Here is a 55,025-nt window from a genome sequence, read left to right as displayed (position 1 = left end):
AGTTTCGACCGATGATGCAGAGTGGGACTATTTTGTAGAGCATATTCGAGCCGGCATTGTGAATCGTAACCGCCAACTAACCGGCGCCAGTGGTGATGCACCGTTTGGTGGTCCGGGGGCGTCGGGCAATTTACGACCTAGTGCTTACTATGCGGCAGATTATTGTGCATACCCTATGGCGTCTATGGAAGGTGAGCAAACTGAGCTACCTGAAACACTAAGCCCGGGTATTCATTTGTAGCAAGTGCGGATGTAGCTCACAGAGGTTAATACTTCTGCACCCTGACATTTTCACTGAACTACACTGTAGTGGTCGAATTAAGCCAAATACCAACATTGAGACAAGGAGGCGCTATGACACCAAGTGTTCTGTTCCAGTTATTATGGCAAGACTACACCTCTCGTCTGTGCCCATCTGCGGGTAACGTTCATAAGTTGCTTAAAGAAGATGACCCATTACTCAATGATCATATAGCGCTTCGAACTTTTAACGTCGCGCCTGTTGGATTGGAAGTGTTAGCGAAGCCTTTTCTTGAATTAGGTTATCAGGAAGCGGGCGATTACGTATTTGAATCGAAAAAATTAGTAGCTAAGCACTTTCAGCATCCAGACCCAACTCAACCGAAAGTATTTATTAGTCAACTTAAAGTGGAAGAATGCTCAGAAGCATTGCAAGGTATCGTTAAGCAATTGGTTTCTCAGGTTGAGCAAGGTGAGATGCAAGGGGTTGAGTTTTTGTACTCAGGTAGACCATGGCAATTGCCCTATCAAGATTATCTTATATTGGCTCAAGAGAGTGAATATGCAGCATGGTTAGCTGCTCATGGTTATGGTGCGAATCATTTTACGGTTAGTGTTAACCAACTTAAGCAGTTTAGTGAAGTGCAGCAAGTGAATGACTACCTAAAAGCCACGGGGTTTGTGATTAACCAATCGGGTGGGGAAGTGAAAGGTTCTGCAGAGGTGCTACTGGAGCAATCTTCAACAATGGCAGATCGTGTTCATGTTGAGTTTGATGACGGTGTAATGTTGATACCGGGCGGTTTTTACGAATTTGCCAAGCGGTATCCAATGGCTGATGGTCAGTTGTATCCAGGCTTTGTTGCGGCTTCTGCCGATAAGATATTTGAAAGCACCAATATTGAAAGTACTAATATAGAAACTACCAACAACTGACTCAATGAATGAGCCGTCAAAGATGGAAAACAAAAAAGCCACCGAAAGGTGGCTTTTGCAATGTGACTTGTCCACTAAATGTAACTTAGCGAGTTCCGTACACAACGATAGTCTTGCCGTGAGCAGAGATTAAGTTCTGCTCTTCTAGCATCTTCAAGATACGACCAACAGTCTCGCGAGAACAGCCCACGATTTGACCGATTTCTTGACGAGTGATCTTAATTTGCATTCCATCTGGGTGAGTCATCGCATCAGGTTGCTTCGCTAGGTTTAGTAGCGTTTGCGCGATACGACCGGTTACATCTAGGAATGCTAGGTCGCCAACTTTTTGGCTAGTCACTTGTAGGCGACGAGCCATCTGAGAAGACAGACGCATTAGAATATCAGGGTTTACTTGTATTAGTTGGCGGAATTTCTTAAATGAAATCTCTGCAACTTCACAAGGAGACTTGGCGCGAACCCAAGCAGTACGTTCTTGGTCTTCTTCAAATAGACCAAGCTCACCAATGAAATCACCTTGGTTTAGGTAAGAAAGGATCATCTCCTTACCTTCTTCGTCTTTAATAAGTACCGCAACAGAACCTTTAACGATGTAGTACAACGTCTCAGCTTTCTCGCCCGCATGAATTAGCGTGCTTTTTGATGGGTACTTATGAATATGACAGTGTGAAAGGAACCACTCTAATGTTGGATCGGTTTGAGGTTTACCTAGAACCATAATATCTCACTTCCTCTGCAGGGTACGCTTGCGCTTTCCGTGTTGTAGCTAAGCCCAAATTGGGAGTAAACAGGATAAGAGCACTTCAGTAGTGCTGCAAGCTATCTTGTGTTTCGACCTCAAATAGTATCCTTTTTCCTGAACTATTTCTTGATTTTAATCGAGTAGTGGATGTTATTTTCTAAGCAAAAACGTGCACATGATCACGGTATGAAAAGTAATCGTGTTTAATCGCGGTGATTTAGCCAATTTTCCCAGTTTCTATTAATTGTTGAAGAATTGGTCTGACGATTAATTCCATCGCGAAACTCATTTTACCGCCGGGAACGACAAGGGTGTTATGACGCGACATAAATGAACCATCGATCATGGCTAACAGATACGGATAATCGACATTTTTGAAGCCACGCAATCGAATTACAACAAAGCTTTCGTCTAAGCTTGGAATGCCTTTCGCATCAAGAGGGTTAGATGTATCGACGGTAGGGACACGCTGAAAGTTGATGTGGGTACGCGAAAACTGCGGAGTAATGTAGTTTAAGTAGTCATCCATCGAGCGAACGATAGAGTCCATAACGGCTTCGCGAGAATGTCCGCGGTCACGAGTATCGCGGACAAATTTTTGGATCCATTCAAGGTTAACGATTGGCACCATACCAATCAAAAAATCCACATGCTGGGCAACGTTAACGTCACCATCGACCACACCACCGTGTAATCCTTCATAAAACAGCACATCGCTATTTTCAGGAAGATCTTGCCAATGGGTAAAAGTACCAGGCATTTGGTTATAGGGTACGGCTTCATCAAAGGTATGTAGATAGCGGCGTACCTTACCAGTGCCATCGTTACCATACTCATGGAAAAAATCCGCCAGAGCAGGAAAGTCATTAGCTTGAGGACCAAAATAGCTAATATGGCGACCTTGATCGCGAGCTTTACGAATCTCTACGTCCATTTCAGGACGAGTAAATCGGTGGAAACTGTCCCCTTCGATCCACGCAGGCTTTATGTCCATCATATTGAACATTTTGCGAAAGGCTTCAGATGTAGTTGTGGTTCCCGCTCCGGATGAACCCGTTACGGCAATGATTGGATGCTTTGCTGACATGACAAACCCTGTCTAAAAATAACGTTCCTGTTAATATTTGAATGGGTGTTACAAATTCTACGTATCAATATAACATGATTAACGTTCTGTTTAAAAAGCTTAAACAGTTAAAACTTCTTTCTGAGTTGGATATCGACCGTTTCGTGTAGCTCAGAGAAAACGATCGCCGCTTCGCCTGACGCAAGTTGAGTTTTGACTTGGTCCACTTTATCTTGCAGCGAGATTTCCATTTCGCCGTAATCGGTACCTTCTCGTAATACAAATTCGCGAATTAGGTTTTCTAACGTTTCAGGTGATACATCTTGCCAAGGAACAATCATAAATACCTCTTTATTCTATGATGGTTGCGATGATGACATTATGCGGGTTTTAAGGGCTGATAGTAAGCGGGAAGCATTTCCTCGAGCCAAAATCGTGGTTTTAATAGAGAGCCAGTGACAAAGCCGACATGTCCACCGTTATCAAACAATCGATAATCAATGTTCTCAGGTAGAATGAAGTGAGGGATCACCGCATCGGTCATAAACGGGTCATCTTTAGCGTGAATGATTTGGGTAGGCAGTTTTATTTGTTGCAGGCGGTGAATGCCAGAACAGCGCTGGTAATAATCATCAGCATCTTTAAAACCATGTAAAGGAGCTGTAATCAAATCATCAAAATCATAGAGCTTGGTGACGCGTTTAATTGATTGATAAGTTAGCCCTAATTCACCTTTGAGTAGATGATGTTTTCGCAACGCATTTCGTTTGAGTGAATTGAGTAAATAGGTTTTGTAAACTTTAGAGAAGCCTTGTTCAATTCGTAGTGAGCAGGCGGAAAGATCTAAGGGTGCTGAGACGATGGAAGCTGCATCAATTAATGGCTTGTCGGCATATTTGGCTAAGTAATTTGCCAGCATATTACCACCGAGAGAGATCCCAACGGCTACTTTGACTCGCTCAGGGTATTGTTCATGTATTCTTTCAAGGAAGAAGCGTGCATCTTCCACTTCACCTGAATGGTAAGCGCGAGGCAGGCGGTTAGGTATACCACTGCAACCACGAAAGTGCATCATGACTGACAACCAGCCTTCTTTGGCAAACGCATTCATTAATCCATTGGCGTATGGACTATAAAAACAACCTTCTAAGCCATGAAAGAGTACAAACAGAGGCTTGTCCTGCGCCGTTTTAGAGTCAGGGTCCTCGCTCCAAGCCAGATCGATAAAATCACCGTCAGGGGTATCGAGTGTTTGCCAAATAGGTTCAAATAGCGCTTTTTTACGAATAAAACGTGGCGCTAAGGTTTGCAGGTGTGCGTTGGTGATACCTGCGGCTGCAATAAATTTTGTCATAGCGTGTCAGTTGGATCATCCGATGTAAATGGTTGTGAAAATACGGAGTACAAATGCTCTCCATCCAACTGACGACAATAACGTAAAGTAAGCGGATCACCATTTGCGTTACCAAGGGTGAGTCCGTTAATGCAATCAACTAAATCAGACTGCTGTTGCTTTTCTAGTTGTAATTCAAACTGCAGCGTTTCGCGGTACAAAGTGTCGGCAACGTTGCGTTTTAGCCTTCTCCGCAACTCACGAAAACTGCCAAGCAGGGATTCAGATCGGCTCAAGCATTCTCCCACTTGATGCCAATCTTGCTCACTAATAGTAGCACCTTGTTCATCGAGCCACTTAAGCAGCAAGAGTAAGTTGACGTTACCATGGTAGTGATTCTGAAGAGTCAAGCACGCATCTTTTACTTCTCGGACACTGTAGTATTGCAAGCTAAATTGCCATAGTCGTTCAAGTGTTAAAGAAACATATACGCGCTCGATACTCATTGATTGCTGAACTCCTGTTCCATCTGTTCTAGCTCTTCTTGAAGAGCCATCCATTCCATTTCAACATCTTCTAAATCGGCTTTACTGGAGGCTTGATCAGCCAGAACTTGTGTAAGTTTAGCTTTGTTTTCGGCTTCATACAGCGAGATATCCGACAATTGTTCTTCAGCGTTGGCTGATTTTTGAGCTAACTTATCCATTATATCGTCAAGTTGTGTCAATTTTTTGCGAATTGGTGCCGTTAGTTTTCGAAATTCAGCTTCACGTCTTTTTTGATCTTTCTTTGCTGACGCACTGTTGGTTGTGTTCTTCTCTGGTTGTTCTGCTTGGGCTTCGCGACGTTCCGCTTTTTGCTGATCCGTTAACCATTTGTAGTAATCGCTTAAGTCCCCATCAAACGGGGCGACTTGGCGGTCGTGTACGAGGTAAAGATCATCGGTGGTGGCACGCAGTAAATATCGGTCGTGCGAAACAATCACCATAGCGCCTTCAAAAGTTTGTAGTGCCATGGTTAGAGCTTGGCGCATATCCAAGTCTAAATGGTTTGTTGGTTCATCGAGCAATAGCAGGTTCGGCTTTTGCCATACCACCAACGCCAGTACTAGACGGGCTTTCTCACCGCCGGAGAATGGAGCCACTTTTTCGAGTGTTTTTTCACCTTGAAAGCCAAAACTTCCCAAGTAGTCACGCAATTGTTGCTCAGTGTGGTTCGGTGCGATTTGCATCAAGTGCTGTAGCGGTGTTTCTTCCGGGTGCAGCGTCTCTAGTTGATGCTGAGCAAAGTAGCCAATTTTTACCCCTTGCGAGTATGTTAACTTGCCACTCTGAGGTTTATGCTCACCTGAGAGTAATTTAATCAGCGTAGATTTACCTGCGCCATTGCGACCTAGTAATCCAATACGGCTACCTGGAACCAGATTCAGGCGTATTTTTTCTAAGATAAGATTGTCGCCGTAACCAGCTGATATTTCATCCATCATAATAATTGGATTTGGCAGCGTATCCGGTTCGCGGAATTCAAAACTAAATGGGTTGTCAAATTGTGCAGGAAGCACTTTTTCCATGCGCTCTAGAGCTTTAATACGGCTTTGTGCTTGGCGAGCTTTTGACGCTTTGTAACGGAAGCGATCAATATAGCTTTGCATGTGCGCCATGTGCTTTTTCTGTTTGGTAAACATGGCTTGTTGCAGGATCAGTTTCTGCGCACGCTGCTCTTCAAATGATGAGTAGTTGCCGGTGTACTCATTGAGTTGTTGATTCTCCACATGGATCACTCGTCCAACAATAGGATCAAGAAAATCTCGGTCGTGAGAGATTAACACCAAGGTGCCAGGGTAGTTTTGTAGCCAACGTTCTAGCCACATGACAGCGTCTAAATCTAGATGGTTAGTTGGCTCATCGAGTAGCAGTAAGTCGGAACGACAAAGTAGTGCTTGTGCCAAGTTGAGGCGCATACGCCAGCCACCAGAAAATTGAGTGAGATTCCAGCTCATCTGTGGTTGAGTAAAGCCTAAGCCATCAAGTAATTCTGCAGCGCGAGCACGAATGCTATAGCCACCAATGGTTTCAATTTTTCCGTGCAACTCAGCAACCAATATGCCGTTGTCTGCGTCTTCAGCAACGGTGAGTTGTTGTTCTAAAGATCGAAACTCACGATCGCCGTCAATAACGTATTCCAGCGCGGTACGATCAAGTGCAGGGGTTTCTTGTGCTACCCAAGCCAGTTCCCAATGTGCCGGCTTACCGAAGTTGCCCGCGTCAATAGAGAGCTCATCTTTAATTAGGGCGAACAAGGATGACTTGCCGCAACCATTTTTTCCCACCAAACCGACTTTATCGCCAGGGTGGATGATTGCAGAGGCATTATCTAATAAGGGCTTGCCACCGCGTAGCAGTTGGATGTCAGAGAAGGTAATCATAGAGTTTTGTTTTTTCTTTAATCATTTCGCTCCGCATAGTAGGAGGAATGACCGAAAAAGTCGATCATTGCGTTATTCGCTTCAACCGCGTATAACAAAATGATAACGAAAATAATAGGACTGCTGTACAAGGGATGGTTTCATTAGCTTCTGCTCAGGCTAAAGTATTAGTCATTTACGCTCATCCGGAATCGCAAACTTCCATCGCCAATCAAGTCATGATCAATAAGATCGAATCACTTGAGCATGTCACAGTGCGTGATCTTTATGCGCTCTACCCCGACTTTTTTATTGATGTTAGTGCTGAACACAATGCCCTCTTAGAGCATGATGTGATCGTTTTTCATCATCCAATGTATCTCTACTCTTGCCCAGCTTTATTGAAAGAGTGGCTCGACAGAGTGTTAGGTAAAAAAGGGTTTGCCTACGGAGAAGGCAGTGCATTGCAAGGTAAGTATTGGCGTAGTGTTATCACCACAGGGGGGAAAGAGGAAGCCTTTGGTGAACATGGCTATAATAAATATCCGCTAGAACAAATTTTACAGCCGTTTGAATTGACAGCTGCTTTGTGCCGCATGCATTGGATGGAGCCGTACGTGCTGTATTGGGCGCGCAATGTATCTGATGCGGAACGTGAGCAGCACGCTGATCGTTATTGCCAATGGTTAATCTCCCCGCTAATTGGTGTCGACGGTGATGAAGAAGGAGGCAGTAATGGCGCTTGAAAGTGACTTTCTCCAAAGTAGTGCAATTTTCTTAACGGCTGCGGTTGTCGCTGTGCCGTTGGCGCAGCGCTTTGGTTTAGGCTCAGTATTAGGTTACCTCCTTGCTGGCGTTGCCATTGGGCCATGGGGCTTGGGGCTTATCCGCGATGTTGATGCGATACTACACTTTGCTGAATTCGGTGTGGTATTACTGCTATTTCTCATTGGTTTGGAACTGAATCCCAAGAAATTGTGGCAGTTACGTGGACCCATTCTCGGTTTAGGCGGCGCGCAAGTCGTGCTGACGACTGCGGTGCTAGCAAGTATCGCCAACGTTATTGGGATGACATGGCAGGTCAGCCTGACTATTGGTATGGGATTGGCGTTATCTTCCACCGCGATTGCGTTGCGAGTGATTGAAGAAAAAGGGCTAGCAGGAACAGAAACAGGGCAATCTGGTTTTGCGGTACTGTTATTTCAAGATGTTGCAGTTATTCCAATGCTTGCTATGTTGCCTTTACTGGCAGGCAACACGACGGGTAATTGGCAAGATGGCTTGTGGATGCTTGCTGGTGTCTCCGGGTTGTTAGTCGGTGGGCATTTTTTATTGCGCCCATTGTTTCGTTATGTAGTTGCTAGTGGGGTAAGAGAGTTATTTACCGTCGCGGCTTTATTGCTGGTCATTGGTATTGCGTTATTGATGAAACAACTTGGCTTATCGATGGCTTTAGGCGCATTTATCGCCGGCGTGTTGTTAGCCGAAAGCGAGTATCGTCATGAGTTAGAGATTGCCATTGAGCCTTTTAAAGGGCTGTTGTTGGGATTATTTTTTATCGCGGTTGGCATGGCCGTCAACTTAGGTTTACTTGCTCATCAGCCTTGGGTGATTTTGATCAGTGTCCTCCTTTTGGTGACGATTAAGGGTTTATTGCTCTATGTGTTAGCGCGGATGGCAGGTAGCCGTGCTAAATCTCGTAGCCGAATAGCTGCGATTCTTAGCCAAGGTGGTGAGTTTGCCTTTGTTATTTTTACCGCAGCACAAAGCCAGAGTTTATTAACTACCGAACAAACTGCCTTTTTGCTGGTGGTTGTCAGTTTATCGATGGTGACAACACCTATTTTGTTAATGGGGCAAGAAAAGTGGTACGCGAGAAAACTTAACCAAGAAGAAGAAGCTTTGCTTGCAAGTGATGTGGTTGATAATCAACCGAGGGTAATCATTGCTGGTTTTGGACGTTTTGGACAGATCGTGGGGCGTTTGCTGTATGCCAATAAAATCAAATTGACGATTTTAGAAAGCGACGCGAGCCAAATCAAGTTACTGCGAAAATATGGATACAAGGTATTTTACGGTGATGCGACTCAACTGGATTTATTGCGAGCGGCAGGGGCGAGTAAAGCTGAAGCAATTATGCTGTGTACCGACTCCCCTGATGAGATAATGCAAATCGTTGATTTGTGTCGCCAGCATTTTCCCAATCTAAAAGTATTGGCGCGAGCACGCAGCCGAGTTGAGGCTTATCAATTGCTCAGCCATGGCGTGGATAAGTATTCCCGTGAAACATTCCTTGGAGCATTAGATTTAGGTAAGTTAGCCTTGATCGAATTGGGTATGCATCCCTATCAAGCCCACCGCGCAGAAGCACACTTTCGCAAGCTCGATAATGCGATGCTCGAAGAACTGTTACCACAACATAGTGAAGATAAACAATTGGCCCAAAGAGCCAAAGAAGCACGCAAAGAGCTGGAAGAAATATTTGGTCGAGAAATGGAAAATGATCAGCAGACTAAAAATTTCTGGGATTAAATTAGCCTAATAAAAGAGAACAAAATGAAGAAACGTTTTATCGCTGGAGCAAGTTGTCCCCAGTGTCAGCAACGCGACAGTTTACGCTGGTGGATAGAAAATAACATTGAGCTAGTAGAGTGTGTTGACTGTGATTACCATGACCAACGTAAGCCCCAATCAGTCGAAAAGACACTGCGTTCTGATGACAATATGATCGGAATTTTTCGCCCTGATTGATTGTGTTTCTTAAATAGATCCCCATAATACCCAAGTTATTATTTTATTCCCCAGCTGTCTGGGTACCCAATGCCTTGGAGCAATTATGAAAATTGAAAAGAATGTCGTCGCAAGCCTAGCGTACCAAGTGAAACTAGAAGATGGTGCAGTTGTTGACCAATCAACAGCTGAAGCACCGCTAGATTACCTACACGGTAACAGTAACTTAATTTCTGGCCTGGAAGCTGCGCTAGAAGGTAAAGTGGCTGGTGACAAATTTGAAGTAACGATCGCTCCAGATGATGCTTACGGTGAGCACAGTGATGATCTAGTGCAGCGTGTTCCTGCTGACGTATTCCATGGTGTTGAACAAATCGAAGTAGGTATGCGTTTCCTAGCGGATACTGACCAAGGTCCAATCCCTGTAGAAGTAACAGAAGTTGATGGTGACGAAGTCGTGGTTGACGGTAACCACATGCTAGCTGGCCACACTCTAACTTTCGTTGTTGAAGTTGTAGCAGTACGTGAAGCAACCGCTGAAGAAGTTGAACACGGTCATGTACATCAAGCTGGTGGCTGTGGTCATGACCACGATCACGACCACGAAGGTGGCTGTTGTGGTGGTGAAGAGAAAGCTGACGATCACGAATGCTGTGGCGGCGGCGGTTGTGGTTCTCACTAATCGTATACCCTTAGCTTAATTGTTAATTGATTAAGCCGAATAAATTTTAAAAGCGCAGCTTGTTGATTCAAGCTGCGCTTTTTACATCCATAAGATAAACGCCATTGAGTTGGGTTATCTGTTGTCATATTCCCACAATGAGAGGTGCAAAAATGTCTCTATTTTCTATCGCCATTCATGGTGGTGCCGGCACGATTTTACCTCAGCATATGAGTGCCGATCTTCAAATTGCGATTGAAACTGACTTAGAAATCGCGGTGAAAGCAGGGCATCAAATACTTGCTCAGGGTGGAACAGCGGTTGATGCGGTTGTTGCTGCGGTTAAAGTTCTCGAAGATTCACCACATTTTAATGCTGGTCGAGGTTCTGTTCTTACTCATCAAGAGATGGTCGAAATGGACGCCTGTATTATGAGTGGTGAAAATAGTGAGGCAGGGGCGGTGGCTTGTGTTCGCCATATTAAGAACCCAATATCATTAGCTTATGACGTGATGAAACATAGTCAACACGTGCTATTGATGGGAGATGGTGCAGAAGAGTTTGCTTTTGAGCATGGGCATATTTTTACCGAGCAAGATTATTTCTTCACAGACCGACGATATGACCAACTGATGGCGATCAAAGATTCCAATTTGCTGGCACTGTCAGAAGCCAATTATCCCGATGATGACAAACATGGAACGGTAGGCGCGGTGGCGCTCGATAAGTATGGCAACCTTGCTGCGGCGACGAGTACTGGCGGTATAACCAATAAAAAGTATGGTCGAGTTGGGGATTCTCCGATCATAGGAGCGGGAACATTTGCCGAAAATGGCAACGTAGCTTTATCAGCAACGGGGGTTGGAGAATATTTTCTTCGTAAAGCGGTTACGGCTGATATCGCGGCTCGCATGCGTTATCTCAATGAAGATGTCCATACCGCGTGTGATGCTGTGATCCTAGGTGAGCTGAAAAATATCGGTGGTGAAGGCGGTGTGATTGCCGTTGATCGTAGCGGAGAGGTGCACTTTGCTCTTAACTCTACAGGTATGTACCGCGCCAGCATTGATAGATATGGAAGATTGAGCGTAAAAATTTATGCATAAAAGCATGAAATTATCAGCATATCCTCTAAGTTACTTAGCAAACTCAGTCTTTTATCCTCGATATAGAATTTGTCGCCATATAAAAGAGGCATGATTAAAAAATGACTGCAAGACAGCTAATTCGGTGCTAAAATCCTTTTTTAACTAGCTATCAGACTGGAAAGATGGGAAATAACGTAGTCGTTCTAGGCACCCAATGGGGTGACGAAGGAAAAGGTAAGATCGTAGACCTTTTAACCGAAGATGCAAAATATGTGGTTCGCTACCAAGGCGGACACAATGCAGGTCACACACTTGTAATCGACGGTGAAAAAACCGTTCTTCACTTAATTCCATCAGGTATCCTTCGCGATAATGTTAAATGCATTATCGGCAATGGTGTAGTGCTATCACCTGACGCATTAATTAAAGAAATGAAGCCTCTTGAAGAGCGCGGCATTGCAGTACGTGACAGTCTTTTCATTTCTGAAGCATGTCCTCTAATTCTTCCTTACCACGTTGCTTTAGATCAAGCGCGCGAAATCGCTCGTGGCAAGAAAGCTATCGGTACGACTGGTCGTGGTATCGGTCCTGCTTACGAAGATAAAGTTGCTCGTCGCGGTCTACGCGTTGGCGACCTATTCGATATGGAATCATTCGCTGAAAAACTTAAAGAAGTAATGGAATTACATAACTTCCAACTAGTTAACTTCTACAAAGTGGAAGCAGTAAGCTACGATGAAGTACTTGAGCAAGCTAAAGGCTACGCAGAGCTACTAACTTCAATGGTTATCGATGTAACTGACGAACTAGACGCAGCACGTAAGCGCGGCGACAAGATCATGTTCGAAGGTGCGCAAGGTACACTACTTGATATCGACCATGGTACTTACCCATACGTAACGTCTTCTAACACAACCGCTGGTGGTGTTGCTGCAGGTTCTGGTTTTGGTCCTCGTCACCTAGGTTACATCTTAGGTATTGCGAAAGCTTACTGTACTCGTGTAGGTTCAGGTCCATTCCCAACAGAACTATATGACGGTCTAGATAAGCAAGATCCAGTAGGTAAGCACTTAGGTACTGTTGGTCACGAATTTGGTGCAACAACAGGTCGTTTACGCCGTTGTGGTTGGTTTGATGCCGTTGCTATGCGTCGTGCAATTCAAATCAACTCTATATCTGGTTTCTGTCTAACTAAATTAGACGTGCTAGATGGTCTAGAAGAGCTTAAAATCTGTACTAGCTACAGAATGGAAGATGGCTCTGTGCTAGAAGTTTCGCCAATGGCTGCTGAAGCATTTGAAAAAGCGACGCCAGTTTACGAAACAATGCCAGGTTGGTCTGAAAATACATTTGGTGCTAAATCTATCGACGCGCTTCCACAAGCTGCTCTAGATTACATTAAACGTATTGAAGAACTAACGGGTGTACCTGTTGATATCATTTCAACGGGTCCAGATCGTAACGAGACAATCATCAAGGTTCATCCATTCGAATCTAAGTAACTCGTAACAGTTTGATGAAAGCCGACCTCAGGGTCGGCTTTTTTGTATGACGACTTTGCTGTTTTTTTGAACTGCATATGGCAAACTATTGCCAACTCGCGGCAAATTTTGTCTAAAGACTTCATCATGTTTGCCGATAAAGTTATCGAACCTAACTTTGCTTTTCATTAAGACAGAGTGGGCATCGAATTCAACAAAGAGTGCAGGTATGAAGCTACGAACAGTAGCAGCTTCGTTGATGATGACATTGAGCGCGACCTTCAGTTACGCCAGCGTGACTGATATCGGTGGGCCAGTGCCGATATATTCCGAAGCTGAACTAATCAAACTGATTGAACAAAGTAAACATTTAGAACGAGTTAAAGCTGATAACTGCCAGTTGGTAGAGGACATTGTTGCGCGAGCGACACGCATTAGCCTTCCTTCATACGAGTTTCTCTATGGAGATATGTTGGCGTGGGGTGTTTGCGTTAAGCAAGATGTAGAGCTTGGTCTTTATTACATGGAAAATGCAGCGCATCAAGGCTTACCAACTGCGCTTGAGCAATTGGGGCGTTACTATTCTCGTGGAACTCTAGTTCAGCAAGATAAAGAACGAGCAATTCCTTACCTACGTGAAGCCGCTGCAATGGGGAATCTCAATGCGCGCATTCACCTTGCGGAACTGCTTTTACGTGATTATGGTAGCCCGCTCGATTATGAAGATGCTTACCGTTGGCTGTATAACTCAGTCACAGCAGATCAGCGTCAACACAAACGGATTTCACGTTTGAGAAATGGTCTTGAACAGCGTATGCCTGACAATATTATTGCGCGAGCTAAGCGGCGCGAAACATTCTGGTAAGCTTAATCGGCTGAAAATTGTAAAACCTGCACTTATAAAAATGCCCAGCAATTGCTGGGCATTGTTTTTTCAATCGTGGTTTATTGAACCACTTCTCCAGATTCAATGACGGCATCACGCACTATTTGTGTAAACGCTACCGCTTCCTTACGGATGGTTTCTTCATCGACGGTGAGGATCTGACGATCTTTCATCAGCAACTTGCCATCAACAATAGAGTGGCGAACGTTAGCTGAGTTTGCTGAGTAAACCAATGCTGAGTAAGGGTTGTAAACAGGAATCATGTTTGGTGCTTTGGTATCAATAACGATGATGTCAGCCAGTTTCCCCACTTCAAGAGAGCCGACCTTGTCTTCCATGTGCAGTGCTTTTGCGGCGCCCATCGTTGCCATATCGATGACTTTAATTGGCGGCATTGCAGCACGGTCTTGATTGACTAATTTGTGAACTTTTGCAACTTGGTTAAATTCATCGATCGTGCTCAGCGTATTACCTGACATAGGACCATCAGTACCTAAACCAATACGCACATTTTCGTCATACATTTTCAGCGCTGGAGAGACGCCTTTTGCTGATTTGATATTAGCACTCATATTGTGCGCAACACCCATATCTGCTTTTTTAACCAGCTCAATATCCTTGTCGTCCACTAGGATCATATGTGCACCAACAAGGTTTTTGTTTAGCGCGCCAATGCTGTCCATGTATTCAACAGGCGATAAGCCGTTAGAACGTTCAGCGATTTTCTCTTCTTCGCGATGTGATTCAGCTAAGTGAATCATCACAGGTACATTGTTCTCTAACGAAAGTTTTGCAACTTTTTGTAGTGTTTCAGTTGTGTTGGTATAAGGCGCATGGGGAGCAAACGCTGGCGTAATACGTGGATGGTTTTTGTATTCTTCAATAAATTTAAGCGTGTAATCAATTCCTGCATTGGCATTTTTTGCTGATGCTACTGGGAACTTGATGATGGTCTCGCCTAGGATAGCGCGCATACCAATCTTATCGACAGTTTTAGCCACTTCGTCTTCAAAGTAATACATATCTGCGTAGGTGGTGACACCGCCTTTTAACATTTCTACGTTACCTAGGTTTGCACCAATACGAACCATTTCACGAGAAACCAGTTTTGCTTCTAGTGGGAAAATGTAGCGGTGTAGACGATCAGGTACGTCATCCGCTAGCGAGCGGAATACTGTCATTGAAACGTGTGTGTGCGTGTTGATTAGGCCGGGCATGACAATATCGCCATCAACATCAAGCACTTTCTCTGCTTTATATTGCTTCTCTAAAGACGCATCACCAACGGCGATGATTTTGTTGTCTCTAACAACCACTGTACCGTTTTCGTATACGGCTTTATCTGGGTTCATGGTGAGAACCATAGCATCAGTGATCATCAAATCAGCTTTATCTGCTGCATGTGAAAGAGCTGAAAATAGACCTAAGCTTGCAATAGCCGTGGTTAATAAAGTACGTTTCATAGTGATAATAAAACCTAGAAATGGGAACAGGAAGTTGGAAGGGAATATGGCAACAAGGACGCCAACTTGCAAACGTTTGCTTTTCTACTTGCAGTAAAGTGTGATCTGCATCAACCTTATGGTTGGTGGATTATTATTCCGCTAAGTTATGAAAATAGCGCAGCTATTTTTCCTTTTTGTAACCACTAAGCTGTAGGTTACTTCGTTAGTCAGATATAATAGCCACATACCTTCCTTGCTAATTGGGCTTGCTTATGTCAGACCAAATCCCTAACGATCCTTTCGCTAAACGTGAATCAGAAAATTATGAAAATCCGATTCCAAGCCGTGAATTTATTCTCGAATTTTTGAAAACGGCTGGCGTTCCCCTAAACCGAAATGACTTATTTGAAGCACTCAAGTTACAGGGTGAAGAGCATTATGAAGGCTTGCGCCGCCGCCTGCGTGCCATGGAGCGAGATGGTCAATTAGTTTTCACACGTCGCCAATGTTATGCGCTCCCTGAAAAGCTAGAAATGATAAAAGGGTACGTGATTGGTCATAAAGATGGTCACGGCTGGGTAAGACCAGAAGGCAGCATGAATAAAGATGCTGACATTGTGTTGCCCAATCACCAAATGAAGACAGTCATACATGGTGATTTTGTGTTGGTACAGCCAACAGAGAACTCAAAACGTGGGCGCAAAGAAGGACGATTAGTACGCATATTGGAAGAGCGAAATACCCAAATCGTGGGTCGCTTCTTCCTTGAGTACGGTTACTCATACGTAGTTGCTGATGACTCGCGTATTAGCCATGATATTTTGATCCCAAATGAGCACAAAACCAGTGCACGTATGGGTAATGTGGTCGTAGTTGAGATTACAGATCGTGGTTCACGCTCACGTGGCATGATGGGTAAAGTGGTTGAGGTACTTGGTGAGAATATGGCGCCAGGTATGGAAACGCAAATAGCGATTCGCACTCATCAAATTCCGAATGAATGGCCAGAAGCTGTAGAGAAGCAAACCGCCAATCTGGGCGAAGAAGTTCCAGAAGAAGCGAAAGTAGGTCGCGTTGATCTGCGTGAATTACCATTAGTTACCATTGATGGTGAAGATGCACGCGATTTCGATGACGCAGTTTACTGTGAAGTGAAGAAAGGCGGTGGCTGGCGCCTGTGGGTAGCCATTGCCGATGTTAGCTATTATGTTCGCCCTAATACCGCTTTAGATAAAGAAGCGATTAACCGTGGTAACTCGGTTTACTTCCCATCGCAAGTAGTGCCAATGTTACCGGAAGTTCTATCAAATGGTTTGTGTTCGCTTAACCCGCAGGTTGATCGCTTGTGTATGGTATGTGAGATGACCATTTCAGCGAGCGGTAAGTTATCAAGCTACAAGCATTATGAAGCAGTGATGAACTCGCACGCACGTCTGACTTACAGCAAAGTAGGCGCAGTCTTAGACGGCGATGAAGAACTTCGCCAACGTTATGAACCTTTAGTTTCGCATCTTGAAGAGCTGCACAAGATGTACAAGGTGTTAAAAGTTGCACGTGATAACCGCGGTGCTATTGAGTTTGAAACGGTAGAAACTAAGTTCATCTTTAATGCTGAACGTAAGATTGACCGTATTGAACCTGTGATCCGTAACGATGCACATAAAATTATCGAAGAATGTATGATTTTGGCAAACATTGCCTCTGCATCGTACGTAGAAAAAGCAAAAGAGCCGGCACTATTTCGTATCCACGAAACTCCAGGTGAGATTCGTTTACAAGGTTTCCGTGATTTTCTAGGTGAGCTAGGCTTAAACTTAGGTGGCGGATTAGAACCTTCGCCAACAGATTATGCCGATTTGGTTAAACAAATCGCCGAGCGTCAAGACAAAGAGCTTATTCAAACCATGTTGCTGCGTTCTATGAAGCAAGCGGTTTATAACGCAGATAACTGTGGACACTTTGGTCTGGCGCTAAAACGTTATGCGCACTTTACCTCACCAATTCGCCGTTACCCTGATTTGCTATTACACCGCGCAATAAAATACTTAATTGCCAAGGAAGAGGGGCGTAATCAAGATCGTTGGACACCAACCGGTGGCTTCCACTATTCATTTGATGATATGGATGTGTACGGTGAGCAGTGTTCAATGACTGAGCGTCGTGCTGATGATGCAACACGTGATGTGGCAGATTGGCTCAAGTGTGAGTATATGCAAGACCATGTTGGTGAGCAGTTAGACGGCGTAATTGCCAATGTAACCAGTTTTGGTTTCTTTGTTCGTCTAACCGAACTTCATATTGATGGTTTGGTGCATATTTCATCTTTGGCGAATGATTACTACCAGTTTGATCCAGTTGGTCAACGACTTATTGGCGAAAGCTTCGGCGCGATCTATCGCTTAGGTGATGCAGTAAAAGTCAAAGTGTTAGCGGTGAACTTGGACGACAAGAAAATTGACTTTGAATTAGTTGAAACAAGTCGTAAGCTACGCGGCGAAGGAAAGACGACCAAAAAGCGTGCGGCAGAAGCGCAACAAAAAGCTAAAGCGAAAAAACGTGCAGCGGCGGGAAGTCGCCCAGCGCGTAAAGCAACACCTGAACTTGAACCGACTAAGCGTCCGGAACGCAAAGAGGTAAAGAACGTTGGTGATGAGAAAAAAGCTAAGGTGAAAAAGGCGCGTAAAAAAAAGCCGCATAGCAAACCAAAGAATGCCAAGCGCGCGGATAACGCGCAGTAAGCAAATAAATGCTTGAATGACAGGTTTAGAGAATGAGTAACGAATTTCTTTACGGTATCCACGCAGTGAAAGCTGTGTTGGAGCACGAACCAGAGCGCTTTATTGAAGCGTACGTACTTAAAGGTCGTCAAGATGACCGCTTAATGCCAATTTTGAATGACCTACAAAAATTTGGTATATCTATCCAGCAGATGGTACGTAAAACTCTGGATGACAAAGCACAAGGTGCAAACCACCAAGGCATCATCGCTCGCGTTAAGCCAGCGAAGCAACTTAATGAAAATGATCTAGATGATATTCTAGCAAAACATGAGTCGCCTTTATTTTTGGTACTTGATGGTGTGACTGATCCTCATAATCTAGGCGCTTGTCTACGCAATGCTGATGCAGCAGGCGTGGCAGCGGTCATTGTACCGAGAGATAAATCAGCATCAATGAATGCAACGGTTAGTAAAGTTGCCTGTGGTGCTGCGGAAACAGTGGCTTTGGTACGAGTGACTAACCTAGCGCGAACAATGCGAGCACTGCAAGAAAAGGGTGTTTGGTTTTTGGGAACCGCTGGTGAAGCTACCCAAGACATTTACCAAGCCAAATTGACTGGTTCGTTAGCTATCGTGATGGGCGCAGAAGGTGATGGTATGCGCCGATTAACTCGTGAAACGTGCGATGATCTGATAAAAATACCAATGGCAGGTAGTGTATCGAGCTTGAATGTTTCGGTAGCGTCAGGTGTTTGTTTATTTGAAGCGGTACGCCAGCGCATGGCGTAAGTTTACATTGAAGTAAATCCCTGCGCATAAAGCAGAGAAAAAACGCAGATTGTTAGTGCAATCTGCGTTTTGTATTATATGGATAATACAAAATTAGGGACATCAGTGAGTTAAAAAAAATGGTGTTTATTTTCCCCAGACAGCTTGCAGATAGAATTGTGATCTGTATAATACTGCTCACTGGTTAAGCCAGTTGTGAACCAATGAGCGATGAGGAGCTAGCAAATCATTAAGATTTGATAGGTAATGTAGACTCAGCTTATGTTCGCGGTTAATACAATTAGCTACCTTTTCTTCGGAAAAACTATCCCCAGAGGTGACTCTGACATGTAGGGGGAGTTAATCGAAAATTAACTGACAATGCGTCCTAATCTTGGATGCTACGGTTTCACATAAATCAATCGGCATTCTCTCGTCTTAACGAGTTTGAGTGGCGATATTGTTTGTGTAATATTAAATAATTGGAGCTCTGTCTCATGCAGAACCAACGTATCCGTATCCGCTTAAAAGCATTTGATTACAAGTTAATCGACGCTTCTACAGCGGAAATCGTTGAAACAGCTAAGCGCACAGGCGCACAGGTTCGTGGTCCAATCCCACTACCTACACGTAAAGAGCGTTTCACAGTTCTTATCTCTCCACACGTTAACAAAGATGCACGTGATCAGTACGAAATTCGTACTCACAAACGTCTAATCGACATCGTTGAGCCAACAGACAAAACTGTTGATGCTCTGATGCGTCTAGACCTAGCTGCAGGCGTTGACGTTCAAATTAGCCTAGGTTAAGGGAGATTAGAATAATGATTGGTCTAATCGGTCGTAAAGTGGGCATGACCCGCGTATTTACTGAAGAAGGCGTTTCTATCCCTGTAACTGTTGTTGAGGTTGAAGCGAACCGTGTAACTCAAGTTAAATCACTTGATACTGACGGCTACGCAGCAATCCAAGTTACAGCTGGAACTAAGAAAGCTAACCGCGTTACTAAACCAGAAGCTGGTCACTTTGCTAAAGCAGGTGTAGAAGCTGGTCGTGGTCTTTGGGAATTCCGTTTGGAAAACGGTGAAGAGTTTGCAGTTGGCGCTGAGCTAACGGTTGAACTATTCAACGAAACTAAAAAAGTAGACGTTACTGGTACATCTAAAGGTAAGGGTTTCCAAGGCGCTGTTAAGCGTTGGAACTTCAGTACTCAAGATATGACTCACGGTAACTCATTGTCTCACCGCGCTCCAGGTTCAATTGGCCAATGTCAAACTCCAGGTCGCGTGTTTAAAGGCAAGAAAATGGCAGGTCATATGGGTGCTGAGCGTGTAACGACTCAAAACCTAGAGATCGTACGTGTTGACGCTGAGCGCAACCTGCTTCTTATTAAAGGTGCAGTCCCAGGCGCAGTTGGTGGCAACGTGATCGTTAAACCAGCTATTAAAGCATAACGTCTCAGGAGTAAGTAATGGAACTTATGGTTAAAGGTGCTGATGCACTGACTGTTTCTGAAACTACTTTCGGACGTGAGTTTAACGAAGCTCTTGTACATCAAGTAGTTGTTGCATTTGCAGCAGGTGCTCGTCAAGGTACACGCGCTCAAAAAACACGTTCAGAAGTATCTGGCGGTGGTGCTAAGCCATGGCGTCAAAAAGGTACTGGCCGTGCACGTGCTGGTACAATTCGTAGCCCAATCTGGCGTTCAGGTGGTGTTACTTTTGCTGCGAAACCTCAAGATCACAGTCAAAAAGTAAACAAGAAAATGTACCGCGGTGCTATGAAAAGCATTCTTTCTGAGCTAGTTCGTCAAGAGCGTTTAATCGTTGTTGATAACTTCTCTGTAGAAGCACCAAAAACTAAAGAGCTAGTAGCTAAGCTTAAAGAGCTTGAGCTTAACGATGTATTAATCGTTACTGGCGAAGTAGATGAGAATCTATTCTTAGCGGCTCGTAACCTGTACAAAGTTGATGCACGTGATGTTGCTGGTATTGATCCAGTATCTCTAATTGCTTTCAACAAAGTGCTAATGACTGCTGACGCAGTTAAACAAGTTGAGGAGATGCTAGCATGATCACTGAAGAACGTATCCTAAAAGTTCTACGTGCTCCGCACATCTCTGAGAAAGCAACTATGGCTGCAGAGAAAGCGAACACTATCGTTTTCAAAGTAGCTAAAGATGCAACTAAGAAAGAGATCAAAGCAGCTGTAGAAAAGCTATTTGAAGTTGAAGTTAAGTCTGTAAATACTCTTATTACTAAGGGTAAGACCAAACGTCAAGGTCTACGCCAAGGTCGCCGCAGCGACGTTAAGAAAGCGTACGTTACTTTGAACGAAGGTCAAGATCTTGACTTTGTTGGCGGCGCGGAATAACAGGAGTAGTTGAGAAATGGCTATTGTTAAATGTAAGCCGACTTCCCCTGGTCGTCGTCACGTTGTTAAAGTTGTTAACGCTGACCTACACAAGGGTAAGCCTTACGCACCTCTTCTAGAGAAAAACTCTAAGAATGGCGGTCGTAACAACAACGGTCGTATTACAGTACGTCACATCGGTGGTGGTCACAAACATCACTACCGTCTAATTGACTTTAAACGTACTAAAGACGGTATCCCAGCGAAAGTTGAACGTCTAGAATACGATCCAAACCGTAGCGCAAACATCGCTCTAGTTCTGTACGCAGACGGCGAGCGTCGTTACATCCTTGCACCTAAAGGTGTAAAAGCTGGTGATGCTATCCAGTCAGGTGTTGATGCACCGATTAAAGCTGGTAACACGCTTCCAATGCGTAACATCCCAGTAGGTTCAACAGTACATAACGTTGAACTTAAGCCTGGTAAAGGTGGTCAGCTAGCTCGTTCGGCTGGTGCATATGCTCAAATCGTTGCTCGCGACGGTACATATGTAACTATCCGTCTACGTTCTGGCGAAATGCGCAAAGTATTGTCTGAAGGCCGTGCAACAATCGGTGAAGTAGGCAACTCTGAGCACATGCTACGTGAACTAGGTAAAGCTGGTGCTAAGCGCTGGCGTGGTGTTCGTCCAACCGTTCGCGGTGTGGTAATGAACCCAGTTGATCACCCACACGGTGGTGGTGAAGGTCGCACATCTGGCGGTCGTCACCCAGTATCACCATGGGGTATGCCTACTAAAGGCTTTAAGACTCGTAAGAACAAGCGTACTGATAAGTACATTGTACGTCGTCGTAACAAATAATCTATAAAGAGGAATCGCCATGCCACGTTCTCTCAAGAAAGGTCCATTTATTGACCTACACTTGCTGAAGAAGGTAGAGAAAGCGGTGGAAAGCGGAGACAAAAAGCCTATTAAGACTTGGTCCCGTCGCTCAATGATCATCCCTACGATGATCGGTTTGACCATCGCTGTCCATAATGGTCGTCAGCACGTACCAGTATTTGTAACTGAAGAAATGATCGGTCACAAACTGGGCGAATTCGCACCAACTCGTACTTACCGCGGTCATGCTGCGGATAAGAAAGCTAAGAAGCGCTAGGGAGTAGATGATGGAAGCATTAGCTAAACATAACTTTGCTCGCATTTCTCCTCAGAAAGCTCGCTTAGTTGCAGATCAAATTCGTGGTAAATCAGTTGATCAAGCACTAGAAATCTTGACGTTCAGCAACAAAAAAGCTGCTGAACTAATCAAGAAAGTTCTTGAGTCAGCTATCGCGAACGCGGAGCACAACGAAGGTGCAGATATCGACGATCTAAATGTCGCTAAAATCTTCGTAGATGAAGGCCCTACCATGAAGCGTATTATGCCTCGTGCTAAAGGTCGTGCGGATCGTATCTTGAAGCGTTCAAGCCACATCACTATTGTTGTAGCAGATCGCTAAGAGACTAGGAGAGTAAGCAATGGGTCAAAAAGTACATCCAAATGGTATTCGTCTCGGCATCGTTAAGCCTTGGAATGCTACATGGTTTGCTAACACCAAAGATTTCGCTGACAACCTAGACGGCGACTTCAAGGTACGTCAGTTCCTTACAAGCGAACTGAAAAAAGCATCACTATCACGCATCGTTATCGAACGTCCTGCGAAGAGCATCCGTGTGACTATTCACACTGCTCGTCCAGGCGTAGTTATCGGCAAGAAAGGCGAAGACGTAGAGAAACTACGTGCAGCTGTAGCGAAAATCGCAGGTGTACCAGCGCAAATTAACATCGCTGAAGTACGTAAGCCTGAGCTTGACGCTCAACTTGTTGGTGATAGCATCGCGTCTCAGCTGGAACGTCGTGTTATGTTCCGTCGTGCTATGAAGCGCGCGGTACAGAATGCTATGCGTTTAGGCGCTAAAGGCATCAAAGTGCAAGTAGGCGGTCGTTTAGGCGGCGCTGAAATCGCACGTTCTGAGTGGTACCGTGAAGGCCGTGTGCCTCTACACACTCTACGTGCTGACATTGATTACGCAACTTCTTCGGCTCACACTCAATATGGTGTGATCGGCATTAAAGTTTGGATCTTCAAAGGTGAGATTCTAGGCGGTATGCCAGCAGCTAACGCTGTAGAGCCTAAAGGCGACAAGCCTAAGAAGCAGCGCAAAGGCCGTAAGTAAGGAGTCGACAGATGCTACAACCTAAACGCACTAAGTTCCGTAAGGTTCAGACAGGTCGTAACCGTGGTCTAGCTAAAGGTACTGATGTAAGCTTCGGCGAATTCGGTCTTAAAGCTATTGGCCGTGGTCGTCTAACTGCTCGTCAAATCGAAGCGGCACGTCGTGCAATGACACGTCACGTTAAGCGTCAAGGTAAAATCTGGATCCGTGTGTTCCCAGACAAACCAATCACAGAAAAACCACTTGAAGTTCGTCAAGGTAAGGGTAAAGGTAACGTTGAGTACTGGGTAGCCCAAATCCAACCTGGAAAGGTTATGTACGAAATGGGTGGTGTACCTGAAGAATTGGCACGTGAAGCGTTCCGTTTAGCGGCTCGCAAACTGCCATTCAAGACGACATTTGTAACTAAGCAGGTGATGTGATGAAAGCACAAGATCTACGCGAGAAAAGCGTTGAAGAGCTTAACGTTGAGTTATTGAGCTTGCTACGTGAACAGTTCAACCTGCGCATGCAGGGTGCTACTGGTCAACTGCAGCAAACTCATACACTGAAAGCTGTACGCCGTGATATCGCACGTGTGAAAACTGTTTTGACTGAAAAGGCAGGCGCATAATGAGCGAAGTAAAACGTACTCAACAAGGTCGTGTTGTTAGTGACAAGATGGAAAAATCTATCGTTGTTGCTATCGAACGTACTGTAAAGCACCCTCTTTACGGTAAGTTCATTAAACGTACGACTAAAGTACACGCACATGACGAAAACAACGAATGTGGCCTAGGCGACAAAGTTGAGATCGCTGAGTGTCGTCCACTGTCTAAGACTAAGTCTTGGACTTTGGTAAAAGTTTTAGAAAAGGCGAAGATGTAATCTTCTCTCTTCTATCGATAAACGGCTCCAAAAATTAAGTTGGAGCCGTTCATTTTTTGACTACCCAAGCTCGGAAAAGGGTGGTACAATTCGCGTCCCTTTTAAAGAGGCAGCCCGACCCGAGATGGGTCTAGTTTTAATATTTAGCGGAGCACTAACAATGATCCAAATGCAAAGTACACTTGACGCTGCAGATAACTCTGGTGCGCGCAAGGTAATGTGTATTAAGGTCCTGGGTGGCTCTCACCGCCGTTATGCACATATCGGTGACGTCATCAAGGTTACAGTGAAAGAAGCAATTCCTCGCGGTAAAGTTAAAAAAGGTGATGTTCTGAAGGCGGTAGTAGTGCGCACCCGAAAAGGCGTTCGTCGCCCAGACGGTTCTGTCATTCGCTTCGACCGTAATGCCTGTGTATTGCTTAACGATACTACAGAGCAACCAATCGGTACACGTATCTTTGGCCCTGTGACACGCGAACTTCGTGGCGATAAGTTCATGAAAATCGTATCACTGGCTCCAGAAGTTCTGTAAGGAGCGCTATAATGGCAGCTAAAATCCGTCAAAATGACGAAGTAATCGTTCTTGCTGGTAAAGATAAAGGCAAGAAAGGTAAAGTAACTAAGGTTCTGACAACTGGTAAAGTTATCGTAGAAGGTATCAATCTAGTTAAGAAGCATCAAAAACCTGTTCCAGCTCTAGGTATCCAAGGTGGTATTGTTGAGCAAGAAGCAGCTATTGACGCATCTAACATTGCGATCTTCAACGCAGCTACTGGTAAAGCGGACCGTATCGGTTTCCGTTTCGAAGAAGGTAAGAAATTACGTTTCTTCAAATCAAACGGTGAAACAATTAAGTAATTTGGAGTTCTACTATGGCGAAACTGCATGATTACTACAAGTCGTCTGTAGTCGCTGAACTGGCCAAACAGTTTAGCTACACAAGCGTCATGCAAGTCCCTAGAATCGAAAAAATCACCCTTAACATGGGTGTTGGTGAAGCAATCAACGACAAGAAACTGCTAGAAAACGCAGCAGCTGATATGGCTACGATCTCTGGTCAAAAGCCTCTTATCACTAAAGCGCGTAAATCTGTTGCAGGTTTCAAAATTCGTGAAGGCTACCCAATCGGTTGTAAAGTAACCTTGCGTGGCGAACGTATGTGGGATTTTCTGGAGCGTTTGATTAACATCGCTCTTCCACGTGTACGTGACTTCCGTGGTGTTAGCGCTAAGTCTTTTGACGGACGCGGTAACTACAGCATGGGCGTTCGCGAGCAAATCATCTTCCCGGAAATCGACTTTGATAAAGTTGATCGTGTCCGCGGTCTTGATATTACTATCACGACGTCTGCTGGTTCCGATGAGGAAGGCCGCGCTCTGCTGGCTGCCTTTAACTTCCCATTCCGTAAGTAAGGTGAAGGGTTACTGTTATGGCTAAAAATTCAATGAAAGCACGTGAAGTTAAACGTGCAAAGCTTGTTGCTAAGTTCGCTGAAAAGCGTGCTGCGCTTAAAGCTATCATTAGCGATGTAAACGCATCAGAAGAAGATCGTTGGAACGCAGTTCTTAAACTGCAAGCTCTTCCACGTGATTCAAGTGCATCACGTCAGCGCAACCGTTGCAACCAAACTGGTCGTCCACACGGTTACCTACGTAAGTTCGGTTTAAGCCGTATTAAGGTTCGTGAAGCTTGCATGAAAGGCGAGATTCCGGGTCTTCGTAAGGCTAGCTGGTAATTGCTACTTAATCATTTGGAGTAAATCATATGAGCATGCAAGATCCGATTTCGGATATGCTGACCCGCGTTCGTAACGGTCAGGCAGCAAATAAAGTTGCTGTAAAAATGCCTTCTTCAAAGCTTAAAGTTGCAATCGCTGCACTACTGAAAGCTGAAGGTTACATCGTTGACTTCGCTGTTGAAGGCGAAGCAAAACCTGAGCTAGAAGTTACTCTTAAGTACTTCCAAGCGAAACCAGTAATCGAGCAACTTAAGCGTGTTTCTCGTCCAGGCCTACGTGTTTACAAGAAGAAAGATCAACTTCCTTCTGTAATGGGTGGTCTTGGTGTTGCGATTGTTTCTACTTCCAAGGGTCTGATGTCAGACCGTGCTGCCCGTAAAGCAGGTCTTGGCGGTGAAATCATCTGTTACGTAGCGTAAGGAGTAGGATATGTCTCGTGTTGCTAAAGCACCTGTCGCTATTCCAGCTGGCGTAGAGGTGAAACTAAACGGCCAAGAAGTTACTGTAAAAGGTGCTAAAGGCGAACTGACTCGCGTTCTAAACAACGCTGTAGTTATCGCTCAGGAAGAAAACAACCTTACTTTCGGTCCTAAAGATGGTGTTGTAAACGCATGGGCACAAGCAGGTACTGCTCGTGCACTAGTTAACAACATGGTTGTCGGTGTGACTGAAGGCTTTGTGAAGAAGCTAACTTTAAAAGGTGTTGGTTACCGTGCTGCTATTAAAGGCAACGCTGTAGGTCTAACACTAGGCTTCTCTCACCCTGTTGAGCACGAGTTGCCAGCAGGTATTACAGCAGAATGTCCAAGTCAAACTGAAATCATTATTACTGGCTGTGATAAGCAAGTAGTTGGTCAAGTTGCGGCTGATATTCGTTCTTACCGTCGCCCTGAGCCTTATAAAGGTAAAGGTGTTCGTTACGCAGATGAAAATGTGCGTACCAAAGAAGCTAAGAAGAAGTAAGGTAACACTATGGATAAGAAAGCATCTCGCATCCGTCGTGCTACACGCGCACGTCGTAAGATTGCAGAACTTGGCGCAACTCGCTTGGTAGTACACCGTACTCCTCGCCATGTTTACGCACAAGTTATCGCGGCAAACGGCTCTGAGGTTATCGCAGCTGCTTCTACTGTAGAAAACGCGATCCGTGAGCAAGTGAAATACTCTGGTAACATCGATGCAGCTAAAGCAGTAGGTAAAGCTGTTGCTGAGCGCGCTCTTGAAAAAGGCGTAACTTCAGTTGCATTTGATCGTTCTGGTTTCCAATACCACGGTCGAGTAGCGGCGCTAGCAGAATCTGCTCGCGAAGCTGGTCTGAAATTCTAAGGTAGGGTTGGAAGATGGCTAAAGAACAACAAGTTCAAGCGAATGATTTGCAAGAAAAGCTAATCGCAGTTAACCGTGTTTCTAAAACGGTTAAAGGTGGTCGAATCATGAGCTTTACTGCACTAACAGTAGTTGGTGACGGTAATGGTCGCGTAGGTTTCGGTTACGGCAAAGCACGTGAAGTACCTGCAGCGATTCAAAAAGCAATGGAAAAAGCGCGTCGTAACATGACTACTATCGCGCTAAACGAAGGTACTCTTCACCATCCAGTGAAAGGTCGCCATTCGGGCTCTAAAGTTTACATGCAGCCAGCTGCAGAAGGTACGGGTGTTATCGCCGGTGGTGCGATGCGTGCAGTACTTGAAGTTGCTGGTGTACATAACGTTCTTTCTAAAGCATACGGTTCTACGAACCCGATCAATACCGTTCGCGCGACGATCGATGCATTAGCTAGCGTTAAGTCACCAGAAATGGTTGCTGCTAAGCGTGGTCTAACTGTTGAATCTATTTCGGAGTAAGAACACGATGGCAACTATTAAAGTAACTCAAACTAAAAGCTCAATTGGTCGTCTGCCAAAGCACAAAGCTACTTTGCGCGGATTAGGCCTTCGTAAAATCAACCACACAGTAGAACTTGAAGATACTCCGTGCGTGCGCGGTATGGTCAACAAGGTTTACTACATGGTTAAAGTTGAGGAGTAATCAGAATGCGTTTGAATACTCTATCACCGGCTGCTGGCTCGAAAACTTCTCCGAAGCGTGTAGGTCGTGGTATCGGTTCTGGCCTGGGTAAAACTGGCGGCCGCGGTCATAAAGGCCAAAAGTCACGTTCTGGCGGTTCTGTCCGTCCAGGTTTTGAAGGCGGTCAAATGCCTTTGAAACAGCGTCTACCTAAGTTCGGCTTCACTTCTCGTAAGAGCCTAGTGTCTGCTGAAGTTCGTCTAGCTGAGCTAGCGAAAATCGAAGGTGACGTAGTAGATCTAAACAGCTTGAAAGCTGCTAACGTTATCACTAAGAACATCGAATTTGTAAAAATCGTTCTTTCTGGTGAAATTAGCAAATCAATGACTGTTAAAGGTCTACGTGTGACTAAAGGTGCTAAAGCTGCGATCGAAGCTGCAGGCGGTAAAGTAGAAGATTAATCTTCGAAGGAAAGGTACAGATGGCTAAAAAACCAGGACAAGATTTTAGTAGTGCGAAAAATGGATTGGCGGAGTTAAAGTCGCGCCTATTATTTGTATTAGGTGCTCTTTTGGTATTCCGCGCAGGGTCCTTCGTGCCAATCCCTGGTATTGACGCAGCTGTACTTGCCGATTTGTTCGACCAGCAAAAAGGTACCATCGTTGAAATGTTTAACATGTTCTCCGGTGGTGCTCTTGAGCGTGCATCTATATTAGCATTGGGCATCATGCCGTATATTTCGGCGTCAATTGTTGTCCAATTGCTAACTGTAGTACACCCAGCGTTAGCTGAACTCAAAAAAGAGGGTGAAGCAGGCCGTCGTAAGATAAGCCAATACACACGCTACGGCACGCTTGTACTTGCAACATTCCAAGCTATTGGTATTGCAACTGGCCTACCAAACATGGTCGATAATCTGGTTGTTATCAACCAAACCATGTTTACGCTAATTGCTACCGTAAGTTTAGTAACCGGTACCATGTTTTTGATGTGGTTAGGTGAACAAATTACAGAGCGCGGAATTGGAAACGGTATTTCGGTACTGATCTTTGCAGGTATTGTTGCTGGATTGCCTTCGGCAATCGGTCAAACAATCGAGCAAGCGCGTCAAGGTGAACTGCATGTACTTCTTCTGCTGTTGATTGGTGTACTTGCTTTTGCAGTCATCTACTTCGTTGTTTTCATGGAGCGTGGTCAACGTCGTATCGTCGTTAACTATGCGAAGCGTCAGCAAGGTCGTAAAGTATTTGCTGCACAAAGTACTCACTTGCCACTTAAAATTAATATGGCGGGTGTAATACCAGCAATCTTCGCATCAAGCATTATCCTGTTCCCTGGAACATTGGCGCAATGGTTTGGTCAGAATGGCGAGAGCAGCGCGTTCGGTTGGTTAACTGACGTGTCTTTGGCTCTAAGCCCTGGTCAACCTCTGTATGTAATGCTTTATGCAGCAGCAATTATCTTCTTCTGTTTTTTCTATACAGCGTTGGTGTTTAACCCACGTGAAACTGCAGATAACTTGAAGAAGTCTGGTGCATTCGTGCCCGGTATCCGCCCAGGTGAACAGACAGCGAAATATATAGATAAAGTGATGACTCGACTAACCCTAGCGGGTGCGATGTATATTACCTTTATCTGTCTGATCCCAGAGTTCATGATGGTCGCGTGGAACGTACGTTTCTACTTCGGCGGTACTTCACTACTAATCGTAGTGGTAGTAATCATGGATTTTATGGCACAGGTACAGACTCATCTGATGTCCCAACAGTATGATTCTGTGTTGAAGAAAGCGAATCTGAAAGGCTATGGCCGTTAATTCGGCGGTAGTATCAGATTTCATTTACGGAGTTTAGCAATGAAAGTTCGTGCTTCCGTTAAAAAAATCTGCCGTAACTGTAAAGTAATCAAGCGTAACGGTGTCGTTCGCGTGATTTGCAGTGAGCCAAAGCACAAACAGCGCCAAGGCTAATCAGTAGAAATTTTTACTTGAAATGTAAGGTAGTGTCGAGTATATTTCTCGGCCTACCTTTTGCGTGCAAAAGAAGTAGCGTTCCGCAGCGTATCCGAAACGGGCTTTGCTGCGGCTAATTCTTTTAAGAAACACTATGGAGTGAATAATGGCCCGTATAGCAGGCATTAACATTCCTGATCATAAACACGCTGTAATCGCATTAACTGCGATTTACGGCATCGGTAAGACTCGTTCTCAAGCTATTCTAGCTGACGTGAGTATTGCTGAAGATGTTAAGATCAGTGAACTATCTGAAGAACAGATCGATCAACTGCGTGATGGTGTAGCTAAATACACTGTAGAAGGTGATCTACGTCGTGAAGTATCGATGAACATCAAGCGTCTCATGGACCTTGGTTGTTACCGCGGTCTTCGTCATCGTCGCAGTCTACCACTACGTGGACAGCGTACTAAAACCAACGCTCGCACCCGCAAGGGTCCGCGTAAGCCGATCAAGAAATAGTCGGGAAGGTAGAGTACAATGGCTAAACAACCAACACGCGCGCGTAAGCGCGTTCGCAAACAAGTTGCGGATGGCGTTGCGCACATCCATGCTTCTTTTAATAACACAATCGTTACCATTACTGACCGTCAAGGTAATGCACTAGCTTGGGCTACTGCAGGTGGTTCAGGTTTCCGTGGTTCTCGTAAGTCAACTCCGTTCGCTGCACAAGTTGCTGCTGAGCGTTGTGCTGAAATGGCTAAAGAATACGGTCTAAAGAACTTAGAAGTTATGGTTAAAGGTCCAGGTCCAGGTCGTGAATCTACTGTTCGCGCACTGAACGCTGCTGGTTTCCGTATCACGAACATCGTTGATGCGACACCAATTCCTCATAACGGTTGTCGTCCACCTAAGAAACGTCGCGTATAACGTTTCTAGGACTATTGGAGAAGAATCATGGCAAGATATTTGGGTCCTAAGCTGAAGCTTAGCCGTCGTGAAGGCACTGACTTATTTCTTAAGTCTGGTGTTCGCGCGATCGATACCAAGTGTAAAATTGATAACGCACCAGGTGTACACGGCGCTCGTCGCGGTCGTCTATCTGAGTACGGCGTTCAGCTTCGTGAGAAGCAGAAAGTTCGTCGTATGTACGGCGTTCTAGAAAAACAATTCCGTAACTACTACAAAGAAGCTGCTCGCCTTAAAGGCAACACAGGTGAAAACCTGCTTCAGCTTCTTGAAGGTCGTCTTGATAACGTAGTTTACCGCATGGGCTTTGGTGCAACTCGCGCTGAATCTCGTCAGCTAGTAAGCCACAAAGCTATCCTAGTAAACGGTAAAGTTGTAAACGTTCCTTCTTTCAAAGTAGCGGCTAACGACGTTGTTTCTATTCGTGAGAAAGCTAAACAGCAATCTCGCATTAAAGCAGCTCTAGAAGTTGCGGAACAACGCGAAAAACCAACTTGGATTGAAGTAGATGGCGGCAAGATGGAAGGTACATTCAAGCGTAAGCCTGAGCGTTCTGATCTGTCAGCTGACATCAACGAACAATTGATCGTCGAGCTTTACTCTAAGTAAGGTTAAACTAAAGAGAGGACACAATGCAGGGTTCTGTAACAGAATTTCTTAAGCCACGTCTTGTTGACATCGAACAAATCAGCACGACTCATGCAAAAGTAACTCTTGAGCCGTTAGAGCGTGGCTTCGGTCACACTCTTGGTAATGCACTTCGCCGTATTCTTCTATCTTCTATGCCGGGTTGTGCGGTAACAGAAGTAGAGATTGAAGGCGTTCTACACGAGTACAGCACTAAAGAAGGCGTTCAAGAAGATATTCTTGAAATCCTACTTAACCTTAAAGGTCTTGCTGTTCGCGTTGCTGAAGGCAAAGATGAAGTGTTTATTACGCTGAATAAATCAGGCTCGGGCCCTGTGGTTGCAGGTGACATCACCCATGATGGTGATGTAGAGATCGTTAACCAAGAACACGTTATTTGTCATCTTACAGATGACAATGCTGAGATCGCTATGCGTATCAAAGTTGAACGTGGTCGCGGTTATGTTCCTGCTTCTGCTCGTATCCATACCGAAGAAGATGAGCGTCCAATTGGTCGCCTACTGGTTGATGCAACTTACAGTCCAGTAGACAAGATTGCCTATTCTGTTGACGCGGCTCGTGTAGAGCAACGTACAGACTTAGACAAGCTTGTAATCGATATGGAAACGAACGGTACTCTTGATCCTGAGGAAGCAATTCGTCGTGCAGCTACTATCCTAGCTGAACAACTTGATGCGTTCGTAGATCTTCGTGATGTACGTGTACCTGAGGAGAAGGAAGAGAAGCCAGAATTCGATCCGATCCTACTGCGTCCTGTAGACGATCTTGAACTAACAGTTCGCTCTGCTAACTGTTTGAAAGCAGAAGCGATTCACTACATCGGTGATCTTGTACAGCGTACTGAGGTTGAGCTACTTAAAACGCCTAACCTTGGTAAAAAATCTCTTACTGAGATTAAAGACGTACTTGCATCACGTGGTCTTTCTCTGGGCATGCGCCTAGAAAATTGGCCACCAGCGTCTATCGCTGAAGATTAATCGATACTAGTTAGAAGGATTAGGTCATGCGCCATCGTAAGAGTGGTCGTCAACTCAACCGCAATAGCTCACATCGTAAAGCGATGTTTAGCAACATGGCTAGCTCTCTAGTACGTCATGAAGTTATCAAGACTACTTTGCCAAAAGCAAAAGAGCTACGTCGCGTAGTTGAGCCTTTGATTACACTAGCTAAGACAGACAGCGTTGCTAACCGTCGTCTAGCATTTGCACGCACTCGTGATAACGAGATCGTTGCAAAACTATTCAACGAATTAGGTCCACGTTTTGCAGCTCGCCAAGGCGGCTACACACGTATCCTAAAAGCTGGCTTCCGTGCTGGTGACAAAGCTCCAATGGCTTACATTGAGCTTGTTGATCGCCCAGCTGCTGAAACTGCTGCTGAGTAATCAGGTTCGAAAGAACAGAAAAAGCCGAGCAATAGCTCGGCTTTTTTGTGTCTTAAATTTGTTAGCGCTAAATCATGAGTATTACCGCACTTAACTTTTTGGCATCCAAAGATTACTCAAAGAGCCAAGTAAGCCTTCACTTGCCCCACCATCGCCAAGGTATTGCAGAATCAATGGTGCGAACTGACTAATCATTGATGGGTCTAAACCAACTTGGCTAAAAGCATTCTGTACTGCCGCAAAGTTTTCAATCCCCCCTAGACCACCAAGAAGATTCGATGCGCCACCCAGTTTATCCATACCTGGTATCATTGACTGGAGTTCGTTGCTGTATTGACCTGGCAGTTGATTTCCAGCTAAAGATAGTAGTGCTCCCGCCCCTGCAGTTGCTTGATCTGGCGAAACAGGTAGTTGATCACTGAGCAGGCTTGTTAGTGGCGATGTCGTCGCTGACGAACTGATATTATCGCTTACCATATCTGTTAAGCCTTTACTAAGACCGCTGTCTTTAGTTAAATCCCCGAAGGCGAGAGTAGAGCTACTCGCTAACATTAAAATTGAGCAAACAAGAGTTTTCTTCACAACAGGTTTCCTTTTCTGCTTTTTAGTCGTTCTTATAGAATAGCGAAAAAAAAACGGCGCAGAGCGCCGCTTTCAAATTAATCGCTATAAACGCAATTATAGGATATCAAGTAGTTCCACTTCGAAGACTAACGCTGCGAAAGGAGGAATCGCAGCACCTGCACCACGCTCGCCGTATGCAAGGTCTTGAGGGATGTAAAGTTTCCACTTTGAACCAACTGGCATTAGTTGAAGCGCTTCAACCCAACCTTTGATCACGCCAGTTACTGGGAATTCTGTTGGTTGACCGCGAGACACAGAGCTGTCAAATACGGTTCCGTCAGTTAGCTCACCGTGGTAGTGCACACGTACTTGCTTGTCAGATGTTGGAATTTCACCCGTACCTTCAGTGATGATTTCGTACTGTAGACCAGACTCAAGTACAGTCACTTCTGGACGAAGTGCGTTGTCTTTTAGGTAAACTTCACCGTCTGCTGCCGCAGCTTTTGCCGCTTCTTGACGAACTTCTTCTGCACGCATTTGCATTTCTTGAAGAGCTTCGTTGATCTCATCGATTTCGATTACTGGCATATCACCAGTAAGTGCCGTTGCGATACCAGCCGCGATTGCAGCAACATTTAGACCTTCAAGACCAGCGCCAGCAAGTTGCTGACCCATCTGTAGACCAATACCGTAGCTTGCTTTTTGTTCTACAGTTTCAAATTTAACTTCAGACATGGAGTCTCTCTTTTTATGGGTGTCGAAAGAACTAAAGGATACCAGTATTAGCTTTAGGATGAAACGTCGGCTCTATGAGATTGTTTACTAACTAACAGAGTGAGAGATAAGTCTTAGTTTTTAGGGGAAAGTGTGAGATTTGACCTGAGCATTACTTTCATTGACGAAATTTCCTATACTCGACGCATCTAGGTTTTTATACTTAGCATTAGAGCAGTTTGGAGACGCGTTGCAATGAATCGCCGTAAGAAAAAGTCACAGCAAGTCGATTACATTCAATTGGCCAAGAGCAAGATGTTAGCCTTTGATTGGATCAAGTTTAAGCGAAATGCACAGAACCGATGGAATCAGTTACCCAAATTGCACCAGCGTACCTTGTTGATATTGGTGCCAATCGTTCTGTTGTTGGTATTGATTCCTTTTCCTGAGGTAGATAAGCAGCCAGATGTGCTAGAGGCACAACGTGTTGCCGTTGAGGTCAATACACAAAGTTTGAGCGAGCAAGGAGAGCCGAAAATTCAGCCTCTTCAATCAGAACAATGGAAAGAATATCAAGTCAAATCAGGAGATACGTTGGCGCAGGTATTTCGTGCTAATAATCTACCAATGGTTGATTTGAATGCATTGGTCAAAGTAGAAGGCAGTGATAAACCACTGAGCCAAATAAAGGTCGGGCAACTTGTACGCTTTAAGATCAAAGATGACGGTAATCTTGACATCTTACAGCTTAAGAGTTCTTCTAAATCTGTCATGTTTTACCGCAACTCTAGCGGTAGTTTTACTAAAAGTAAGTGATCGCTTACTTAATTCCTTTTCGCCGCTGGAGCACATCTCGATAGGGTAACAGCGGCAAGATAATCAAAATAATTCCTAGCGCAGTTAAGCTGTCAGGAATTTCATCGAATCCCCAAATACCGATTGCGGCAACAAATACCAAACCGGAATACTCTGCAAGTGCAATTTGCCCAGCGGGTACTTTTTTGTAGGCAATGACCGCTAACCCGTTATAGATCAATATTAAGCTTGCGCTCATTGTGACTAGTGCTACTTGTTGCCAATTCATTGGTTGCCAGTGTAATACTGCGAGCCCCCCTGATATTGGCACTGTCATGACTGATGTCCAAAATAGTGTAGTAATGACGGGTTGGTTTTGCGGTAGCTTACGCGCAAGAATATTGAAAATGGCTAACGTTGTTGCTGTTCCAAGCGCAAACCATGCTGCCCAGTGAAACTGAGAGGGGCGCAGAACCAGCAACACACCAGTAAAACCGATGAGAGTTGCGACTACTTTAGCCAGTGGAGGTGTTTCTTTTAGTAGCCAAACTGAAAGTGGCAACATGATCAAGGGGGCGGCATAAAACACCGCGTTTGCTGTTGCCAATGGTAAGTGAGTGATTGCTACCATCATGCAGCTACTACCAACCATTATCAGTAGAGCTCGTATGCTAATCACCACTGGCGCGGTTAGTACCCGCTGCGAAGAGGGCAGTTTAAGCCAGAATGGCAGTAGCAACAGAACAGAAAGCGACTGGCGAACAAATACATATTGAAATGAAGTAATTTCGCCCTCAAGCAGTTTTACCGCTACGTCTGAAAGTGAGGCAGCTAAATTACCGACAACTAATAGCACAATTGCGACAGTGGTTACTGACCACGCCACTAGATATCCTCCCGCAGCATATCGATGTGCGGAATGTCGTCTTCTAGGTACATATCGGTGGTTTGTACAAAACCATGTTGTTGATAGAAAGCTTTGAGATGTTGCTGCGCACCAATCTCAATATTTTGCTTAGGCCACAGCTTATTACACTCGTTTATCGCCTGTTTAAGTAATTGATGACCTAAGCCACCGCCACGCGCATCTTTCAAGGTGGCAACTCGTCCAATACTTGCGCAAGGATAGGTTATTCCTTTTTGTAACAAGCGCGCACAAGCGACTAGAGTCTCTCCTTGGTAACCAAGTAGATGATAGACACCATCAAGCGTGTCATTACCATCTAATTCTGGATAAGGGCAAGTTTGTTCGACCACGAATACATCAACTCGTAGTTTCAGTAGCTGATATAACTCAATATTGGTTAATTGGGGAAAAGAGATGAGCTTCCAATTGATCATAATTTAACTATCGTAATAGGTTTGGCTCAAAGTTAACAAGTTTCATCGCTGTCAGCATTAACAAATGTTATTCGGCAGCTCTATTTTTAATCCGGCTCAGACTGACCGGAGAAATGCCTAAATAGGCTGCGATTTGGTAATCAGTAAGGCGCTGTTCAAGATCTGAAAAGTGTTGGCAAAATAGTTGGTAGCGCTGTTCTGCACTATACAGCAACATAAAGCGTTCCTTATTTTCCTTATTCATTAGCTGAGTTTCAACTAGCTTGAGGTAGGTGGGATGGTTGCTATCTCGCCACTGTTGTAATGTCGCCAGCGGTAAGCAGAGTAAGTGACATGGCGTGAGTGTTTCGAGCAAAAAAGCCGAGGGCTGCTGTTTTATTAGACTTTCAAAGCCGATTATCCAGTCGAGCTCCCAGTAAAACTCCTTACTGTATTCTTTGCCTTGCTCAGTTAGGTAACTGGCATGGCACAAACCATCCAAAACAAAAAAGAAACTGTCGGAGTTGGCACCTTGTTCAATCAATATATGGCGGGTTGGTAGTTCTAGAGGTTTGGCGAGTTGAGATAATTCGCTGATCTCACTAGAAGAGAAGCCGTGTTGTGATAAGTAATGTGTAAATCTTGTAGCCATGGTTTCTCCTCATCAAAAAAGCCGCTATAAATCTATAGCGGCTCGATATTAACACCTATACCCTTGCGACTTGAAGTTACAGCGGTGTTGACTAGCACTCGAGAACCTCAGAACATAGGATCACTATGCTCAGATTCCTTTCCCACTAGCCTCCTACCTGAAACTTTAAGTTGTCTAGGTATAGGATCATGGCAAGGTATTATTTTTGTAGATCAATTTGATAAACTGCAAAACCAAGGTCATCCGTTGCAACTTGCTTCATCGGATATTGCCCTTTGTCTTTTACAAACTGCGCCGCTTTTTCGCTCGGAGAGGTTTCAAAACGAATATCTAACGCTTTATCGGCTTTGATTGGTGCAAATGTCCAGTTGTTATCTGCGCTTGGCGTAACTTCGCCTTTCTCTTTGCTTACGCGAGAGATGTAAGCTGCAACCACAGAGCGGTTTTCATCTGGAGAATCGAATGCAATATGCTCGCTACCTGTACCAGGGAACTTGTTGCTGTAGGCACGGTAGTTGTTAGTAGCAATAATAAAGTCTTTCTTCATATCGATTGGCTTACCTTGATAAGTTAAACCAATGATACGCGCCGCTTCAGGGTTAACCACTTTACAGTTACCATCGTATTTTGCAGGTTGAGTAATGTCGATTTGGTAGTTTACGCCATCAATTACGTCGAAGTTGTAAGTACGGAATCCATCCCAGTTAATCAGTGATTGAGGTTCGGTACTATTTACGTCAACTTGGTTGAATTGACCTGCTGAACACTCTAGCCACTCTTTAACTTCGTTACCTGTCATTTTAAGTGCGACAAGTGTATTTGGATAAAGGTAAAGATCTGCGGCGTTACGGAAGGTTAGTTGACCCGATTCAACTTCGGTGAAGTTCGCTGGGTCATTTTTACGACCACCGGCTTTAAATGGTGCAGCCGCAGAAAGAACTGGGATATCCGCTAGATCTGGGTCACCTTGAATAAAGCGTTCCACGTAATCTTGTTGTGCAAGGTTAACGATTTGCACGGTTGGATCATCTTGTACCAGTGATAGGAAGCTGTACATTACGTCGTTTGCTTTACCAATTGGTTGGTTAACAAATTCACGTGTTGCTTTGTGGTCCGCTTCCAATGCTTGCACTATAGCTGGGTCAGCTTTTGCTAATGATTTTTTGTTGACGCCGTCATAAATAGGACGAGCTTCCGTCTTACCAGATGTCACTTCCCAGTTACCGTCTTTTTGCTCAAGCTGAAGATCGATAACTCCAACATGGCTACCCCAACGACCAGGCATCACGGCTGCAACGCCATTGATGGTACCGTTTTGGTTGTCGATACCAGGAATGTTGTCAAAACCTTTACCTGGGAATACCGCGTGTGAGTGACCAAATGCGATGGCATCGATGCCTTCAACTTCTGATAGGTAGTAAGTCGAGTTTTCCGCACCTTGCTTGTATGCTTCAGAAGCGACACCAGAGTGAGGGATGGCTACAATAACGTCAGCGCCTTCAGCTTTCATTTGAGGTACAAGCTCTTCTGCCGACTCTTTGATATCTTTAGCGAAGACTTTACCTTCTAGGTTCTTCTTATCCCAAACCATGATTTGTGGTGGCACAAAACCGATGTAACCCACTTTGATTTGGTGTTCCGCACCATCGGCATCTTTGAATGTATGAGTTTTGATGATGTAAGGTTTAAAGTAGTGCTCACCAGTTTCTTTATCAAACACGTTAGCACTAACGTATGGGAAATTTGCGTCATTTAGCGTTTCTGCTAGGAACTCTAAACCATAGTTAAATTCGTGGTTACCAATGTTGCCAACATCATAGTTAAGCTGGTTCATTGCTTTATAAACAGGGTGGACTTCGCCAGCTTCGATGCCTTTTTCCGCCATGTAGTCACCCATAGGACTACCTTGGATCAAGTCACCATTATCAACTAACACGCTATTTTCAACTTCAGCTCGAGCCTGTTTAACAAGAGTAGCGGTGCGGGTAAGACCGATCTTCTCCGACGCAGCATCTTTGTAATAGTCATGATCCATCACGTTGGTGTGGATATCTGTGGTTTCAATGATACGAAGTTTGAGCGTATCAGCCATTGCAGGACCTGCCATGGTTAACATGCCACCGAGTACAGCGAGGGTTAAGGGTTTCACTGCTACTTTCATTTTTGTTTTGCTCCAATAGCGTTAGTTTTAACGAGTGTAATGTAACAAAAGTTTATGCAACAATGATTTTGTCACATCGCAAAGTGTGATATTGAGCGACTGATAAATGTAGTTCTGTTGGTGAATTCTCAGAAATGCTGTTTGTTCAATCGATGCCTATTTTTGTCCCTTATCATTAATTGATATAAAAAATGAAATTTTAGAATTTCAGGTAATATGCTGAGAAGGCCATAATGCAATCATTCACATGGAAGGAATGATCAAATGGCGAGCAATGATACAGTATCTCAGTTTCCTCTGAATCACTTACGAACAACACCAATAATAACTCATCGAGCTAGCTTTGCTGCGAAGAGTCAGCTTCAACATGGCGAAGTTGCCCTTGTTGGTGCTGGTCCAGGGGATGCCGAGTTACTCACCATCAAAGCTCTGAGCTTTATTCAACAAGCGGATGTTGTGCTCTACGACTATCTTGTCTCTGATGACATTCTAGCTCTTATTCCAGATGACACCATTTTAGTTTGTGTCGGCAAACGTGCCGGTCATCACAGTGTTTCCCAAGAAAAAACCAATCAACTGTTGGTTGATTTTGCCAAGCAAGGGCATCGAGTTGTTCGGATTAAAGGCGGCGATCCATTTGTTTTTGGGCGTGGTGGAGAAGAGCTTGAAGTGTTAGCCGATGCCGGAGTGAGCTTTCAAGTGATTCCCGGTATTACTGCGGCAGCAGGGGCAACCGCTTATGCAGGTATCCCATTAACTCACCGTGATTACGCCCAAACTGCAATGTTTATTACCGGTCATTTAAAAGCGGAAAGTGATGACATGGATTGGTCGACGTTAGCACGTGGAAATCAAACCCTAGTCATTTATATGGGCTTGATGAAATCTGACTACATCCAGCAGCAATTAATCAATCATGGTCGTCAGCCAAACACCCCTATCGCCATTATTGAGCGTGGTACACAAGTCTGCCAAAAAGTATTTAAAGGGCAGCTCTCTGAGTTAGCTAAGTTAGCGCAAGATGCTGAATCACCATCCTTGATAGTGATTGGCGAAGTTGTTGCGTTAGCAGAAAAATTACAGTGGTTCAATCAAGATGATAATGCCACTTCGCAACAGACCTCTTTACAGAAGAAAGTCGCGCAACGTCATTACGCATAGAGATAAAGATTAGCCGAAATGCTCGTAAGAGCCGCAAAGGAAGCACCAACATGGACCAAGAACGTTTAACTCACCTTAAGCAGTTAGAAGCTGAGAGTATTCACATTATTCGTGAAGTCGCGGCGGAGTTTGATAACCCGGTGATGATGTACTCCATCGGGAAAGACTCATCGGTAATGTTGCATTTAGCAAGGAAAGCATTTTATCCAGGAAAAATTCCTTTCCCGCTATTGCATGTAGATACCGACTGGAAATTTAAACAGATGATCGAGTTCCGCGATAAAACAGCGGAAAAATATGGTTTTGAGCTTTTGGTACATAAGAACCCAGAAGGTCTAGCCATGGGTTGTAACCCATTCGTTCATGGTTCATCTAAGCATACCGACATCATGAAAACCCAAGGTTTAAAGCAAGCACTTAATAAATACGGCTTTGATGCCGCCTTTGGTGGCGCTCGCCGTGATGAGGAAAAGTCACGAGCGAAAGAACGTATCTACTCATTTCGTGACAAAAACCATACCTGGGATCCTAAGAATCAACGCCCTGAACTGTGGAAAACTTATAACGGTCAAATCAATAAAGGCGAAAGTATTCGAGTATTTCCACTGTCGAATTGGACTGAGCTTGATATCTGGCAATACATCTATCTTGAAAACATTGAAATTGTGCCGCTTTATTTGGCAGAAAAACGCCCTGTCGTAGATCGCGATGGCATGCTGATCATGGTAGATGACGAGCGTATGGAGCTGCAACCTGGTGAAGTGATTGAAGAGAAAAGCGTTCGTTTCCGCACGCTTGGTTGCTACCCACTAACTGGTGCCGTTGAATCAGAAGCCAACACCTTAACCGGTATTATTGAAGAGATGTTGGTCGCCACCTCGAGTGAACGCCAAGGTCGCGCGATCGATCACGATCAGTCTGGATCGATGGAGCTGAAAAAGCGCCAGGGTTATTTCTAGGGATTAAGGATAGACAAGATGAACAGTGAAGTAGAAGCCCAATTAGCTGAGTTAGGTATTGAAGGGTACCTAACACAACACCAATACAAGTCATTACTTAGATTCCTAACTTGTGGTTCAGTAGATGATGGTAAGAGCACTTTGATCGGTCGCTTGCTCCATGACTCAAAACAAATTTATGAAGATCAACTAGCTGCAGTTCATTCTGATAGCCAACGTGTTGGCACCACTGGTGAGCGCCCTGATTTAGCCTTGTTGGTTGATGGTTTGCAAGCTGAGCGTGAGCAAGGCATCACCATTGATGTGGCGTATCGTTATTTTTCTACGCAAAAACGTAAATTTATCATTTCAGATACGCCAGGACATGAGCAATACACTCGTAATATGGCAACAGGTGCTTCTACCTGTGATCTGGCGGTGATCTTGATTGATGCACGTAAAGGTGTATTGGATCAAACTCGTCGTCACTCATTTATTGCGAACTTGCTGGGTTTGAAGCATTTTGTCGTTGCAGTGAATAAAATGGATCTCGTTGATTACTCACAAGATCGCTTTGAACAAATCCGCGATGAGTATCTCGAGTTCTCGAAAAACCTTTATGGTGAAATTGATATCCAAATTCTGCCATTGTCTGCTTTAGAAGGCGATAACGTCGTAGATCCTAGCTCGAATATGAGTTGGTTCGAAGGCAAACCATTGCTAGATATTTTAGAAAGCGTGGATGTAGACCAAGAAAAAGATGCGGGAGAATTCCGCTTCCCAGTTCAATACGTTAATCGCCCGAATCTCGATTTTCGTGGTTTTGCTGGCACTATTGCGTCAGGTACTGTCAGTGTCGGTGATGCGGTGCAATCTTTACCGTCAGGTAAGTCGTCGAAAGTGGCGCGTATTGTCACTTTTGATGGGGATTTACAAACCGCTCACTCTGGTCAAGCAGTTACTCTTACCTTAGAAGATGAAATTGATATTAGTCGCGGTGATCTATTAGTACTTAATGGCGCTCAAGTGACATCAAGTAACCACTTACTCGCTGATGTGGTATGGATGACAGAGCAGCCATTACAGCCAGGTCGTGAGTATGACATCAAGATAGCAGGTAAGAAGACTGTTGGGCGAGTTGAAGCGATTCGTCATCAATACGACATCAATAATCTCTCGTCACATAACGCGGTTGAATTGCCATTAAATGGTATTGGCTTGTGTGAATGGAGCCTAACCGAGTCCGTAGCACTTGATCATTATAACGACTGCCAGGATACCGGTGGCTTTGTGGTGATTGACCGTTTAACTAACGTGACGGTAGGCGCTGGCTTGGTTCGTAAGAGCTTAAGCCAGATAGAGCAAAAAGTGGGTGACTTCTCTGTGTTTGAAGTAGAGCTAAATGCACTGATTCGTAAGCATTTTCCTCATTGGGATGCGAAAGACATCGGTCAATTATTTAAGTAGTCGCCAGAGTTTGGTGAAGTAGGGAAGCGGTATGTGGCAACAAGGATTTGTGTTGGCTATCTTACTTGGCATCGTGACATGTCTTGTAGCTACTCGTCTTAAACCCAGTTCTATTTTTGCTGGAGCAGCATTTATTGCTTTTATGGCTGGCATGATAGAACTGAAAGATGTCGCGACTAACTTCACCAATTCGTCATTATTGACTCTCGTGTTATTAGTTTTAGCCTCTTGTGCCCTAGAGAAAACGCTACTGATTAGTTGGGTTAGCCGTAGTCTTTCTACTGGGAGACTAGGTTTAGTCGTGGCAAAAATGGGCGTGTCTACGGCGCTACTTTCGTCATTTACCAACAATACCGCAGTTGTGGTTTCTCTTATTGGAGCAATCAAGCGTAATCAACAACATGCACCCTCTAAGCTGTTGATCCCGCTTTCTTATGCAGCGATCTTAGGTGGCACGTTAACATTGATAGGTACATCAACAAACCTGATCATAAATAGTTTTGTTGAAGATGCCGGTTTACCAAGTTTAGGTTTTTTTACTCCAACAATGATCGGTTTATCGGTATTGGTTGGCGGTATGTTGATCCTGATCCCTCTCAGTTATCTATTGCCGAATTACGACGATCAATCGCAAGATGACTTGCCGTATTTTCTTGAAGCAAGGGTGGAGCCAGGATCACCATTGGTGGGACGGAGTATTACGCAGAATAATTTACGAGCGTTGCGTAAATTGTTCCTTGCCGAAGTGATCCGAGATGATAAGACCATGCCTTCAGTCGATCCGGACTTTATCCTAAATGCGAATGATCGACTACTTTTCTGTGGTGATATCGAAAGCGTTGCGACGCTACAGGAGATACAAGGATTAACCTTGTTCGGTCAGCACCATCTCAATGGGCAAAGCTTTGTCGAAGTCGTCGTCAGTACATCCGCGACCTTTTGCAATAAAACGCTTAAAACCAGTCGCTTTCGTGACCGTTTTGATGCCGTTGTCGTAGCCATTCGTCGGGGGCATGAGCGTTTAGAAGGTGGCTTGGGAAATATTACGCTTAGTGCAGGAGATACCCTAGTTCTGGTACCGGGTAAGCGTTTTGAAGCTGAGCGTCGAGCGCATCGTAGAGAATTCGTATTGGTGAATGATCTCGATTCTAGTGCTCGCTTAGATTTTCGAAAATCCAGTATTGTACTGTTAGGTTTTGCCGCTGTAATTACACTGGCTTTACTCGAGTGGGTACCATTAATCAAAGGTTTAGCTGTGTTTCTGCTCGCAGCGTTACTGCTCGGTATCGTTCAAATTAGTGAGTTACGCCGCCGTTTTCCTATTGATATTGTAGTGATTGTTGGTTCAGCACTTTCTATAGCTCAATTGATGCTGTCGTCCGGTTTGTCGGTCAAGTTAGGGCAGATGTTTATTGAAACTTTCAATGGCGGCGGAGTATTTGGTGCATTGGTAGCGACTTACTTGTTAACTCTAATACTCACCGAGCTCGTCACCAATAATGCAGCCGCAGCGCTTGCTTTTCCTATTGGTTACAGTATGGCTATTGGCTATGGGGTAGACCCAATGCCGTTTGTCATGGCTGTACTGTTTGGTGCTAGCGCCAGTTTTATTTCTCCTTATGGTTACCAAACCAACTTATTGGTTTATAGCGTAGGCAATTATAAGCTAAAAGATTATGTACGAGTTGGGATCCCATTGTCGATTGTATATTCGGTGTTGGTATTGGCTTTGATCCCACAATTCTTCCCTTATTAAAGGATGCTATTCATGACAACAGAGACCAACGTCAAAGATGAAAACATCGTTTGGCATCAGCACAGCGTTGATAAATCTTCTCGTGCCGAATTAAAACAACAAAAACCAGTAGTGCTTTGGTTTACAGGGTTATCTGGCGCGGGCAAATCGACCATCGCAGGCGCATTGGAGAACCAATTGGCAGAACTTGGTTATCATACTTACCTGCTTGATGGGGACAACGTTCGGCATGGTTTATGTAGTGACCTTGGTTTTTCGCAGCAAGACCGCAGAGAGAATATTCGTCGTATTGGTGAGTTGGCTAAATTGATGGCTGATGCTGGACTGATCGTGCTTTCAGCTTTTATTTCCCCGCATAGAGCTGAGCGAGAACTAGTACGTAACTTAATGCCAGAAGGTGAGTTTCTAGAGGTGTTTGTTAATACATCCTTAGATGTTTGCGAACAGCGAGATCCTAAAGGTTTATATAAAAAAGCACGTGCTGGTCAAATTGCCAATTTTACAGGAATTGACTCAGAGTATGAGGTGCCATTTCAGCCTGAAATTGATCTGCCAGCTGGTGAATTACCAATAGATTCATTGGTTGAACAATGCATATTGGCGCTAAAGAAGAAGAGTATTATTAGTTAGAAACGGGTTAATGAGCTTTAGGGTTGCTATGATCTAAAAGCCTATCATGGGCGAAAGGTTACCTATATACCCAAAGCTAATTTAAGTCTAAAAACTAAAAAAGCTTCCGCAAAGGAAGCTTTTTTATATCAACAGTGTATTGTAGGTGCTTATTCGAAACAAATTTCGATAAAAGCGTTCCCCCACTGTGAACTGAAAGGCATGATGATAATCGACCCATCGCACTTGTGGCGAATGGTGTGAGCCCGACCTGAAACAACAACAGGGGTTGCCATATCAAAATCAAAGCCGCTTTCTGCCAGAATGCGTTTAGCACCACCAGTTACCATGTTGGTGATCTCTCCAACCATATCAGTAACTTCATCATTCAAGCCATTTGGGCGTTCACCCAACATATTTTGCATGATTTCAAGTGCTAAGCTTTCATCAAATGTAATCGACATAGAGCCGCGAGTTTGCGGACCAACCATCCCGATTAGACCCGATACGTCACCACGTGCGATCTCGTCTTTTTTTACACGAGGCTTTTGCGGCTTCAACTCAAGTGAGGCCATCGTTTTTAGGACGTTCATCAATGAAGCTAAAAACGGATTTACAAATTCAGCGCGCATAATTTTCTTCTATATCTTATTCTTCAGTATTAGATGAACATGACTTACAAATACCATGTGATTCAATAACATGGTTAGTGATTGCAAAACCATGCTTTTCTGCGTTGCTAGCCAACAAGGCTACTAAACTATCATCTTGTAGTTCAATAACGTTACTACATTTATCGCAAATTAGCAGATGTGAGTAATGTTTATGTGCGTTACACGAGCAACATTGGATAAAACTGTTAGTTGACTCGACTCTATGGATGAAACCCTGTTCCAATAAAAAGTCTAATGCACGATAAACCGTTGGTGGCTTTGCTTGAGGTTCACTGATCTTAAGTTGCTCTAGCAATTCATAAGCACTTGATGCTTTAGGGCTAGCGCAAATCAATTGGAAAACTTGTTTACGTTGTGGCGTAAACCTAACCCCTCTTGCAGCACATATATCTTCGGTCTGTTTAATTAGTTCTTGGTCCAAATTTTTCACCATAACGATTGGACTTTTTTACAATATACCACTCAACATCGAATAATGTTTATCATTCGCGTCATTTTGATAAGACCATCGATACTTTGAGCGAGCATAGGGCAGGCTCAATGCACTTTTCAATGAAGTACTTAATTTACCAAAATAACGAAAGAAACGATACTGAAGAAGATAAATTGGCAGTTATCCTTGGAATATATTAGGGATAACTATAGTCACTACCTCAGACTATCCTCTGATAGTGATTAAAATTTTATAATTTTGGCAGCCTGCTTTGTTGTTGATTGATGCCGATTTCTTCTGTCAACCCTACCTTACTCTGCTTAAATCACTACCCAAATACAGATGTACTACAATATGAATTCCATATGCCAGTTAGGTCATATCCTGATGGTTTATTCACCATACGTACCCTTATTTAAAAAGGGGGCGGTATTTCATATCAAGTTTTAAATGGGGTTTGAATGGGACTGAAGCGAGCAAATATAATAGGTGTATTCGGATTTTTCATTACAACAACAAGTATGGCTCATGCATCAGAGGTTTATGGTGTATTTGAGGTTGGTCATGCTGCTGGGCGGTTTTATGATGCTGAGGTGACAATTCCTTCAAGTACCACTACGAGTTCAGCTGTTGTTGACGATACAGACCACTCTCTATTTGCTGCTATTGGGATCGGTTATTATTGGGAAAGCAAACCATTAAGAACTGAAATTGTTTATCGTAAACTCGGCAGTCAAGAATTTGTAGAAGATACAGTTTTTACAAGCAGTTTGAATGAAAGGACAACAGTAAATGTGGAGCAAGAATCATTAATGATTAACCTTTTATATGACTTTGAGAACAATAGTGACCTAATACCTTATGTTGGGTTTGGTATTGGCGGATCTAGAGCGAAAATTAGTGCTATGCAGTACGATTATCCTTTAACGGATCGTTTTGCAAGTTTTGCTGAAAGCTCTGATACGAATTTTGCTTGGAATTTTGTTGTAGGCACTAATTACAACGTTTTTGAAAAAATGGCAATTGGTCTAGGTTATCGTTTCATCAGTGCTGGTAAGGTGAGCACAGCAGACAACTGCATAGGCTCAGATCTTGCTATTTGTGATGAAAATGAAAAGCATTCCGCTGATTTGAAATTACATTCGTTGTTTTTAAATGTTAACTATCAGTTTTAGTTGATGATGTTTCGATTGCGATGTTATAGGAAAGGTGAATCGATTATCAGCTTTGGTGCATCTTCCCTATAATTTTATCATCACGTTATTAAGAATTATTAAGTTCGAATCTTCCTCTTTCATCAATTCTCAATGCCATCGATAACGTCTTTTTTTGAACGTTTTACTTTCACGATGTATTATGCGGCAACTATTTTTACAAACACTGTGGTTTTATAGCGTGGTTCGCCATTGCTTGGGGCTCGTCGTACCATATTGAAATGCTTATCCCCTATTTTGGATTACTTGTGTAAGAGTGGATTTATCGTATTTTAATTAACTTGCAACGATTCTAAGAAACATCTAAAAAACCTGAAAAACCAAGGCTCTAAAGGTATGACTAACAATTACAGATCGTCCCGACTATCCGTTGCCCCAATGTTGGATTGGACAGACCGTCACTGTCGATATTTTCATCGCCTATTGTCTAGCGAGACACAGCTATATACCGAAATGATAACAACAGGCGCTATCATTCACGGTAAAGGAGACTTCCTAGCTTATAACGAGGAAGAACACCCACTTGTGCTGCAACTTGGAGGTTCTAACTCTGCGGATCTGGCGACCTGTGCCAAGCTTGCGGCAGAGCGTGGTTATGATGAAATAAACCTAAACGTTGGTTGCCCGTCAGACCGCGTACAAAATGGGCGATTCGGTGCCTGTTTAATGGCAGAGCCACAGCTGGTGGCTGATTGTGTATCTGCAATGAAAGATGTTGTGGATATACCTATCACTGTAAAAACACGTATTGGTATTGATGATCATGATTCTTATGAATTCCTGACGGATTTTATTTCAATTGTGTCAGAAAAAAGCGGCTGTGATCAATTTACTATCCACGCGCGCAAAGCATGGTTATCAGGTTTAAGCCCGAAAGAGAACCGTGAGATACCACCACTGGATTACCAGCGTGCTTATCAATTGAAGAGAGATTTTTCACATTTGGTCATTGCGGTAAATGGTGGTGTAAAAACACTGGAAGAGGCTAAAGAGCATCTTCAACACCTTGATGGTGTAATGGTTGGACGTGAAGCATACCAAAACCCGTATATCTTGGCTGAAGTAGACCAACAAATTTTTGGTCTCGATAAACCAGTGAAGAAACGCACTCAAGTGGTTGAAGAGATGTATCCATACATTGAACAGCAATTGGTGAATGGCGCGTATCTTGGTCACATCACTCGTCATATGTTGGGTTTATTCCAAAATATGCCAGGCGCACGTCAATGGCGTCGTTATATTAGTGAGAATGCGCATAAGCCGGGTTCAGGTATTGAAGTTGTTGAGGCGGCATTGGCTAAGATTCCCAAAGAACTTAATGTGTAAAATTAACCACATGTAAATGGTCAAATTTACCTATCAATACATTTAAAGCGCTGTTGTGAAATAGCGCTTTAATTTTATCTTAATAAAATCAACACCTTATTCTTTAGTTAAAAGTTGGCATACTTTCTGCGATAGAACTATTAATGAAAGGAGAATGCTATGTTTGAGTTAATCTTTATTTTAGTTTTTATTGCCACTTTATTGGTTACAGGTATCACAATGCTTACGGTATTTGCCGCAGCAGGCTTTGCATTAGTTGTGATGGTGTTGATGGGGATGGTTGGGGTGGTATTTAAGATTTTACCGTGGTTAATTGTGATCGCGATAGGCATTTGGTTTTTCAAAAATCACGTTTATAGCTCTCGATAGCGAAGTCGTGAGAATGTGATAGGCTCAAAGTAACTAACCATCATACTGAGAGCTTATTGACTATGACTAAATTAGTGCATTTGTTCGTAACAGCAATAATGCTGTCATTCTCTAATTCGGCAATGTCGAATTCAATTCGTACTACGGTTGGAGCGGATGCATGGTTTGGTGATACTAAGATTGATGATCAACGACGTGACGATGATATTGCAGCTAATCTGTTTATTACTCTAGAGCACGATCAAGCGTATTTGCCTTATGCCAAATTTCGTTATAGCAGCATAGATGCTGATTATGCAGGCTTTGATAAATACGATTTTTCATTCTATTATCGAGTACTAGAACGCGAAACCATGTTGTTTGATGCCGGGGTTACTTTTACTCAATATACCAATAGCCATTACCGTAATAGTTTATCGGCTGAAAATAACTATGATTTTGATGAACTGACATTTAATTGGTATGCCTATGCTGAGTTATCAATACCGAATAGTAATTTCGATATCATTGGGCAGTTTGATTTTGGTAACAGCAAAGAGATTAAGCGGGCTGATGTGTTAGCTGGCTTGCGTTATAAGGTCAGTAATCAAGTTGCGATACGTGCCGGATACCGAGTGGTCGATCTTGAGCTTGATAGCTTTGCCACATTAACGCCGGAGGTAGCAGAGTCACTAATTTTTGTGAATGGCTTCTTTATCGGAGCTGAATATCGTTTTTAACGAAACTATTTTTAAAGCGTCGCCTTTTAAGGCGGCGCTTTTTTATACCTTTTTGTCATAACTATTGAGTTTTTATTAGCAGTTTTGTCCTGATGCACCATGCTTAGTAAAACAAGGACAGTTACGCAGAGACCGCAATTATGACCATTAATGAACTGCGCGCATTATATAGAGACAACCAGTTAGTTGAAGCCATCATTGAACCTTCGGCAGAAGAAGGGCAATGGGTCGTGGAGTTTAGGTACGCGCAAGGTGGCTTCGTACTTCTTACTGATGTCCATGGAGAAGAATGCCATTATGGTGACTTAGATATCGCTTCTCGATCTGCTATGGCTGTGGGTTTTAGCCAAGTACGAGTTGAAGGCTAATTGAGCAATTAGTACCTCTCTTTAATTCAAAAAGTTATAAAACATTCACTTCTATTCTTTCTTGTTATTAAAAAGAGTGGTTAATCTATCATCACGCAATGAATAGGGATGTCGAGACCATGTCTTTGAATAAGAAAGAGTCCTCAAGTAACACAGAGCTCTCTCAAGGAAATACACCAGAACTACCATCTATCGCTAGTCCACTGAATGATCAGCAATTGAATCAACTTCAGCAAACGGTGACGAGTTTATCTTCTCAGCAGTTAGCTTGGGTAAGCGGCTACTTTTGGGGATTATCACAAAATCAGCCAGCGTCGGCATCAGCACCCATTAGTCAGGTTGCCGCTGCGGTTGCAGCAAAGCCAGCTGGTAAGTTATCAATTATCTTTGCTTCACAAACTGGTAATGCGAAAGGTATTGCCGAAGCTTTAGAGCAAGAAGCAAAAGCACAAGGTATAGCTGTTGAACTGTTTGATGCCAGTGACTACAAAGGTAAAAACCTAGCCAAAGAAACTCACGTTATCGTGGTCGCTTCAACTAATGGTGAAGGTGAAGCGCCTGACAATGCAATTGAGCTGCATGAATTCCTGCAATCCAAGAAAGCGCCTAAATTGGCGAACCTTAAATATGGTGTGATTGGTCTCGGTGATTCTAGTTACGAATTTTATTGCCAAACAGGTAAAGATTTTGATGCATATCTATCCAAGCTAGGTGCAACTGCATTTATCGACCGTATCGATTGTGACGTTGATTATGAAGCGTCAGCCAAAGAATGGCGTGCCAGAGCATTAGAAACGGTAAAGGATGATTTATCTTCGGGTACAGAAGCGGAAGTAGTTCAGTTGCCAGTCGGGCAAGCTACCGCTGGGCATTCTCAATACAATAAACAAAATCCATACACGGCAACATTACTCACTAGCCAAAAGATTACTGGTCATGATTCAGGTAAAGATGTTCGCCATGTAGAAATCGATTTGGATGCTTCTGGTATCACCTATCAGCCGGGTGATGCTCTTGGTGTGTGGTATGAGAACAGCGCTGAACTTGCTAATGCCATTTTAGCAAAAGTAGGTCTTTCGGGTGTAGAGAGTGTCGATGTGGAAGGCGAGAGCCTTTCTATTCATAGTGCATTGGTTTCAAAATATGAGATCACCACGGCGAACCCTCAGTTAGTCACTAAATTTGCAGAGCTGTCAGGCAGTAAAAAACTGCAAAAGCTGGTGGAAGATAAAGCCAAGCTACGTGATTACGCGAGTAATACGCAAATTGTTGATGTGCTAAGTGAGAAAAAGACGAAACAGACAGCACAAGAATTACTTGGTCTATTGCGTCGTTTGACTCCGCGTTTGTATTCGATCGCTTCTGCACAATCTGAAGTCGAAGATGAAGTTCACCTAACGGTTGGTGTTGTTGAGTATCAACAAAGTGATGAAACACGCTTTGGTGGTGCATCAAGCTTTCTTTCTCATCGCTTAGAAGAGGGCGGTGAAGTAAAAATCTTTATTGAGAACAATAATAACTTCAAATTACCGCAAGATGATAATACCCCAGTGATCATGATTGGTCCGGGGACTGGTATTGCACCGTTCCGTAGCTTTGTTCAAGAGCGAGATAACCGAGATGCACAAGGTAAAAACTGGTTGTTCTTTGGTGACCGGACCTTTACTCAAGATTTTCTCTATCAAGTGGAATGGCAGAAGTATCTAAAATCAGGGTTACTCACTCAGGTTGATGTTGCCTTTAGTCGTGACCAACCAGAAAAAGTCTACGTACAACATCGCATTGTAGAAAACGGTCAAAAGGTATGGCAGTGGATTCAAGATGGCGCTTACTTATACGTTTGTGGTGACGCAACTCGTATGGCAAAAGATGTACATGAGGCGTTAATCGAAGTGGCTCAAGAGCACGGAAAACTCAGTAAAGAACAAGCAGAAGAATATATTAATAATCTGCGTAAGGAAAAACGTTATCAAAGGGATGTGTACTAATGAGTACTTTTATTGAAAAGAACAACCAAACAGTATTGGGTGAAGGGTTGGGACCACTCTCTGATAACGAGCGTCTTAAAAACCAAAGCAACTTCCTTCGAGGGACGATTGAGCAAGATTTGCAAAATCGTATCACTGGAGGCTTCACCGCTGACAACTTTCAGCTAATTCGTTTCCACGGGATGTATCAGCAAGATGACCGTGATATTCGCAATGAACGCGCTAAGCAAAAGCTTGAACCATTACATAATGTGATGTTACGAGCACGCATGCCTGGTGGGGTGATCAAGCCAAAGCAATGGTTGGCAATAGACAAGTTTGCGGAGGAGCATTCTCTCTATGGCAGTATTCGTTTGACTACTCGTCAAACGTTCCAGTTTCATGGGGTACTCAAACCGAATATTAAGTTGATGCATCAAACTCTAAATAGTATTGGTATTGATTCGATTGCCACAGCCGGTGACGTAAATCGAAATGTTTTATGTACCACTAATCCAGTTGAGTCAGAATTGCATCAAGAAGCGTATGAGTGGGCGGCAAAAATTAGCGAACACTTATTACCTAAAACGAAAGCTTATGCCGAAATTTGGCTAGATGGTGAGAAAGTGGAAACAACCGAAGATGATGAGCCAATTCTCGGTAAACACTATCTACCTCGTAAATTCAAAACCACTGTGGTTATCCCGCCGCAAAATGACGTCGATGTCCACGCGAATGACTTAAACTTTATTGCAATAGCAGAAAAAGGGAAGTTAATAGGCTTTAACGTGCTCGTTGGTGGTGGACTAGCAATGACTCATGGTGATACGTCGACTTATGCACGTCGAGCCGATGATTTTGGTTATGTGCCTTTGGAAAAAACGCTCGATGTGGCTGCAGCCGTAGTCACCACCCAGCGTGACTGGGGTAATCGTTCTAATCGTAAAAATGCTAAGACCAAATACACACTCGATCGTGTTGGTATTGATGTATTCAAAGCGGAAGTAGAAAAACGCGCGGATGTTAAGTTCGCCGAAAGCCGTCCATATGAGTTAACCGAGCGTGGTGATCGAATCGGTTGGGTAGAAGGTATCGACGGTAAGCATCACCTTGCCCTCTTTATAGAGAATGGCCGAATTCTAGATTATCCGGGTAAACCTTTGAAAACGGGCATGGCCGAAATTGCCAAAGTACACCAAGGTGACTTCCGCATGACGGCAAACCAAAACTTGATTGTTGCGGGAGTTACTAAGTCTAATAAAGCAAAGATAGAGAAGATTGCGATAGCGCACGGTCTGATGGATAAAATGGTCAGTGAGCAGCGTAAAAACTCGATGGCTTGTGTTGCATTCCCAACCTGTCCTCTTGCTATGGCTGAAGCGGAGCGTTTCTTGCCACAATTCGTTACGGATGTAGAAGAAATTTTAGCGAAACACGGGTTGCCAAAAGAAGACAACATAATCTTACGTGTTACCGGTTGTCCAAATGGTTGCGGTCGCGCAATGTTGGCTGAGATCGGTTTGGTAGGTAAGGCGCCAAGGCGATATAACTTACATTTAGGTGGCAACCGTGGTGGAACTCGCATTCCTAAGATGTATAAAGAGAACATTACTGATACGCAGATTTTAGAAGAGATCGATCAGCTAGTGGGTCGTTGGGCTAAAGAGCGCCATGAAAACGAGTGTTTCGGTGATTTCACTATTCGTGCCGGGATTATAGAAGAAGTCTTCGTATCTAAGAGGGATTTGCATGCTTGATTCAGTTGCGAGACCGTTTGAACTAAAGCTGCTTCTCTCTTTAACTAAGACTGAGCAGATCTTACAACTTAGTGCAATTAATGCAGAGCTAGAACAAATGACCGCGCTACAAAGAGTAGCGTGGGCGATAGAGAATTTGGAAGGTCAGCATACTGTGTCCTCGAGCTTTGGTGTTCAAGCCGCAGTGATGTTGCATTTGGTTACTCGAGTTAAAGCGGATATTCCAGTCATTTTGACGGATACTGGCTATCTCTTTCCTGAAACCTATCAGTTTATTGAACAGTTAACGAAACAACTTAATCTCAATCTGAAAGTGTACCGAGCAAAGCAAAGTCCTGTTTGGCAAGAAGCTGTGCATGGCAAACTTTGGGAGCAAGGGATAAAAGGAATAGAGGAATACAATAAGCTCAATAAAGTCGAACCAATGCGTAGAGCTTTAGATGAACTTGGAGTTGGTACTTGGTTTTCAGGTTTACGCCGAGAGCAATCTCAATCTCGAGCAAATCTTCCCATCCTTTCGATTCAAAATGGCGTATTCAAATTTTTGCCAGTAATTGATTGGAGTAATAAAGATGTGCATTACTATTTAGAAGAACATCAGTTGCCTTATCATCCGTTGCGAGAAGAAGGCTACCTTTCGGTCGGTGATACCCATACTACAAAGAAATGGGAGCCAGGAATGAAAGAAGAAGAAACACGTTTCTTTGGATTAAAGCGAGAATGTGGTCTTCATGAAGATGATAATGAGCAGTACGGTTCAGGTATCTAAGTAATATCGAGGTAAAAGGCTGCTTTGAGCAGTCTTTTTTGTTTTTGAAACTCACAATTGTGGATAAGTCTGTGGGTTTATTGTTAGCTAGTTTTGGGTAAAATTGAATAAATAGGGCTTTGGAGTGAAAAATGGTGAAAAGTCGTTATTTTTGCAATTTTTGCAAAATAACACTTGCCAACGTGATGACGATCTCTATAATGCACCCCATCGACGAGGCAAGGCTCCATAAGGGTTCGAAGCTAAATCGATAAGGTCATAAAGAAAAACGAAATAAACTAAAAAGTGTTTGACACTGAAGATTATATCGATAGAATGACCGCCTCTTCCGAAGTGATGTAAGTCACAAAGAAGAACGCTCTTTAACAATATAAACCTATCAATCTGTGTGGGCACTCGTTGATGATAATCCAATAAGTTATTGCTTAGGCAATGACTGTTTCTTCGGAAACACATTGGGTTCAATGAACTGAGTGACCAATCGAGATTAAGTCTAACTTAGTCTTGGCACAGTCAATTCATTATCATTCTGTTGGAATGATAATAGCTTTAGAATTACATGTTTATCTTCGGATAAATATTAGTTTTGAAGTCAGTATTCATTGAGCCGAAAAAACTTTAAATTGAAGAGTTTGATCATGGCTCAGATTGAACGC

The 55,025-nt window shown here is 43.8% G+C and carries 68 protein-coding genes (1 of these 68 running past the window's edge); 53 read left to right on the top strand and 15 right to left on the bottom strand.

Annotated features, from left to right (window positions below; translation table 11 throughout):
• Together astD and L4C38_RS12140 are read left to right on the top strand one after the other, a co-directional pair.
• Positions 1-241, top strand: partial view of a succinylglutamate-semialdehyde dehydrogenase gene (gene astD, locus L4C38_RS12145; protein WP_428797823.1) — the end only. 1,217 nt of this gene lie to the left of the window's left edge; the window shows 241 of its 1,458 coding nt (coding positions 1,218-1,458); its start codon lies off the left edge, out of view; the stop codon is at positions 239-241.
• A gap of 113 nt (positions 242-354) precedes the next feature.
• The gene (locus L4C38_RS12140; RefSeq protein ID WP_428797822.1) at positions 355-1,176 is read left to right on the top strand and encodes a DUF1338 domain-containing protein; all 822 of its coding nucleotides are present in this window, start codon (positions 355-357) and stop codon (positions 1,174-1,176) included.
• Positions 1,177-1,261: 85 nt separating this feature from the next.
• On the opposite strand, the gene crp is transcribed toward L4C38_RS12140, so the two are convergent.
• The 6 genes from crp to L4C38_RS12110 form a co-directional block, all read right to left on the bottom strand.
• On the bottom strand, positions 1,262-1,894 hold the full coding sequence (gene crp / locus L4C38_RS12135; RefSeq protein WP_005597159.1) for a cAMP-activated global transcriptional regulator CRP: 633 nt from the start codon (positions 1,892-1,894) through the stop codon (positions 1,262-1,264).
• Positions 1,895-2,135: 241 nt separating this feature from the next.
• Positions 2,136-3,005, bottom strand: a complete 870-nt coding sequence (locus L4C38_RS12130; RefSeq protein WP_428797821.1) for a phosphoribulokinase — start codon at positions 3,003-3,005, stop codon at positions 2,136-2,138.
• A gap of 107 nt (positions 3,006-3,112) precedes the next feature.
• Entirely contained in the window at positions 3,113-3,325 is a 213-nt protein-coding gene (locus L4C38_RS12125) for a YheU family protein (protein WP_428797820.1), read from the bottom strand.
• A gap of 38 nt (positions 3,326-3,363) precedes the next feature.
• The gene (locus L4C38_RS12120) at positions 3,364-4,338 is read right to left on the bottom strand and encodes a hydrolase (protein WP_428797819.1); all 975 of its coding nucleotides are present in this window, start codon (positions 4,336-4,338) and stop codon (positions 3,364-3,366) included.
• Positions 4,335-4,823 carry a TIGR02444 family protein gene (locus tag L4C38_RS12115; protein ID WP_428797818.1) on the bottom strand — a complete coding sequence of 163 codons (489 nt, stop codon included), beginning with the start codon at positions 4,821-4,823 and terminating at the stop codon, positions 4,335-4,337. Before L4C38_RS12115 ends, L4C38_RS12120 begins: the two co-directional genes overlap by 4 nt.
• Positions 4,820-6,742 carry an ABC transporter ATP-binding protein gene (locus L4C38_RS12110; protein WP_428797817.1) on the bottom strand — a complete coding sequence of 641 codons (1,923 nt, stop codon included), beginning with the start codon at positions 6,740-6,742 and terminating at the stop codon, positions 4,820-4,822. The genes L4C38_RS12115 and L4C38_RS12110 overlap by 4 nt, the downstream gene beginning before the upstream one ends.
• 134 nt (positions 6,743-6,876) lie before the next feature.
• Here L4C38_RS12110 and kefG point away from each other — a divergent pair, with 134 nt between their 5' ends.
• The 7 genes from kefG (at position 6,877) to motX (ending at position 13,546) form a co-directional block, all read left to right on the top strand.
• Positions 6,877-7,467, top strand: coding sequence for a glutathione-regulated potassium-efflux system ancillary protein KefG (gene kefG / locus L4C38_RS12105; RefSeq protein WP_428797816.1), 591 nt, complete (start codon positions 6,877-6,879; stop codon positions 7,465-7,467).
• On the top strand, positions 7,457-9,253 hold the full coding sequence (gene kefB, locus L4C38_RS12100; protein WP_428797815.1) for a glutathione-regulated potassium-efflux system protein KefB: 1,797 nt from the start codon (positions 7,457-7,459) through the stop codon (positions 9,251-9,253). Before kefG ends, kefB begins: the two co-directional genes overlap by 11 nt.
• A 24-nt stretch (positions 9,254-9,277) precedes the next feature.
• Positions 9,278-9,472, top strand: coding sequence for a YheV family putative zinc ribbon protein (locus L4C38_RS12095; protein ID WP_428797814.1), 195 nt, complete (start codon positions 9,278-9,280; stop codon positions 9,470-9,472).
• Between the two features lie 85 nt (positions 9,473-9,557).
• On the top strand, positions 9,558-10,133 hold the full coding sequence (gene slyD, locus L4C38_RS12090; protein WP_428797813.1) for a peptidylprolyl isomerase: 576 nt from the start codon (positions 9,558-9,560) through the stop codon (positions 10,131-10,133).
• A gap of 152 nt (positions 10,134-10,285) precedes the next feature.
• Positions 10,286-11,218, top strand: a complete 933-nt coding sequence (locus L4C38_RS12085) for an isoaspartyl peptidase/L-asparaginase family protein (protein WP_428797812.1) — start codon at positions 10,286-10,288, stop codon at positions 11,216-11,218.
• A 164-nt stretch (positions 11,219-11,382) separates the two neighbouring features.
• Positions 11,383-12,702 carry an adenylosuccinate synthase gene (locus L4C38_RS12080; RefSeq protein ID WP_428797811.1) on the top strand — a complete coding sequence of 440 codons (1,320 nt, stop codon included), beginning with the start codon at positions 11,383-11,385 and terminating at the stop codon, positions 12,700-12,702.
• A 208-nt stretch (positions 12,703-12,910) separates the two neighbouring features.
• Complete coding sequence (gene motX / locus L4C38_RS12075; RefSeq protein ID WP_428797810.1) at positions 12,911-13,546, top strand: flagellar protein MotX; 636 nt, start codon at positions 12,911-12,913, stop codon at positions 13,544-13,546.
• Between the two features lie 80 nt (positions 13,547-13,626).
• Here the strand turns inward: motX and L4C38_RS12070 are convergent, their stop codons facing one another.
• A complete protein-coding gene (locus tag L4C38_RS12070) occupies positions 13,627-15,036 on the bottom strand; it encodes an amidohydrolase (protein WP_428797931.1) in 1,410 nt (469 codons plus the stop codon).
• Between the two features lie 248 nt (positions 15,037-15,284).
• On the opposite strand from L4C38_RS12070, the gene rnr reads away from it, so the two are divergent.
• The 30 genes from rnr to rplQ all read left to right on the top strand — a co-directional run bounded on the left by rnr (position 15,285) and on the right by rplQ (position 32,636).
• Positions 15,285-17,750, top strand: a complete 2,466-nt coding sequence (gene rnr / locus L4C38_RS12065; protein WP_428797809.1) for a ribonuclease R — start codon at positions 15,285-15,287, stop codon at positions 17,748-17,750.
• A gap of 32 nt (positions 17,751-17,782) precedes the next feature.
• Entirely contained in the window at positions 17,783-18,520 is a 738-nt protein-coding gene (gene rlmB / locus L4C38_RS12060) for a 23S rRNA (guanosine(2251)-2'-O)-methyltransferase RlmB (RefSeq protein ID WP_428797808.1), read from the top strand.
• Positions 18,521-18,996: 476 nt separating this feature from the next.
• Positions 18,997-19,308, top strand: a complete 312-nt coding sequence (rpsJ, locus tag L4C38_RS12055; protein ID WP_001181007.1) for a 30S ribosomal protein S10 — start codon at positions 18,997-18,999, stop codon at positions 19,306-19,308.
• Positions 19,309-19,322: 14 nt separating this feature from the next.
• Entirely contained in the window at positions 19,323-19,952 is a 630-nt protein-coding gene (gene rplC / locus L4C38_RS12050) for a 50S ribosomal protein L3 (protein ID WP_428797807.1), read from the top strand.
• A 17-nt stretch (positions 19,953-19,969) separates the two neighbouring features.
• Entirely contained in the window at positions 19,970-20,572 is a 603-nt protein-coding gene (gene rplD, locus L4C38_RS12045; protein ID WP_428797806.1) for a 50S ribosomal protein L4, read from the top strand.
• Positions 20,569-20,871, top strand: a complete 303-nt coding sequence (rplW, locus tag L4C38_RS12040; RefSeq protein ID WP_005597130.1) for a 50S ribosomal protein L23 — start codon at positions 20,569-20,571, stop codon at positions 20,869-20,871. Before rplD ends, rplW begins: the two co-directional genes overlap by 4 nt.
• Before the next feature lie 16 nt (positions 20,872-20,887).
• Complete coding sequence (gene rplB / locus L4C38_RS12035) at positions 20,888-21,712, top strand: 50S ribosomal protein L2 (protein ID WP_428797805.1); 825 nt, start codon at positions 20,888-20,890, stop codon at positions 21,710-21,712.
• 19 nt (positions 21,713-21,731) lie between these two features.
• The gene (gene rpsS / locus L4C38_RS12030; protein ID WP_005435078.1) at positions 21,732-22,010 is read left to right on the top strand and encodes a 30S ribosomal protein S19; all 279 of its coding nucleotides are present in this window, start codon (positions 21,732-21,734) and stop codon (positions 22,008-22,010) included.
• 10 nt (positions 22,011-22,020) lie between these two features.
• Positions 22,021-22,353, top strand: coding sequence for a 50S ribosomal protein L22 (gene rplV, locus L4C38_RS12025; protein ID WP_005597124.1), 333 nt, complete (start codon positions 22,021-22,023; stop codon positions 22,351-22,353).
• A gap of 19 nt (positions 22,354-22,372) precedes the next feature.
• Complete coding sequence (gene rpsC / locus L4C38_RS12020) at positions 22,373-23,071, top strand: 30S ribosomal protein S3 (RefSeq protein ID WP_428797804.1); 699 nt, start codon at positions 22,373-22,375, stop codon at positions 23,069-23,071.
• Positions 23,072-23,082: 11 nt separating this feature from the next.
• Complete coding sequence (rplP, locus tag L4C38_RS12015; RefSeq protein ID WP_428797803.1) at positions 23,083-23,493, top strand: 50S ribosomal protein L16; 411 nt, start codon at positions 23,083-23,085, stop codon at positions 23,491-23,493.
• Entirely contained in the window at positions 23,493-23,684 is a 192-nt protein-coding gene (gene rpmC, locus L4C38_RS12010; RefSeq protein ID WP_428797802.1) for a 50S ribosomal protein L29, read from the top strand. Before rplP ends, rpmC begins: the two co-directional genes overlap by 1 nt.
• Entirely contained in the window at positions 23,684-23,938 is a 255-nt protein-coding gene (gene rpsQ / locus L4C38_RS12005) for a 30S ribosomal protein S17 (protein WP_428797801.1), read from the top strand. Before rpmC ends, rpsQ begins: the two co-directional genes overlap by 1 nt.
• Before the next feature lie 160 nt (positions 23,939-24,098).
• The gene (gene rplN / locus L4C38_RS12000) at positions 24,099-24,470 is read left to right on the top strand and encodes a 50S ribosomal protein L14 (protein ID WP_428797800.1); all 372 of its coding nucleotides are present in this window, start codon (positions 24,099-24,101) and stop codon (positions 24,468-24,470) included.
• A gap of 11 nt (positions 24,471-24,481) precedes the next feature.
• Positions 24,482-24,796 carry a 50S ribosomal protein L24 gene (gene rplX / locus L4C38_RS11995; protein ID WP_428797799.1) on the top strand — a complete coding sequence of 105 codons (315 nt, stop codon included), beginning with the start codon at positions 24,482-24,484 and terminating at the stop codon, positions 24,794-24,796.
• A 14-nt stretch (positions 24,797-24,810) separates the two neighbouring features.
• A complete protein-coding gene (gene rplE, locus L4C38_RS11990) occupies positions 24,811-25,350 on the top strand; it encodes a 50S ribosomal protein L5 (protein ID WP_428797798.1) in 540 nt (179 codons plus the stop codon).
• Positions 25,351-25,367: 17 nt separating this feature from the next.
• Positions 25,368-25,673 carry a 30S ribosomal protein S14 gene (gene rpsN, locus L4C38_RS11985; RefSeq protein ID WP_182108730.1) on the top strand — a complete coding sequence of 102 codons (306 nt, stop codon included), beginning with the start codon at positions 25,368-25,370 and terminating at the stop codon, positions 25,671-25,673.
• Positions 25,674-25,702: 29 nt separating this feature from the next.
• On the top strand, positions 25,703-26,095 hold the full coding sequence (rpsH, locus tag L4C38_RS11980) for a 30S ribosomal protein S8 (protein ID WP_075651034.1): 393 nt from the start codon (positions 25,703-25,705) through the stop codon (positions 26,093-26,095).
• A gap of 10 nt (positions 26,096-26,105) precedes the next feature.
• Entirely contained in the window at positions 26,106-26,639 is a 534-nt protein-coding gene (rplF, locus tag L4C38_RS11975; RefSeq protein ID WP_428797797.1) for a 50S ribosomal protein L6, read from the top strand.
• Between the two features lie 9 nt (positions 26,640-26,648).
• On the top strand, positions 26,649-27,002 hold the full coding sequence (rplR, locus tag L4C38_RS11970) for a 50S ribosomal protein L18 (RefSeq protein ID WP_428797796.1): 354 nt from the start codon (positions 26,649-26,651) through the stop codon (positions 27,000-27,002).
• A 14-nt stretch (positions 27,003-27,016) separates the two neighbouring features.
• Positions 27,017-27,520, top strand: coding sequence for a 30S ribosomal protein S5 (gene rpsE / locus L4C38_RS11965; protein WP_428797795.1), 504 nt, complete (start codon positions 27,017-27,019; stop codon positions 27,518-27,520).
• A gap of 7 nt (positions 27,521-27,527) precedes the next feature.
• The gene (gene rpmD / locus L4C38_RS11960) at positions 27,528-27,704 is read left to right on the top strand and encodes a 50S ribosomal protein L30 (protein WP_428797794.1); all 177 of its coding nucleotides are present in this window, start codon (positions 27,528-27,530) and stop codon (positions 27,702-27,704) included.
• A gap of 5 nt (positions 27,705-27,709) precedes the next feature.
• Positions 27,710-28,144, top strand: a complete 435-nt coding sequence (rplO, locus tag L4C38_RS11955) for a 50S ribosomal protein L15 (RefSeq protein ID WP_428797793.1) — start codon at positions 27,710-27,712, stop codon at positions 28,142-28,144.
• Between the two features lie 20 nt (positions 28,145-28,164).
• On the top strand, positions 28,165-29,499 hold the full coding sequence (secY, locus tag L4C38_RS11950) for a preprotein translocase subunit SecY (RefSeq protein ID WP_428797792.1): 1,335 nt from the start codon (positions 28,165-28,167) through the stop codon (positions 29,497-29,499).
• 39 nt (positions 29,500-29,538) lie between these two features.
• Positions 29,539-29,652, top strand: coding sequence for a 50S ribosomal protein L36 (gene rpmJ / locus L4C38_RS11945; protein WP_000868186.1), 114 nt, complete (start codon positions 29,539-29,541; stop codon positions 29,650-29,652).
• A 148-nt stretch (positions 29,653-29,800) separates the two neighbouring features.
• Positions 29,801-30,157, top strand: coding sequence for a 30S ribosomal protein S13 (rpsM, locus tag L4C38_RS11940; RefSeq protein WP_428797791.1), 357 nt, complete (start codon positions 29,801-29,803; stop codon positions 30,155-30,157).
• A gap of 18 nt (positions 30,158-30,175) precedes the next feature.
• Entirely contained in the window at positions 30,176-30,565 is a 390-nt protein-coding gene (gene rpsK / locus L4C38_RS11935; RefSeq protein ID WP_001118870.1) for a 30S ribosomal protein S11, read from the top strand.
• A 27-nt stretch (positions 30,566-30,592) separates the two neighbouring features.
• The gene (rpsD, locus tag L4C38_RS11930) at positions 30,593-31,213 is read left to right on the top strand and encodes a 30S ribosomal protein S4 (RefSeq protein WP_428797790.1); all 621 of its coding nucleotides are present in this window, start codon (positions 30,593-30,595) and stop codon (positions 31,211-31,213) included.
• A gap of 23 nt (positions 31,214-31,236) precedes the next feature.
• Positions 31,237-32,229, top strand: coding sequence for a DNA-directed RNA polymerase subunit alpha (locus L4C38_RS11925; RefSeq protein ID WP_428797789.1), 993 nt, complete (start codon positions 31,237-31,239; stop codon positions 32,227-32,229).
• 26 nt (positions 32,230-32,255) lie between these two features.
• Positions 32,256-32,636, top strand: a complete 381-nt coding sequence (gene rplQ, locus L4C38_RS11920) for a 50S ribosomal protein L17 (RefSeq protein ID WP_428797788.1) — start codon at positions 32,256-32,258, stop codon at positions 32,634-32,636.
• Positions 32,637-32,726: 90 nt separating this feature from the next.
• Here the strand turns inward: rplQ and L4C38_RS11915 are convergent, their stop codons facing one another.
• Together L4C38_RS11915 and bamJ are read right to left on the bottom strand one after the other, a co-directional pair.
• Positions 32,727-33,218 (bottom strand): DUF2780 domain-containing protein, encoded by a 492-nt coding sequence (locus L4C38_RS11915; protein ID WP_428797787.1) that lies wholly within the window; start codon positions 33,216-33,218, stop codon positions 32,727-32,729.
• A gap of 96 nt (positions 33,219-33,314) precedes the next feature.
• Positions 33,315-33,935, bottom strand: coding sequence for a BamJ family beta-barrel-assembly machinery protein (gene bamJ, locus L4C38_RS11910; protein WP_428797786.1), 621 nt, complete (start codon positions 33,933-33,935; stop codon positions 33,315-33,317).
• A 234-nt stretch (positions 33,936-34,169) separates the two neighbouring features.
• Here bamJ and L4C38_RS11905 point away from each other — a divergent pair, with 234 nt between their 5' ends.
• Positions 34,170-34,730 carry a LysM-like peptidoglycan-binding domain-containing protein gene (locus tag L4C38_RS11905; protein ID WP_428797785.1) on the top strand — a complete coding sequence of 187 codons (561 nt, stop codon included), beginning with the start codon at positions 34,170-34,172 and terminating at the stop codon, positions 34,728-34,730.
• A 4-nt stretch (positions 34,731-34,734) separates the two neighbouring features.
• On the opposite strand, the gene L4C38_RS11900 is transcribed toward L4C38_RS11905, so the two are convergent.
• The 4 genes from L4C38_RS11900 to cpdB form a co-directional block, all read right to left on the bottom strand.
• A complete protein-coding gene (locus tag L4C38_RS11900; protein ID WP_428797784.1) occupies positions 34,735-35,595 on the bottom strand; it encodes a DMT family transporter in 861 nt (286 codons plus the stop codon).
• On the bottom strand, positions 35,595-36,050 hold the full coding sequence (locus L4C38_RS11895) for a GNAT family N-acetyltransferase (RefSeq protein ID WP_428797783.1): 456 nt from the start codon (positions 36,048-36,050) through the stop codon (positions 35,595-35,597). Before L4C38_RS11895 ends, L4C38_RS11900 begins: the two co-directional genes overlap by 1 nt.
• Before the next feature lie 67 nt (positions 36,051-36,117).
• On the bottom strand, positions 36,118-36,681 hold the full coding sequence (locus tag L4C38_RS11890; protein ID WP_428797782.1) for a Crp/Fnr family transcriptional regulator: 564 nt from the start codon (positions 36,679-36,681) through the stop codon (positions 36,118-36,120).
• Between the two features lie 199 nt (positions 36,682-36,880).
• Positions 36,881-38,842 (bottom strand): 2',3'-cyclic-nucleotide 2'-phosphodiesterase, encoded by a 1,962-nt coding sequence (gene cpdB / locus L4C38_RS11885; protein ID WP_428797781.1) that lies wholly within the window; start codon positions 38,840-38,842, stop codon positions 36,881-36,883.
• A 264-nt stretch (positions 38,843-39,106) separates the two neighbouring features.
• Between cpdB and cobA the strand changes: the two genes are divergently transcribed.
• The 5 genes from cobA to cysC are packed head-to-tail and all read left to right on the top strand — an operon-like array spanning position 39,107 to position 44,794.
• Entirely contained in the window at positions 39,107-40,003 is an 897-nt protein-coding gene (cobA, locus tag L4C38_RS11880) for a uroporphyrinogen-III C-methyltransferase (RefSeq protein WP_428797780.1), read from the top strand.
• A gap of 8 nt (positions 40,004-40,011) precedes the next feature.
• A complete protein-coding gene (gene cysD / locus L4C38_RS11875; protein ID WP_428797930.1) occupies positions 40,012-40,962 on the top strand; it encodes a sulfate adenylyltransferase subunit CysD in 951 nt (316 codons plus the stop codon).
• An 18-nt stretch (positions 40,963-40,980) separates the two neighbouring features.
• Positions 40,981-42,408: a sulfate adenylyltransferase subunit CysN gene (gene cysN, locus L4C38_RS11870; RefSeq protein WP_428797779.1), complete on the top strand. Its 1,428-nt coding sequence runs from the start codon at positions 40,981-40,983 to the stop codon at positions 42,406-42,408.
• Positions 42,409-42,439: 31 nt separating this feature from the next.
• A complete protein-coding gene (locus L4C38_RS11865) occupies positions 42,440-44,164 on the top strand; it encodes an SLC13 family permease (RefSeq protein ID WP_428797778.1) in 1,725 nt (574 codons plus the stop codon).
• A gap of 12 nt (positions 44,165-44,176) precedes the next feature.
• Positions 44,177-44,794 (top strand): adenylyl-sulfate kinase, encoded by a 618-nt coding sequence (gene cysC, locus L4C38_RS11860; RefSeq protein ID WP_428797777.1) that lies wholly within the window; start codon positions 44,177-44,179, stop codon positions 44,792-44,794.
• Positions 44,795-44,943: 149 nt separating this feature from the next.
• Here the strand turns inward: cysC and L4C38_RS11855 are convergent, their stop codons facing one another.
• Positions 44,944-45,405: a chemotaxis protein CheX gene (locus tag L4C38_RS11855; RefSeq protein WP_428797776.1), complete on the bottom strand. Its 462-nt coding sequence runs from the start codon at positions 45,403-45,405 to the stop codon at positions 44,944-44,946.
• Between the two features lie 16 nt (positions 45,406-45,421).
• Positions 45,422-45,880 carry a zinc uptake transcriptional repressor Zur gene (gene zur, locus L4C38_RS11850; RefSeq protein WP_428797775.1) on the bottom strand — a complete coding sequence of 153 codons (459 nt, stop codon included), beginning with the start codon at positions 45,878-45,880 and terminating at the stop codon, positions 45,422-45,424.
• A 461-nt stretch (positions 45,881-46,341) separates the two neighbouring features.
• Here zur and L4C38_RS11845 point away from each other — a divergent pair, with 461 nt between their 5' ends.
• The 8 genes from L4C38_RS11845 (at position 46,342) to L4C38_RS11810 (ending at position 54,369) form a co-directional block, all read left to right on the top strand.
• On the top strand, positions 46,342-47,055 hold the full coding sequence (locus tag L4C38_RS11845) for an outer membrane protein (protein WP_428797774.1): 714 nt from the start codon (positions 46,342-46,344) through the stop codon (positions 47,053-47,055).
• Between the two features lie 375 nt (positions 47,056-47,430).
• Complete coding sequence (gene dusA / locus L4C38_RS11840) at positions 47,431-48,420, top strand: tRNA dihydrouridine(20/20a) synthase DusA (protein WP_428797773.1); 990 nt, start codon at positions 47,431-47,433, stop codon at positions 48,418-48,420.
• A gap of 159 nt (positions 48,421-48,579) precedes the next feature.
• Positions 48,580-48,789: an envelope stress response protein PspG gene (gene pspG / locus L4C38_RS11835; RefSeq protein ID WP_428797772.1), complete on the top strand. Its 210-nt coding sequence runs from the start codon at positions 48,580-48,582 to the stop codon at positions 48,787-48,789.
• 62 nt (positions 48,790-48,851) lie between these two features.
• The gene (locus L4C38_RS11830; RefSeq protein WP_428797771.1) at positions 48,852-49,508 is read left to right on the top strand and encodes a TIGR04219 family outer membrane beta-barrel protein; all 657 of its coding nucleotides are present in this window, start codon (positions 48,852-48,854) and stop codon (positions 49,506-49,508) included.
• A gap of 140 nt (positions 49,509-49,648) precedes the next feature.
• On the top strand, positions 49,649-49,876 hold the full coding sequence (locus L4C38_RS11825; RefSeq protein WP_428797770.1) for a hypothetical protein: 228 nt from the start codon (positions 49,649-49,651) through the stop codon (positions 49,874-49,876).
• A 98-nt stretch (positions 49,877-49,974) separates the two neighbouring features.
• Complete coding sequence (locus L4C38_RS11820) at positions 49,975-51,864, top strand: assimilatory sulfite reductase (NADPH) flavoprotein subunit (RefSeq protein WP_428797769.1); 1,890 nt, start codon at positions 49,975-49,977, stop codon at positions 51,862-51,864.
• Complete coding sequence (cysI, locus tag L4C38_RS11815; protein ID WP_428797768.1) at positions 51,864-53,600, top strand: assimilatory sulfite reductase (NADPH) hemoprotein subunit; 1,737 nt, start codon at positions 51,864-51,866, stop codon at positions 53,598-53,600. Before L4C38_RS11820 ends, cysI begins: the two co-directional genes overlap by 1 nt.
• Complete coding sequence (locus L4C38_RS11810) at positions 53,593-54,369, top strand: phosphoadenylyl-sulfate reductase (protein ID WP_428797767.1); 777 nt, start codon at positions 53,593-53,595, stop codon at positions 54,367-54,369. Before cysI ends, L4C38_RS11810 begins: the two co-directional genes overlap by 8 nt.
• Positions 54,370-55,025: the final 656 nt, after the last annotated feature.

Origin of the sequence: Vibrio kasasachensis (genome assembly GCF_050337565.1) — a bacterium.
Classification (GTDB): domain Bacteria; phylum Pseudomonadota; class Gammaproteobacteria; order Enterobacterales; family Vibrionaceae; genus Vibrio; species Vibrio kasasachensis.
The sequence above is the reverse complement of the archived record's forward strand: the minus strand, read 5'-3'. Positions and strand labels throughout refer to the sequence as shown.

What these genes read in the sequence shown, in the direction of transcription:
- zur (WP_428797775.1), bottom strand. Translation starts at nt 45,880, where the DNA reads ATGGTGAAAAATTTGGACCAAGAACTAATTAAACAGACCGAAGATATA.
- secY (WP_428797792.1), top strand. Translation starts at nt 28,165, where the DNA reads ATGGCTAAAAAACCAGGACAAGATTTTAGTAGTGCGAAAAATGGATTG.
- kefB (WP_428797815.1), top strand. Translation starts at nt 7,457, where the DNA reads ATGGCGCTTGAAAGTGACTTTCTCCAAAGTAGTGCAATTTTCTTAACG.
- L4C38_RS12110 (WP_428797817.1), bottom strand. Translation starts at nt 6,742, where the DNA reads ATGATTACCTTCTCTGACATCCAACTGCTACGCGGTGGCAAGCCCTTA.
- rplC (WP_428797807.1), top strand. Translation starts at nt 19,323, where the DNA reads ATGATTGGTCTAATCGGTCGTAAAGTGGGCATGACCCGCGTATTTACT.
- rpsC (WP_428797804.1), top strand. Translation starts at nt 22,373, where the DNA reads ATGGGTCAAAAAGTACATCCAAATGGTATTCGTCTCGGCATCGTTAAG.
- rpmJ (WP_000868186.1), top strand. Translation starts at nt 29,539, where the DNA reads ATGAAAGTTCGTGCTTCCGTTAAAAAAATCTGCCGTAACTGTAAAGTA.
- rpsH (WP_075651034.1), top strand. Translation starts at nt 25,703, where the DNA reads ATGAGCATGCAAGATCCGATTTCGGATATGCTGACCCGCGTTCGTAAC.
- rplR (WP_428797796.1), top strand. Translation starts at nt 26,649, where the DNA reads ATGGATAAGAAAGCATCTCGCATCCGTCGTGCTACACGCGCACGTCGT.
- L4C38_RS12130 (WP_428797821.1), bottom strand. Translation starts at nt 3,005, where the DNA reads ATGTCAGCAAAGCATCCAATCATTGCCGTAACGGGTTCATCCGGAGCG.
- rpmD (WP_428797794.1), top strand. Translation starts at nt 27,528, where the DNA reads ATGGCAACTATTAAAGTAACTCAAACTAAAAGCTCAATTGGTCGTCTG.
- cysI (WP_428797768.1), top strand. Translation starts at nt 51,864, where the DNA reads ATGAGTACTTTTATTGAAAAGAACAACCAAACAGTATTGGGTGAAGGG.
- L4C38_RS11810 (WP_428797767.1), top strand. Translation starts at nt 53,593, where the DNA reads ATGCTTGATTCAGTTGCGAGACCGTTTGAACTAAAGCTGCTTCTCTCT.
- rplX (WP_428797799.1), top strand. Translation starts at nt 24,482, where the DNA reads ATGGCAGCTAAAATCCGTCAAAATGACGAAGTAATCGTTCTTGCTGGT.
- bamJ (WP_428797786.1), bottom strand. Translation starts at nt 33,935, where the DNA reads ATGTCTGAAGTTAAATTTGAAACTGTAGAACAAAAAGCAAGCTACGGT.
- L4C38_RS11905 (WP_428797785.1), top strand. Translation starts at nt 34,170, where the DNA reads ATGAATCGCCGTAAGAAAAAGTCACAGCAAGTCGATTACATTCAATTG.
- slyD (WP_428797813.1), top strand. Translation starts at nt 9,558, where the DNA reads ATGAAAATTGAAAAGAATGTCGTCGCAAGCCTAGCGTACCAAGTGAAA.
- rplQ (WP_428797788.1), top strand. Translation starts at nt 32,256, where the DNA reads ATGCGCCATCGTAAGAGTGGTCGTCAACTCAACCGCAATAGCTCACAT.
- L4C38_RS12095 (WP_428797814.1), top strand. Translation starts at nt 9,278, where the DNA reads ATGAAGAAACGTTTTATCGCTGGAGCAAGTTGTCCCCAGTGTCAGCAA.
- rplE (WP_428797798.1), top strand. Translation starts at nt 24,811, where the DNA reads ATGGCGAAACTGCATGATTACTACAAGTCGTCTGTAGTCGCTGAACTG.
- L4C38_RS11830 (WP_428797771.1), top strand. Translation starts at nt 48,852, where the DNA reads ATGACTAAATTAGTGCATTTGTTCGTAACAGCAATAATGCTGTCATTC.
- rplN (WP_428797800.1), top strand. Translation starts at nt 24,099, where the DNA reads ATGATCCAAATGCAAAGTACACTTGACGCTGCAGATAACTCTGGTGCG.
- L4C38_RS12140 (WP_428797822.1), top strand. Translation starts at nt 355, where the DNA reads ATGACACCAAGTGTTCTGTTCCAGTTATTATGGCAAGACTACACCTCT.
- motX (WP_428797810.1), top strand. Translation starts at nt 12,911, where the DNA reads ATGAAGCTACGAACAGTAGCAGCTTCGTTGATGATGACATTGAGCGCG.
- rpsQ (WP_428797801.1), top strand. Translation starts at nt 23,684, where the DNA reads ATGAGCGAAGTAAAACGTACTCAACAAGGTCGTGTTGTTAGTGACAAG.
- L4C38_RS12125 (WP_428797820.1), bottom strand. Translation starts at nt 3,325, where the DNA reads ATGATTGTTCCTTGGCAAGATGTATCACCTGAAACGTTAGAAAACCTA.
- cpdB (WP_428797781.1), bottom strand. Translation starts at nt 38,842, where the DNA reads ATGAAAGTAGCAGTGAAACCCTTAACCCTCGCTGTACTCGGTGGCATG.
- dusA (WP_428797773.1), top strand. Translation starts at nt 47,431, where the DNA reads ATGACTAACAATTACAGATCGTCCCGACTATCCGTTGCCCCAATGTTG.
- rpsE (WP_428797795.1), top strand. Translation starts at nt 27,017, where the DNA reads ATGGCTAAAGAACAACAAGTTCAAGCGAATGATTTGCAAGAAAAGCTA.
- rplD (WP_428797806.1), top strand. Translation starts at nt 19,970, where the DNA reads ATGGAACTTATGGTTAAAGGTGCTGATGCACTGACTGTTTCTGAAACT.
- L4C38_RS11825 (WP_428797770.1), top strand. Translation starts at nt 49,649, where the DNA reads ATGACCATTAATGAACTGCGCGCATTATATAGAGACAACCAGTTAGTT.
- rplO (WP_428797793.1), top strand. Translation starts at nt 27,710, where the DNA reads ATGCGTTTGAATACTCTATCACCGGCTGCTGGCTCGAAAACTTCTCCG.
- cysN (WP_428797779.1), top strand. Translation starts at nt 40,981, where the DNA reads ATGAACAGTGAAGTAGAAGCCCAATTAGCTGAGTTAGGTATTGAAGGG.
- L4C38_RS12115 (WP_428797818.1), bottom strand. Translation starts at nt 4,823, where the DNA reads ATGAGTATCGAGCGCGTATATGTTTCTTTAACACTTGAACGACTATGG.
- L4C38_RS12080 (WP_428797811.1), top strand. Translation starts at nt 11,383, where the DNA reads ATGGGAAATAACGTAGTCGTTCTAGGCACCCAATGGGGTGACGAAGGA.
- rnr (WP_428797809.1), top strand. Translation starts at nt 15,285, where the DNA reads ATGTCAGACCAAATCCCTAACGATCCTTTCGCTAAACGTGAATCAGAA.
- pspG (WP_428797772.1), top strand. Translation starts at nt 48,580, where the DNA reads ATGTTTGAGTTAATCTTTATTTTAGTTTTTATTGCCACTTTATTGGTT.
- rpsD (WP_428797790.1), top strand. Translation starts at nt 30,593, where the DNA reads ATGGCAAGATATTTGGGTCCTAAGCTGAAGCTTAGCCGTCGTGAAGGC.
- L4C38_RS11890 (WP_428797782.1), bottom strand. Translation starts at nt 36,681, where the DNA reads ATGGCTACAAGATTTACACATTACTTATCACAACACGGCTTCTCTTCT.
- kefG (WP_428797816.1), top strand. Translation starts at nt 6,877, where the DNA reads ATGGTTTCATTAGCTTCTGCTCAGGCTAAAGTATTAGTCATTTACGCT.
- crp (WP_005597159.1), bottom strand. Translation starts at nt 1,894, where the DNA reads ATGGTTCTAGGTAAACCTCAAACCGATCCAACATTAGAGTGGTTCCTT.
- rlmB (WP_428797808.1), top strand. Translation starts at nt 17,783, where the DNA reads ATGAGTAACGAATTTCTTTACGGTATCCACGCAGTGAAAGCTGTGTTG.
- L4C38_RS11925 (WP_428797789.1), top strand. Translation starts at nt 31,237, where the DNA reads ATGCAGGGTTCTGTAACAGAATTTCTTAAGCCACGTCTTGTTGACATC.
- rplP (WP_428797803.1), top strand. Translation starts at nt 23,083, where the DNA reads ATGCTACAACCTAAACGCACTAAGTTCCGTAAGGTTCAGACAGGTCGT.
- rplF (WP_428797797.1), top strand. Translation starts at nt 26,106, where the DNA reads ATGTCTCGTGTTGCTAAAGCACCTGTCGCTATTCCAGCTGGCGTAGAG.
- rpmC (WP_428797802.1), top strand. Translation starts at nt 23,493, where the DNA reads ATGAAAGCACAAGATCTACGCGAGAAAAGCGTTGAAGAGCTTAACGTT.
- rplV (WP_005597124.1), top strand. Translation starts at nt 22,021, where the DNA reads ATGGAAGCATTAGCTAAACATAACTTTGCTCGCATTTCTCCTCAGAAA.
- L4C38_RS11820 (WP_428797769.1), top strand. Translation starts at nt 49,975, where the DNA reads ATGAATAGGGATGTCGAGACCATGTCTTTGAATAAGAAAGAGTCCTCA.
- L4C38_RS12120 (WP_428797819.1), bottom strand. Translation starts at nt 4,338, where the DNA reads ATGACAAAATTTATTGCAGCCGCAGGTATCACCAACGCACACCTGCAA.
- rplB (WP_428797805.1), top strand. Translation starts at nt 20,888, where the DNA reads ATGGCTATTGTTAAATGTAAGCCGACTTCCCCTGGTCGTCGTCACGTT.
- L4C38_RS11865 (WP_428797778.1), top strand. Translation starts at nt 42,440, where the DNA reads ATGTGGCAACAAGGATTTGTGTTGGCTATCTTACTTGGCATCGTGACA.
- L4C38_RS11895 (WP_428797783.1), bottom strand. Translation starts at nt 36,050, where the DNA reads ATGATCAATTGGAAGCTCATCTCTTTTCCCCAATTAACCAATATTGAG.
- L4C38_RS12085 (WP_428797812.1), top strand. Translation starts at nt 10,286, where the DNA reads ATGTCTCTATTTTCTATCGCCATTCATGGTGGTGCCGGCACGATTTTA.
- L4C38_RS11855 (WP_428797776.1), bottom strand. Translation starts at nt 45,405, where the DNA reads ATGCGCGCTGAATTTGTAAATCCGTTTTTAGCTTCATTGATGAACGTC.
- cysC (WP_428797777.1), top strand. Translation starts at nt 44,177, where the DNA reads ATGACAACAGAGACCAACGTCAAAGATGAAAACATCGTTTGGCATCAG.
- rpsM (WP_428797791.1), top strand. Translation starts at nt 29,801, where the DNA reads ATGGCCCGTATAGCAGGCATTAACATTCCTGATCATAAACACGCTGTA.
- rpsN (WP_182108730.1), top strand. Translation starts at nt 25,368, where the DNA reads ATGGCTAAAAATTCAATGAAAGCACGTGAAGTTAAACGTGCAAAGCTT.
- rpsJ (WP_001181007.1), top strand. Translation starts at nt 18,997, where the DNA reads ATGCAGAACCAACGTATCCGTATCCGCTTAAAAGCATTTGATTACAAG.
- rplW (WP_005597130.1), top strand. Translation starts at nt 20,569, where the DNA reads ATGATCACTGAAGAACGTATCCTAAAAGTTCTACGTGCTCCGCACATC.
- rpsK (WP_001118870.1), top strand. Translation starts at nt 30,176, where the DNA reads ATGGCTAAACAACCAACACGCGCGCGTAAGCGCGTTCGCAAACAAGTT.
- rpsS (WP_005435078.1), top strand. Translation starts at nt 21,732, where the DNA reads ATGCCACGTTCTCTCAAGAAAGGTCCATTTATTGACCTACACTTGCTG.
- cobA (WP_428797780.1), top strand. Translation starts at nt 39,107, where the DNA reads ATGGCGAGCAATGATACAGTATCTCAGTTTCCTCTGAATCACTTACGA.
- L4C38_RS11845 (WP_428797774.1), top strand. Translation starts at nt 46,342, where the DNA reads ATGGGACTGAAGCGAGCAAATATAATAGGTGTATTCGGATTTTTCATT.